Source organism: Desulfitispora alkaliphila (assembly GCF_050433185.1).
Lineage (GTDB): Bacteria > Bacillota > Desulfitisporia > Desulfitisporales > Desulfitisporaceae > Desulfitispora > Desulfitispora alkaliphila.
In genome coordinates this window covers 1-41,215 of sequence record NZ_JBNPXS010000027.1, presented here as the reverse complement: position 1 = coordinate 41,215, position 41,215 = coordinate 1, and the positions used below count along the sequence as shown (strand labels likewise).

Genomic DNA, 41,215 nt, shown 5'->3' with positions numbered 1-41,215 from the left:
ACACCCTTGTCATTGGCTAGTGGTTCCCACTACCAAGCCCACAGCGGACTTTCACCGCCAAGTTACCGCCCGTGCCGGGCACACATAAAAAAAAAAAAAAGCCAATAACTTTTAGTTATGGCTTTTTTCCGTATTGTTTTTTTCCTGCTCTCTCATAGCAGCTTTTCTAGATAGGTTGACGCGTCCTTGCTTGTCTATCTCAGTTACCTTAACTAAGATTTCATCTCCAACCTTTACTACATCTTCAACCTTTTCCACTCTGTCTTCTGCTAACTGAGATATGTGTACAAGGCCTTCTTTGCCTGGTAGAACTTCTACAAATGCTCCAAAGTTCATTATTCTCATAACCTTACCCATATACAGCTTGCCTACTTCCACGTCTACTACTAAGTCTTCAATCATTTTTAGTGCTTTGTTTCCAGCTTCAACATCAGCAGCTGCAATATAAACCTTACCGTCATCTTCTATATCTATTTTTACACCTGTTTCATCCACAAGCTTTTTGATTGTCTTTCCACCAGGTCCAATTACATCTCTAATCTTATCTGGATTGATGTACATAGACATAATTCTAGGTGCATATTGAGATAAGTCAGACTTAGGCTCAGCGATTACCTTTAGCATCTCACCTAAGATATGCATTCGACCCGCTTTCGCCTGCTCTAGTGCTCTTTGAAGTAATTCTCTACTCAAGCCATCAATTTTTATGTCCATTTGAATTGCTGTAATACCCTTTTTTGTTCCCGCTACTTTGAAGTCCATATCTCCAAGAGCATCTTCTACACCTTGAATATCTGTCAAAATAGCTATTTGATCACCTTCTTGGATCAACCCCATAGCTACTCCAGATACAGGTGCCTTAATAGGTACTCCAGCATCCATCAATGAAAGAGTACTACCACAAACACTGCCCATTGATGTAGACCCATTAGAGCCTAAGGCCTCAGAAACTAATCTCAGTGTGTATGGGAAGTCTTCTTCTGACGGAATCATTGGCTCTAGCGCTCGCTCAGCTAAGATACCATGCCCAATCTCTCTTCTTCCAGGACCCCGCATTGGTCTAGCTTCCCCTACACTAAAGGGTGGGAAGTTGTAGTAATGCATATACCTTTTTGATTCTTCTATCCCTAGTCCGTCTACTATTTGCTCTTCACCAATAGCGCCTAAAGTAGCTACAGTTAGTATTTGCGTTTCCCCTCTGGTAAATAGACCTGAACCATGAGTCCGAGGTGTAATTCCAACTTCACATCTAATTGGTCTCACTTCATCATGGGCTCTTCCGTCTACTCTCATTTTCTGCTCTAAGGTCATCTTGCGCATGTTTTCCTTTTCAAGCTTACCAATAATGCTCTTTATATCCTTTTCCTGCTCAGGAAACTCCTCAGCTAGCTCTTGAACTAATTCCTTTTTGACTCCAGTAATGTGTTCATCTCTAGCTTGTTTCTTAACCTTGTTTTCAGCACAATATACGATAGCATCTTTAATTTTATCGTTAGCAACTGCCTTAACTCGCTCTTCTAGCTCCTCGTTAACAGCATCCACTACTGCTTCAGCCTTTTCCTTAGCTAGATTAACTTCTAATGCTTGGGTACGATACTCATCCTGAAAACTAACAATCCTCTTGATTTCTTCGTGACCAAACATGATTGCCTCTAAAATTACTTCTTCTGATAACTCTTGAGCTCCTGCCTCAACCATTAGAACTGCATCTGCTGTCCCTGCTATAGTTAAGTTCAGTTCACTTTCTGCCGCCTGTTCAACTGTTGGGTTTATTACGTATTCGCCACCTACTAGACCAACTGTTACTGCTCCTATAGGCCCTTGGAAGGGGATGTCCGACAGAGTTAGAGCAAAAGATGCACCAACCATAGCTACAACATCTGGTGAGCTGTCTTGATCTACTGATAAAACAGTAGCGACAATATGTACATCATTTTTGTACCCTTTTGGGAAAAGTGGCCTAATAGGTCTATCAATCAATCTTGAGGACAAGACTGCTTTCTCACTAGGTCTTCCTTCCCTTTTCATGAACCCTCCTGGTATTTTACCTACTGCATATAACCTTTCCTCATAATCCACAGTCAATGGAAAAAAGTCAATTCCCTCTCTCGGCTCCTTAGATGCAGTAGCCGTTACAAGTACCATTGTGTCTCCATAACTTACAACCGCTGAACCATTAGCTTGATTTGCAAGCTTTCCTGTTTCAACCTTTAACTGCCTTCCACCTAGTTCTATGCTTTTAACCAATGGCTCGTTAAAATAACTCATATAATAACTTAACCTCCTATCTTGGTATAATTCACAATACTTTTCTACATATTGTTTAGTATTTCCTTCTTTACCTATAAATAAAACTAAAAGAAAGAGCGGATTTTAATCCGCTCTTTACTCTTATCGTCTCAAGCCAAGCTTTTCAATTATTTGACGATATCTTTCGATATCAGACTTTTTAAGGTAATTTAATAAACCACGTCTTTGACCAACCATTTTTAAAAGACCACGTCTTGAGTGGTGATCTTTCTTATGAGTTTTTAAGTGCTCAGTCAAATAAGTAATTTTTTCCGTTAATATAGCTACCTGTACTTCAGGAGATCCTGTGTCACTATCGTGTAGCTTGTACTTTTCAATTACTTCTTTTTTACTGTCTGAATTTAGAACCATGTTTTTCACCTCCTTAAAATGTTAACCCCAAAAGCCAAGTCTACCGCCGGAGATACGAATAACCTAGCAAATGGTTTTACTTGCCAATCACTGTTATAACCAGTCTCCCCGAAGGGATGTCTTTAGCTACTATATCAAATATCCTGCCAGACTTGCTTATAAATCCCCTAAACCTTGTTGCTGTAGGTATCTGGCCAGGCAATTCGCTAGCAGCTTTATAGATGTCTTCCATTGTTATTTTCTCTTGCCGCAAGTCCTTAAGCCTCTTTTTTGCGTGCTGAGTCACAATGATTCTCACTTTAGCTACCCCGCTAGCAAGATTTTTGGTCTATTTGACCAAAATCCTCTTCTGCAAGGATAGTATAAAGCGCATCTTGAAATGCCTGAACTGAAGGTTGCTCTAGTTTACTTGACTGGTAAAAGGCCTCGAGTTCCTCTTTTAAAGCAAGGAAGTTATCACTGATGCATATATTTGCAATGAGATGCACATATTTTTTCATTTCCTCGTGACTGGCATCAATAGCAGGCTCTGTCATAATACATCCTCCCTTGACATCAGTAGTTTACCACATAAAAATAATAATGTAAATCTAGTTAGTAAACTTTATTTGCAAATCCCTCAGAATATACCTCTGTTTCAAAAAAACTTATGGTAGCATTTATATCTTCATTAATTTTATCTACTAGTGCAGTTAAATTATCAAATTTTTGCTCATTGCGAATCTTTTTGAAAAGTTGTACAGTAATTTTTTTATTGTATAAGTCCAGCTTAACCTGGGGAATATGCACTTCTACTCTCAATGAAGATCTGTTTGTCACCGTAGGTCTAAGACCAATATTTAATACTCCAATATACTCTTTTTCCTGAATAAACACTTTTACTGCGTATACGCCTCTGCCTGGAATCAATATGTTGGAGTCAATGTCCATATTAGCAGTGGGAAAACCAATTTTTCTTCCCAATTTATCGCCGTGAACAACAGGCCCTTCCAAAATAGGAAAGTATCCTAGAAGTTTACTAGCATATTCTACATCCCCATCTATAAGCAGCTTGCGAATTTTGCTACTGCTAACTACCTCATCTTTGTATTTAATGGGCTCAATCACATCTACACCAAAATTATTTTGGCTACCAATTGTTTGTAACATTTTCCAATCGCCACTACCCTTGTAACCAAAATGGTAATTAAATCCCACAACAATCCTCTTTAAGTCAAGTTTTTGTAAAAGCATTTCCTCTACAAATTGATCGGCTTCCACTCTAGAAAAGGACTCATCAAATTCCTGAAGCACCACTGCTTTAATACCCATTCTTTCAAGCATCTTGAGCTTTTGTTCAGTTGAAACTATTAATCCAGGCAAATTACCCGCTCTCAGGATGCTCATAGGATGAGGGTCAAAAGTATATACCATTGGTGTTCCATTGCACTCCCGGGCCCTTGAAATCGCCATTTGAATTAACTCTTGGTGCCCCAAGTGCAGTCCATCAAAGTTTCCAAGTGCTACACATGCTCTTTTGAAATCTACTTTTTCCTTTAGACTGCGCAGAACTTCCATAGGCAATTACCCCTTAACCGATAAATTTTATCATTTTCAAACTTGAATAGTTGCTGTTTTCTTTTATCTCACCAACACCAAGAAAATTGTTGCCTTGGTCATAAACCCTTACCATCTTATCCAAAGGAAGATTTTGTTTTAGCTTCACTACAACCCCGTTGCTAATTTTTTTGAGTTCTTCATCATTACCAACTATGTAAGCCGGATATTCCTCCAAGCCTTTATCTATGGAATTTCCTAGTACATTAAAATTTAGACCTTCTTCATAAAAGCGCTCTAGAGTCACTGAGTCTTCAATTCTAAAGCTACCTGACCTAGTTCTTATAAGAAAGGACATGGTTCCACCGCAGCCTAACGCTTTTCCAATATCGTGACATATTGTTCTCACATAAGTCCCCTTGGAACAGTTCACATCAAATAAAATGCGAGTTAAACCACCGTCAGATTTTATTTTTAAGATTGTTAGCTTAGATATAAATATTTTTCTTCCAGGTTTAGTTATTTGCTTACCTTGACGCGCTAGCTTGTATAAGGGGGTTCCCTCATGCTTAACAGCTGAATATGCAGGGGGTATTTGGATAATCTCACCTTGATATTCATGAAAGGCTGTCTTTATTTCTTCCTCGGTAATACCATTTGTGTTTATTCTTTGCAAGATTTCCCCTGTAGTATCTTGGGTATCAGTTTCAATTCCCAGTACCATTTCACATCTATAAGCCTTGTCCTTCTCAGTTAAGTACTCTAGCATTCTTGTGCCTTTCCCGACCCCTAAAACTAATACTCCTGCCGCTGCCGGGTCCAGTGTTCCTGCATGTCCTACCTTTTTAGTCTTTAATTGTTTGCGAATAAAACCCACCACATCATGGGAGGTCATGCCCGGAGGCTTTAAGCAATTTAACAACATATCCATCATAGCTTGTCATCCTATCTGGCCACCATTTTTTGCGCTTCAGCAATTACTTCTGCAACAGCTTTTTCTAGAGCTCCATTAATTTTGCATCCAGCTGCCCTTTGGTGTCCCCCACCGCCAAACTTAGATGCTAATTGGTTAACATCCATATCTCCCTTTGAGCGAAAGCTAATTTTAACTACGCCCGGGGTCATCTCAGTAAATAAAATTCCAATCTTCACACCAGCTACTGATTTAGTATATCCCACAAGACCTTCTATGGCGCTGGTATCTTTATAATTAAACTCTTCTATCAATTCGTGCTTTAGTTTAATCCAGCATATTTGCCCATCATCAGTTCTATCTATTTGTGCTATTGCTTTAGCCAAAAAACAGATATTCTCAAACTCTACTGTCTCATATACACTTTCATTTATCACATCTAAGTTAGCTCCCAAATCCAATAGCTCACTAGCAATTCTAAGGGTTTTACCAGTAGTGTTTTGATATCTGAAGGAACCCGTATCCGTCATTATAGCCGTATATATAGCTGTAGCTATGTGTTGATCAATTTCCACATTGAGCTCCTGCAGAAGGTAATAAACTATTTCTCCAGTAGCACTGGCGTGGGGATCGATTAAATTGAGCTCCCCATAGCTTGTGTTACTTATGTGGTGATCTATATTAACTATAGGCTTTTCTTTTGCTATCTCACTAAACTCCGATGCTAGCGTTTCTCCCACACGACTTGAATCAGTGCAATCCAAGTAAACAGTTACTCTTTTAGAGTTATGCTGTTCTAGGGTGTTTGCAATAGGTATTCTGTCAGTCATGAAATCATATTTACTTGGTGTTAGATCGCTGTTGATAAGAATTACGTCTTTACCCATATTTTGCAATGCTAAACCTAAGCTAATCATTGAACCTATATTATCCCCATCAGGACTCACATGGGATACTAATGTAAAGTAATGATTTTCCTTAATGCATTCTACTATGGATGTCAGATCATTTTTCATTATCTTCACCTTTAACTTTATCTAGTAACTTGTTGATTTTTTCTCCGTATGTTTGAGAATCGTCTAGTTTAAAGTGTAGCTCTGGAGCATATCTTAGTCTAATCCGCTTTGCCAGCTCAGATCTAATATATCCACTGGCTTTCCCCAGAGCTTGCTTGCAGCCCTCTATATCTTTTTGTCCCAACGTGCTGATGTAGATATTTGCATGTCGCAAATCATTAGTAACTTCCACATCTGTTATTGTTAAGGTTCCGATTCTAGGATCCTTGGCCTCTTCTCTTACTATTTGTGCTATTTCTTTTTTTATTTCTCCTGCAACGCGATGAGCCCGATGTGTGGCCATTTTAACCCCTCCATTTACAGTTCCCTTTTTACCTCCTCAAAGGTATAAGCTTCAATTTCGTCGCCTTCTTTGATGTCATTAAAGTTCTCAACACCAATTCCGCACTCATATCCTTGGACGACCTCTTTAGCGTCATCTTTAAATCTCTTCAGGGAATCGATGTCTGATTCGTGGATTACCACGCCATCTCTAATTACTCTAACTTTTGAGCTATTAGTTATTTTACCATCGATCACATAGCATCCTGCTATAGTTCCAGCTTTTGGAACCTTGAATGTAGCCCTTACTTGTGCTCGACCTTGAACAACTTCTTTTATATCTGGATCAAGTAATCCTGACATTGCTTTTTTCACGTCTTCAATGGCATCATAAATAACTCTATATAGTCTTATATCTATACTCTCTTTTTCAGCAGCTTTTCTTGTATTAGCATCTGGCCTCACATTAAAACCGATAATAATCGCGCTTGATGCTGTAGCTAACATAACATCAGTTTCTGTTATATTTCCCACACCGGTGTGAATAATGCTAACTCTTACTTCATCAGTATCAAGTTTTTCAAGTGACTGTCTTAATGCTTCAACAGATCCCTGAACATCTCCCTTAATTATGATATTTAAGTCTTTAATGTTTCCTTCTCCCACTTGCTTAAATAAGTCATCTAGGGAAACGCTGCTTTTTCGTTTTTGAATTTCTTCTTTCTTTATGTGAATTTTCTTTTCAACTATACTTCTTGCAATCTTTTCTTCAGAAAATACCGTAAAAGTCTCTCCTGCTTCAGGTACATCTGATAGTCCTAATACTTCTACTGGATATGAAGGTCCAGCATTTTTTACCCGCTTTCCAGCATGGTCCATCATGGCTCTCACTTTACCGTAAGATAGTCCTGCTACTAAAATATGACCTACATTGAGAGTTCCTCTCTGTACGATAACTGTGGCTACAGGCCCCCTGCCTTTGTCAAGCTTTGCCTCAACTACAACCCCAGTTGCTAAGCGATTAGGGTTAGCCTTAAGTTCCTCAACTTCAGCAACCAATAAGATCATTTCCAGTAAATCATCTATACCTTCATGAGACTTTGCTGAAACTGGAACACATATGGTTTCGCCCCCCCACTCTTCTGCTACTAAACCGTGCTCAGTTAGTTCTTGCTTAACTCGATCAGGATTGGCTTCGGGCTTATCCATCTTGTTGATAGCGACAATTATAGGTACCTCAGCAGCCTTAGCATGGTTAATAGCTTCTATAGTTTGTGGCATAACTCCATCATCAGCTGCTACTACTAGAATGGCAATATCTGTAGACTGAGCTCCCCTGGCTCTCATAGCAGTAAAGGCCTCGTGTCCAGGCGTATCTATGAAAGTTATCTTTTTATCATTTGCCTGAACCTGATAAGCTCCAATGTGCTGTGTAATTCCACCTGCTTCCTTTGCAGTAACTCGAGCACTTCTAATAGCATCTAATAGTGATGTTTTTCCATGGTCTACATGGCCCATTACTGTAACAACAGGAGGTCTTTCTTCTAAATCCTCAGGATTATCTACTTCTTCAGGAATTAAATCTTCTTCCTTAATTTCTTTTACTTTTACATCATACCCAAATTCAGAGGCTACTAATGAAGCTGTATCCACATCTACTTCCTGATTAATCGTTGCCATAACACCTAAAAGCATTAATTTTTTTATCACTTCTGCACTGCTTTTATTAATAGCATCTGCTAGTTCTTGTACAGTTATGTTAGGGCTTATTTCTATGAATTTTTCTGTCTCTTCTGGGGATTTTGCTGTATTATTACTAATTTTCTTATCTCCTTTTTTGCCACTTTGATTTTTGTTTGCCCCACCTTTTGTTTGTTTAGGTGCAGCTTTTATGCTGGTATCTTCTTGTTTTTTCCCTAAACTCTGCTTCAGTTTTTCCGCTTCTTCTGTAGAAATACTACTCATATGGTTTTTTACGGTGATATTTAAATCATGAAGTTTTGTAACGATATCTTTACTGTTTTCACCTAACTCTTTAGCCAACTCGTAAACTCTTATTTTTACCATCAATTCACCCCCAAAAATACTAACCTACTCTAAATATTTTTTTATTTGCATCGCGAATTCCCTGTTGCTAATGCCTATTACCGTTCTTGGTGATTTACCTATTGCCAGTCCCAGTTCCATCTTTTGTCCAAACTGAATTGCTTCTACACCATGAAACTGGCATTTTAAAAGCAAATCCTCCGCTATCTGTTTAGACGCATCAGTGGCGACAATAACTAGCTCAATTTTTTTATTTTTAATATGACTTTCTACCTGATTTACTCCTGATACGATTTGTCCAGATCTTTGGGCAAATCCAAGAAGAGCGAATACTTTTTGTTGTTCCATTTATTTGTCTTCACCCACACTTTCCCTCAACTGGTCAACAACAGAAACAGGTATGCTTTGTTTAAAAGACTTTTCCAAGCCTTTAGTTTTCACACTTTTGTCGAAACATTCTGAGTTATTACAGATATAAGCCCCTCTTCCCGACTTTTTGCCGGTATTATCAACTGAAAAATCACCTTCAGCTGATTTGACAATTCGTATTAGCTCTTTTTTATTCTTTGTTTCCCTACAGCCAACACAAACTCTCACGGGGATTTTCTTTGTTTTACTCATCAGTATCCTCCTCAAAAATTGGGAGTTCAGCTTCACTTTCTAGACCGGCCTGACTTTCACTTTTTATGTCTATTTTCCACCCAGTTAATTTTGCAGCTAATCTGGCATTTTGTCCTTCTTTACCGATCGCTAAAGATAGTTGGTAATCAGGGACTACAACAGCAGCTACACTTTCTTTTTCATTAATGTCCACTGACAAAACTTTAGATGGGCTAAGAGCATTGGCCACGTAAACAGCTGGGTCCTCACTCCACTTTACTATATCAATTTTTTCGCCCCGCAATTCGTTTACTATTGCTTGTACCCTGGCTCCTTTTGGCCCTACACATGCCCCTACAGGATCTACATTTTCGTCACTGGAATGTACTGAAATTTTTGATCTGAATCCTGCTTCTCGAGAAACTGATTTGATTTCAATTATGCCGTCATGAATTTCGGGCACTTCTAACTCAAATAATCTTTTAAGAAGTCCTGGATGAGTTCGGGAAACCATTATCTGTGGCCCTTTAGTAGTTTTTTTCACTTCCACAATATAAGTTTTTACTCTATCATTGTGTTCGTAACTTTCACCGGAAATTTGCTCGGTTGGAGCTAAAACTGCTTCAACCTTTCCAAGATCTATAAATACATTTTTTTGCTCTTGTCTTTGTACAATCCCTGTAACAATATCTCCCTCTCTATTGGAGAACTCTTGATATATGATTCCTCGTTCTGCTTCCCTAAGCCTTTGAACCACAACCTGTTTAGCAGTTTGCGCTGCAATTCTTCCAAAATTCTTAGGAGTTACTTCCTGCTCAACTACATCTCCCTCTTCGTATCGGGGATCGATTTCTTTCGCTTCTGCTAAGCCAATTTCTGCGCGATCATCACTAACTTCTGCCACTACATCTCGTCTAGACATAACCTGGATTTCGCCTGTAGTTCTGTCTATATGAACTTTAACATTTTTTAAGCTGCCAAAGTTTTTTTTGTACGCAGATACCAAAGCTGCTTCTATTGCTTCAAGCAATACCTCAATGGCAATACCTTTTTCCTTCTCTAAATCATTAAGTGCTTCTAAAAACTCAGTGTTCATACTTTCCCTCCTTATTCATTTTTAGAAATCTACCCATAGGTGAGCACTGGCAATCTGGTCGTATTTAATTGTAACTTCAATATTATTTTCAATATGGATTGTCACATCAGTGTCTGTAGTATCAGCAATTACACCAATCACTTCTTTTTGCTTGTCATATATTGCCACATAACCTTTGATTTTTGCTTTTTTTCCTATGAACTTTTCAAAATCACTTGGTTTTTTTAAAGGCCTTTCTATTCCCGGTGATGAAACCTCTAAAAAGTATGAATTGGGCACTACATCATGCTCATCTAGAAGTACGTCCAATGCTGAACTGACTTTTTGACAATCATCCAAATTAATACCATCATCTTTATCTATGTAAACTCTGAGAAACCAGTTTTCTCCCTCTTTTTTGTACTCAACATCAACTAGTTCGTATTCTGAAAGTTTAGCGTCACTTTCAAAAAGAGGATTAATTAGTTGCTCAACTTGTTCAGCTACCTTTGACATATTAACACCTCCTTAAAATATATGAAAAGAGTGGGCATTGCCCCACTCTTTTTCCGCAAAGTAAATGTACGTCTCCGAATTCGCTATAAGTATATCACAAAGAGTATTCTTTGGCAAGAAAGCCCTCTCCTAGCTAAATAATTCAATCTGACTTGTTGCTGGAAGATCAAGTAGACAACCGTGATTATCTAGCGCTTCGATAACAGTTTTTGTAGCTCTACCACGAACACGTAAATCCTCAATTGAGTTAAAAAATCCGTTCTCACGTGCGGCCACAATATTTTGTGCTGCAGTTGCTCCAACTCCTTGTAAGCTAGATAATGGAGGTAGAATTTCATTATCTACTATTAAGAAATCAGTAGCATGGGATTCTTCCAATGATACTCTTCTAATATTGACACCCCTGCAATACATCTCTAAAGCTACTTCTAATATTGTCAGCAAACTCTTCTCTTTAGTACTTATATCATTACCTTTTTTTTCGTACTCTATAATTTGCTTCTCAATAAAATCTTTTCCTTTGCAAACAATATTTGCATCGAATTCATCAGCCCGCACTGTATAAAATGTAGTGTAAAAAGCTAGCGGATAGTTCACTTTAAAATAAGCAATTCTAAATGCCATCATCACATATGCAACCGCATGGGCTTTGGGGAACATATACTTTATTTTTTTACAGGAATCAATGTACCACCGAGGAACTTGTGCTGCCCTCATAGCCTCTTCTTGCTCTGGCTTTAAGCCTTTGCCCTTTCGCACCCCTTCCATAATCTGAAATGCAAGAGTGGGTTCCATTCCTTTATATATCAGATAGGTCATTATATCGTCTCTAGTTGAGATGGTTTCGTTCAATTGAGCTATACCCTTTTGAATCAATTCCTGAGCGTTGTTTAGCCACACATCAGTACCATGCGAAAGACCACTAATCCTAACTAGTTCTGAAAAAGTAGAAGGCCTAGTGTCTTCAAGCATTTTTCGAACAAATCTTGTCCCGAATTCTGGTATGCCAAAAGTACCAACTTTTGACTTTATCATTTCCTCTGTGACACCTAATTCTTCTACAGAAGAAAAGATGCTCATAGTTTTTTCGTCATCTAGCTTTATTTTAGTAGCATCTACTCCTGTGAGATCCTCAAGCATTTTTATAACTGTAGGGTCATCATGACCCAAAATATCTAGCTTTACCAACCGACTACTAATAGCATGGTAATCAAAATGGGTGGTTGTAGTCTCTGACTTTTGGTCATCTGCTGGCCTTTGAATAGGGGTGAAATCGTAAATATCATGATCCTTTGGCACTACCATAAGGCCTCCTGGGTGCTGTCCTGTGGTTCTCTTAACCCCAGAACAACCCTTTACTAGTCTATTCACTTCAGCGTTTCTCGCAGTTCTTCCAGATTCCTCTAAGTATTTTTTTATGAACCCAAAGGCCGTCCTCTCAGCAACAGTTGCAATAGTACCCGCCCTGTATACATACTCCTTGCCAAAGAGGTCCTCTGTATATTTCATAATCTCCCCTTGATACTCTCCAGAAAAGTTCAAGTCAATATCTGGAACCTTATCCCCTTTAAACCCGAGAAAAACCTCAAAGGGAATATCATGGCCATCTTTAACCAGATCTGTGTTGCATTTAGGACATTCTCTGTCTTTCAGGTCAGCCCCTGAGCCAGCAGAACCGTCTAAAATAAACTCATTGAACTTGCATTCAGGACAACGATAATGAGGTGGAAGTGGGTTTACCTCAGTAATGCCTGTTAGAGTAGCGACTAGAGACGAGCCTACAGAACCTCTAGAGCCTACTAAGTAACCATCTTCATTAGATTTTTTTACTAATTTATGAGAAATTAAATATAATACCGCAAAGCCGTTATTGATAATAGAGTCAAGCTCCTTATTAATACTCTTTTCTACTACTTCTGGAAGTTGTTCTCCATATAGTTCCCTTGCTCTTTCCATAGTCATTTCCTTAATTTGTTCCTCAGAACCTTCTATTGCAGGTGGGTAAAAACTATCGGGAATAGGTTTTAAATCTTCAATTTGATTAGTAATATTATTTGTGTTTTCCACAACAACTTCATATGCGGTTTCAGAACCAAGGTAGGCGAATTCTTCTAGCATCGCTTTAGTACTTCTATAGTACAAGGGCGGCTGATTTTCTGCGTCATTAAATCCCTTGCTTCGCATCAAAATCTCTCTGTAAATACAGTCGGTCTCATCTAGAAAATGTACATCGCCAGTAGCTACAACAGGCTTTTGCATGCTTTGCCCAAGTTCTACAATAAACTGATTCATCTTTTCTAAGCCTTCCTCAGTGGTAACACCCTCGCGAACCAAGAATTCATTATTGCCCTTTGGTTGAATCTCTAAGTAATCGTAAAAGCTTGCAATCTCTCGTAGCTTGTCCTCATCTGCCCCATCTAAATACTTTGATATTAATTCTCCCGCTTCACAACCTGATCCAATAATTAAACCCTCTCTGTATTGCTCTAGTACACTTTTAGGTATACGAGGCTGTCTAAAGAAATAATTAAGGTGAGACATTGAAACAAGTTTGTATAAGTTCTTAAGACCAACATAGTCCTTTGCAAGTATAACTATGTGGTTAGCTCTTTTCTTAAGAAAATCAGGATCCCCTGTGGTATCATCCACTAAGTACCCTTCCATCCCATAAATAATTTTAACCCCATACTTTTCGCCTAGATCGGCAGCATCGGGAAATGCCTGCACAACTCCATGATCTGTGATCGCAATTGCACTGTGGGACCATTCAGCTGCCCTTTTGACAAATGCTTCTAGTGAAGAAACCCCATCCATTGAGCTCATTTTTGTATGCAGGTGTAGCTCAACTCTCTTTCTATCTTCTAAGTCCTTTTGGCTTTCTATTGTAGCTTCCTGAATATTATATGCCATTAAAACTAGTTCATTGCTATAAGTGTCAAATTTGACTGGCCCCTGCACTTTTACAAAGGCACCTTTCTTAAACTTCTCAGGTTGAAAGTTGCCTTTATCAGGGGAAAACACTTTAATAGTAATTGAATCAGTTTTATCAGTAATATAGAGCGAAAATAGCTTTCGCCCTGTTTTAAATGTAATCTCTTCTAAATCAAAGATTTCACCTTTTATGCAAATTTGTTTCTCTTCTTCTGTAATAGTTTCAATTGGTACTACTGGTATCTCTGAACCTATTTTTTTGCCTAAAATTATTCTAGATTGAGATTGGTTTAGTTTATTATCTGCTTTAGGTGCTACTGACTTAGGCTCTGGTCTGTTCTCTGTTGCTGCTACCCTTGCCTTAGCTAGCATAATATCCTGTAGCTTGTCAGCTTCTTCACTGGTATCTACCTCTTTTACTACAAACTTTACTTGAACCTCTGTTTTGCACTTATCTTCAAACCACTTACATATTAACCTAGTAGCTCTTTGTTTTAGTATTTCCTTCCCTAACTTATTGGGAATAGAAATAATTATATTGTTATTTTCTATTTCACAGGACGAATTAGCCAAGTATCCAGCAGCAACAGGTAGTTCTTCTTTGAGGAATTTGACTAATTCATTCCAGTTCTTTTCAGAAAAGCTCTCTAGATCTATACTTTCTTCCTTATTTAGCTTTAATAAAACCTTTACTTTTTTCACATTAGGAAAAGCGTCTTCAAATAGTTTCTCTACTTTTTGGGCAAATTTTTCATCTAAATTATTTGTGGATTTTAAGTGAATGCACCAATTTTTTTTCTCCTCACAAACTACCACTTTCTCTAAGTTGACTTTTTGTAAATAAGTCATAGTCTCATTATCTATTTTCGTTGCATGTTTAAGTTTCTCAAGCCACATTTTCTCATACCCCATTATTGGCTTTTCTTTGTATTTTTAGCAATTTCCCAATACATTTTCATCCTAGCTGCAAACCCTTTTACAAGCCCTAGCTTTTCTTCCTTCATCACATGGGACATATCGGGTAAAATCACATCTCTTGTTTTTAACCCTTTAGCTGAAGCATATCTTGTCAGTGCCACTTCTATCCCAAAGCGAGTTACATCTAAATTGGAGATTTCCTTTAAGATATCTTTTTTTAAAGCTCTTTGTCCAGACAAATTGGGAGCAATTATTTGAGCCAAATCCGTAGCAATTCTACCCTGCTCGAATACACCTATGGTCATATCTATATCTTCATTGATTACCGGCTCCACTAAGCTAGCAATGTGCTTTTCAGTTAAGCCTATCAAGTCCGCATCTAAGAATAAGATGTATTCACATTCTGTTTTAGCAACCCCTCTCATCATTGCTCCACCTTTGCCCACATTCTGGGGCAAATCTACCACTGTTGCTCCAGCATCACATGCTACTACCGCAGTGGAATCTACAGAGCCATCGCTAACTACAATAACCTCTGATAATAAATCAGATGACTTGCACACCCTAACCACATTTCCTATAGTGCGCTCTTCATTGTACGCAGGTATTATTGCTGCTACTCCCACATCATTCGCCTCCTAAACCCAATTATATATATTGGGATTATACCTTATTTGTTGTCCTCTAAGTAAGCTTGGACCCAGCTAACTACTTGCTCAGACTTTTCTGTAATTCTCTCCCCTGTTCTTCTTATATTAATTTCTACTTCCCCATACTCTTTATATGTTTTTCCTACAGTAATTCGTAAAGGATATCCGACTAAATCAGCATCCTTGAACTTTACCCCAGCCCGCTCTTTTCTGTCATCTAATGCTACCTCTATTCCAGATTGAGTTAATTCGGTATAAAGGCCTTCTGCAAATTCTACTATTTCAGTATCTTTTTCGTTTACTGGAACTATTACCACTTTATATGGTGCTATCTCAACAGGCCATATTATGCCATTCTCATCATAATGTTGTTCAATTATAGCAGCCATTGTTCTACTAACACCAATTCCATAGCATCCCATAACCATTAGCTGCTCTTTGCCATTTTCATCTAGGTATTTGGCATTTAAAGATTCACTGTACTTAGTACCCAATTTAAATACTTGTCCAACCTCTATGCCCCGAGCAAAGGTTAGTTCTTTTCCACATTTTGGGCATGGATCTTCTTTTTCAATCATTCTTAAGTCGCCGTAGCTTTCTACATTGAAGTCTCTAGCGGGGTTTGCGTTTACATAGTGATATCCCGCTTTGTTTGCTCCCACAACCGTATTGCCTAAATACTTTACTTCGTAATCAGCTATCACTTTAATATCTTTATTTATGGGTCCCAAGTACCCTACTTCACACCCCATCTCAGAAGCAACTTTGCCCGCATCAGCCATTTCTAAAATAGAAGCTCCTAGTAGGTTTTGTAGCTTTACTTCATTTAGCTCTCTATCACCTCTGACTAATGCTAAAACTAGCTGCTCATCTGCCTCATATACTAGTGTCTTAACTGTATCTTTTTTATCCACCTTCAAAAACTCAGCAACATCTTCAATTGATTGTACTTCTGGTGTCTCTACTAGTTCTAAAACTTTCATCTGATCGCTTTGAATGACTTCACCCTGAGGGTCATTGCAGGGTGCCTTCTCAGTATTTGCTGCGTACTGGCAAGTCTTACAGTATACTATTTCAGCTTCGCCACTATCAGCAATAGCCATAAATTCATGGGTAGTACTTCCCCCCATGGCTCCGGAATCTGCTTCAACTGGACTAAATTCTAGTCCACAGCGCTTAAAGACGTTAGAGTATGCCTGATACATAGACTTATAGCTTATGTCTAATCCTGCTTCATCCACATCAAAGGAGTACAAGTCCTTCATAATAAATTCTCGGCCTCGCATTAACCCAAATCTAGGTCTTCGCTCGTCTCGATATTTATTTTGTATCTGATATAAGAGCATTGGTAACTGCTTATATGACTTTACTTCCCCTCTCACTAAATCAGTTATTATCTCCTCATGAGTTGGCCCCAAACAAAAGTCTCTATTATGTCTGTCCTTTAGCCTAAACATCTCATCGCCATATACATCCCATCTTCCAGTTTCCTGCCATAATTCAGCAGGCTGAATTATAGGCAAAAGCACTTCTTGCCCATTTGCACGATCCATTTCTTCTCTTACTATTTCAGATATTTTTTTTATTATCTTATAGCCTAGTGGCATATATGTATAAACTCCCGCTGAGCTCTTTCTAATAAATCCAGCTCTTAGCATTAACTTGTGACTAATTATTTCTGCTTCAGCTGGCTCTTGTCTCAATGTGGGTATAAACATTTGACTAACTCTCATTACTTTCCCCCCTATAATTTGTTACTATATCCTCTATTTGACTGAGAAGTTCATCAACCAGCTCCTTTTCAGGTAGCTTCTTCATTACTTCACCTTTTTTGAATAAAAGTCCTTCCCCTTTTCCTCCTGCTATTCCAATATCAGCTTCTCGAGCCTCACCTGGTCCATTTACTACACACCCCATAACTGCAACCTTTATTGGAACAGCGATATCACTAGTATAATCTTCTACTCGCTCTACTATATCTTGTAAATCGACTTGGCACCGACCACATGTGGGACAGGATATTAACTCCAACCCCTCTTTTCGCAAGCCAAGAGACTGGAGTATGTCCTTGGCAACTGGCACTTCATTTAAGGGACTTCCAGTCAGTGATACTCTAATTGTATCTCCAATCCCCTGAGCCAATAGACTTCCAATACCTACTGCTGACTTGACGGTTCCCTTAGTAACAGAGCCTGCTTCAGTTACACCAATATGAAAGGGGTAATCTACTTTAGCTGCCAATTTTTTATAGGCGTGTATCATCATAGGCACATCTGATGCCTTTAAGGATACTTTTATATGATTGTAATTGAGATCTTCTAATAATGCAATGTGTCCCATAGCGCTCTCAACCATTGCATCTGAACAAGGCATACCGTATTTGTGCAGTATCTCCTTTTCTAAAGAACCTGCATTTACGCCAATCCGAATGGGTATATTTTTATCTTTACTGGCCAGAACAACTTCCCTCACCCGCTCTTTAGAACCAATATTTCCAGGATTTATCCTAAGACAACTAACCCCGTTTTCAATAGACCTTAGGGCTAGGCGATAGTCAAAGTGAATATCTGCTACTACAGGCACCTCTGCATCCCTTACAATCTCCACAAGGGCATCAGCTGCCTCTTCATCAGGAACCGCTACTCGAACAATCTCACAGCCAGCACTTGCTAATAAGTTAATTTGTTCAATAGTTTCTGCAGCATTTCTCGTATCCGTATTCGTCATAGATTGGATTACAACAGGGTGCTCACTGCCAATTAATACATTTCCAACTGCTACTGTTGACGTAGGCCTTCTCTTTATCGTATCGTTTGTCAAAATTATTACCACCTTTTGTCAAAATTAACCGTTAACAAAAAATTCTTAGAACATCTTGATAGGTAACTAGTATCATTAACAATATTAACATTGCAAAACCTATAAGATGAACAAAATTTTCTTTAGCAGGATCTAGAGGCTTTCTCCTAATGCCCTCTATGGCTAAGAATATCAATCTGCTACCGTCTAAAGCTGGTATAGGGAGTAGGTTTAATAGTCCAAGGTTTATACTAATTATAGCTGCTAAATTCAATAAATATGGAATCCCAAAACTAGCTGATTGGCCAATAACCTCTACTATCCCTACCGGTCCTACCACGTCTGGAGCCATTTGCCCTGTAATCATTTGCCCTAGGCTTACCACAATTAATACTGTAAATTGTACTGTTTGAGACGTAGCAGCCCCTATGGCACTGAATAAACCTTGAGTTTCTCTACTCACCTCTTCTGTACGCTCAATTCCTATTAAAACCATACCTTGGCTTTCATCCATTTCTGGGGTTAGAAAAACTTCCAACGTCTGCCCACCTCTATCCGCCGTTACCTTGACTTCCTCTCCAGGGTATTGCTGAATAGTTCCTACCAGTTCAGACCAATTCTCCATTTTCTCATCATTAATTGCGATTATCTCGTCCCCTTTTAGCAGACCTGCTTCAGCAGCAGGCTTATCGGGAACTATATTTCCGATTTCAGTTGTATGCTGAGGTATTCCAATAAACCCGTAGATTAAGGTGAATAACACTATGGCCAGCAAGAAGTTCATTACTGAACCTGCTGCTATAACTACCATTCTCTGAGGAACACTTTTACTGTTAAATCCCTTACCAGAAGTATCCTCCTCACCGTCCATACCTGCCATTTTGCAGTATCCTCCAATAGGCAATAACCTCAATGTATACAAAGTCTCTCCAACTTTTTTATTTATCAGTTTTGGCCCCATAAAGATTGAAAACTCTTCAACCTTAATACCCACTCTTTTTGCTGCTAAAAAGTGTCCTAGTTCATGAACAAAAATAAGTAAGCCAAAGACAAATATCGCTGACCAAAATGTTGTCAATTTATTCACCGCCTTTTAAAATTTTACCTGCTTATATTAATATGTGTAATTTCGCGAGCCCAGTTATCTGCTTTTAATACATCATCTAAATTAGCATTTTTTATAGGATTGTGTTCTTTCATGCATTGTTGTATTAACAGAGGTATTTCAGTGAATTTAATTCTTCTATTTAGAAATGCATCAACTGCAATTTCATTTGCTGCGTTCATTACAGCAGGCATAGTTTCTCCAATTTTCATAGCATCGTATGCCAGTTTTAGACAGGGAAACTTTTCTTCATCCGCTGCTTCAAAGGTTAGGCTTGCCAACTTTGTAAAATTCAACCTCTCTACTTCTGTTTTCATTCTTGCTGGATATGTAAGTGCATATTGTATAGGTATTCGCATATCAGGACTTCCTAAATGGGCTAAAAAAGATCCGTCAAGGTACTGCACCATAGAGTGAACAATACTTTCTGGATGGACAACAACTTCAATTTTTTCATTGTCCAACCCAAATAACCATTTTGCCTCTATTACTTCGAGTCCTTTATTCATCATAGTAGCTGAATCGATTGAAATTTTCCCCCCCATATTCCAGTTAGGGTGCTTTAACGCCATTTCAGGTGTAACTGTTTCCAAGGTTTCTTTATCAGCTTTTCTAAAAGGCCCCCCGGAGGCTGTAAGGATTATCTTCTCTATAGTTTGTTCATCTTCACCAATCATGCATTGAAATAATGCGGAGTGTTCACTGTCTACAGGTAGTACACTAACGCCATGCTCATGTGCTAAACTCATAACCAGCTGTCCTGCTGCAACTAATGTTTCTTTATTTGCTAGAGCAATATTTTTGCCAGCTTTTATAGCTTCTACTGTTGGCTTTAACCCTACTACTCCAGAGAGAGCAGTTACAACTGTATCCGCTTTAGTCAATCTAATAGCCTCTAACATTCCTTCCATACCTACAAAAACCTTGCATTTTCCACTCCTACCACTTTTTACAAAGTGATTTCCTTTTTCTTCATTCATAATAACCGCATAGCTTGGGCTGTACTTATCAATTTGCTCTTCTAATAACTCAATATTTTTATTAACTGATATTAGGTCTACATCAAACTGACTGGGATGCCAGTCTACTATATCTAAAGCTTGGGTTCCTATAGAACCTGTGGAACCAAGTATTGCAATTGATTTCATCGATAGCTCTCCTCATTAATTTTTTTTATCCTTTCGCAGGATTGCTTTTATTATTATAATTATTAGCGGCCCTGCGATAACGCCTATAAGCCCTAAGGTCTTCAGACCTACATAAATACCTATTAATGTTGTTAAGGGGTGTAGACCAATATTATCTGCAACGATCTTAGGCTCTAGTAGTATTCTAACTACGATAACTACACCGTACAACAATAGTAAGGATAGAGCGAAACCTGGATTACCCAGTAACAATACAATAATTACCCACGGTATAAAAATTAAGCCCGGTCCAAGAATTGGCAAAATGTCTACTATCCCTACTAATATACCAACTGTTATTGCATAATCTACACCAATGATATATAAGCCTACTACTGTTTGTATACCAGTTATAGTAATTAAAATTAGTTGTGCTCTCAAAAAACCAATAGTAGCATTTGATAAATCTTTAAAGACATCTACTGTTTTATCTCTTATAGCTACAGGCAACACATTCACAACACCTCTAGCTATTTTTTTTCTATCTCTACTAATAAAAAAAGTAGCTATTGAAGCAATAATTATTAGGGTCATAAACCCAGGCAGTGATGACATAAACAAAATAATGTAGTCTATTATTTCACGAGAAAAATCTCGTACATCCATTAGAATATTCTCTAAATTCAAGAGCATTTGTTCTTGAATATTTTCAGGCACATCAATAAAATATAGGTATTGTAAGTATTTTGCTTGGGTAAAAACTTGTTCCAAAGTATCATAAACTAAATTATAGTACATTGGTAAGCTAGCAGTAAACTCCACTAGCTCTACAATTGCCAAAGTGATTACAAAAACTAGTCCATACCCAATGATTGCCATAACAGCAATAAGCGTTATAAAAGAAGCTATAGTTCGATTCAGTTTAAACTTTTTTTCTACAAGATCAACAACAGGATCTATAACCAATGCTATTACTAAAGCAATGATAAATGGCATAAATATAGGAATAACTGCAGTTATAAAAAATTTTAAACTTGTGAAGCTAATTATGACTATAGCTATAGATAGGGTTATAAGCAAAAGTATTTTTATTAAAACTAGTAGCCACTTATCAGGTATATCCATATGTTTCACCTCAGCATTTCTAAATCAGAACTAACATATAATAAATCACAGGAGCAACTAATAATAAGCTATCCAGTCGATCTAGTACTCCACCGTGACCAGGAATAACATTTCCAGAATCCTTAATTCCCGCAATGCGCTTAAGCATGGATTCGTACAAATCCCCAAGTTGTGCTGCAACACTACCCAATCCACCTATAGCTATAGCAATTGCCAAGTGGAAAGAAAAAGTGAACATATTCATTACTATTACAGCTAGTACGGCAGCTATTACTCCACCAATAGCACCTTCTATTGTTTTCTTTGGGCTTAATTTAGGCGCCAACTTACTCCGTCCAAGGCTCATACCTGTAAAGTAAGCTCCCGTATCACTAGCCCAGGTAACTACTAGCACTAATATAATATATTCAACCCCAACTTCAGGTATTTGTCTTAATAATACTAAAAAACTGATTAAAAGGCTTGGATATATTATACCCATAGCAATTGTTCCAGTCTTATTCATGTCCTGATCTGGATATGACAAAATCCCCTTAATCAATATTAACCCTATTAGACTTATAAATGCAGCAAAAAGCACCTCAATACTAAAAAAAGCTGCTAGTGGCATTAATACTGCACTGAAATAAAGTAACTTAAAATCACTTCCATCAAGCTTCACTTGGCTATTTACTAAAATATTTGAGTATTCGCGCATACCTATTACAGAAGCCAGCATTACAAATGCTAAGAATGGTAATTCTCCTTGGTAGATAACATATAATACTACTGGAATCCCTACAACTGCACTTAAAATTCTCTTCCACAACATGTTTTCAGCCCCTTAAATTTTTAATCCTCCAAACCTGCGCTCCCTTTTCTGATATGCCTCAATTGCTTTAATTAACTCGCTTTCATCAAAATCTGGCCACAATGTGTCCGTAAACCAAAATTCTGTATAAGCCAGTTGCCATAATAAATAATTACTAATACGCTGCTCGCCTGAAGGTCTAATGAGTAAATCAGGATCCGGGAGGCCTTTGGTATAAAGATAGTTCTCCAAAACTTCTTTCTCTATTTCCTCAACCTTTAACTTCTGGTCTATTGCATCTTGAGCAATTTCTTGAACGGCTTTCAAAATTTCATTTCGACCACCATAATTTAATGCTATATTAAAAATCATTCCTGTATTTTCTGTAGTCTTGGCCTTTGCTTTTATTATGGATTTTTGAGCTTCTAAAGGCAATCTTTCAATTTCACCAATAGTTCTCACACGGACGTTATTCTCACTTAGAGCTTCGAGTTCACTGCTTATATATTCAGTGAGCAAGTTCATCAATACTTCAACTTCCTCTTGGGGACGCTTCCAGTTTTCAGTTGAAAAGGCGTACACCGTCAGTACTTCAACCTTTAGTTTACTACATAATTTAACTATGCTTTTCAGTGATTTTACCCCTGCTCGGTGACCGGCAGTTCTTGGTAAACCTCTCTTTTTTGCCCACCTTCCATTTCCATCCATAATAATGGCTATATGTCTGGGGATATTTGGGTTCAGATCTTGAGCTGTTTTTAATGGTGTATTATTTCCATTGGATTTCCAAAATAGTATCTTTTCTAAACTCTTTTTTAACATGGAGTTACCCTCCCCTTATTAAACAAACCCCCTTAAGCAGGGGGTTTTATGTATTAATACTCAATAATTGCTCCTACGGGATAGGTTTCCTTCATACCTCTCTTCCTATGTCATTCGCAATAGTAAGTATTACAGTATTGCCATCAATAACCTGTCGAATAACTCGTTTTTTTGGATGCGAATTAACACAATCAGAGTTCCGTTTTATGGGTTTTATCTCTTCAAATTCAACTTTATAACCGTATTTCTTAGCTACTTTTAATCCGTCTTCTAATTCAAAACCCATCACATCTAGCAAAAGCTAAACCTCCATGATATCTTTTTCTTTAGTAGCAGCAATATCATCAATTTGCTTTATAAACTTATCGGTAATTTCTTGCACCTTATCTTGTGCTCTCCGCTGTTCGTCTTCGGATATTTCCCCTTCTTTTTCTAGCATTTTTGTCTCTTCATTTGCATCACGGCGGATGTTTCTAATTGCAACTTTTGCATCTTCAGCTTTTTTCTTTACAACTTTAACTAACTCTTTTCTTCTCTCTTCTGTCAACTGAGGAATAGCAATTCTAATTACAGTTCCATCGCTACTAGGGGTCAGGTTTAAATCCGATTTTGAAATTGCTTTTTCAATTTCTGGCACAGTTGATTTATCCCAAGGCTGGATTACTAACAATCTAGCCTCTGGCGCTGACACATTGGCCATTTGATTGATTGGAGTAGGAGTACCATAATAGTCCACTGTAACTTTATCCAATAGACTCGGATTTGCTCGACCAGTACGCAGTGTAGCGTATTCCTTTTTCAATGCTTCAATAGCTTTATTCATTTTAGTCTCTTGATCAGCAAAAACTTCATTAAGCATCTTATTCATCACTCCCAACAATAGTACCTATTTTTTCTCCTATACAAGCTCTAAAAATATTTCCATTTTGCTCTAAATTGAAAACAATTATTGGTATGTTATTATCCATACAAAGCGATGCAGCTGTGGAATCCATGACACCTAAACCTTTGTTCAGTACATCTAAATAACTCAATTCTTTGTACATAACGGCATCAGGATTTTTAACTGGATCTGAGTCAAAAACTCCATCTACTTTCTTTGCCATTAAAATAACATCTGCTTCTATTTCAGCTGCTCTCAACGCAGACGCTGTGTCTGTTGAGAAATAAGGATTACCTGTTCCTGAAGCAAAAATTACAACTCTATTTTTTTCTAAGTGTCTGATTGCTTTTCTTCTTATGTATGGCTCTGCAACCTGTCTCATTTCGATAGCTGTTTGAACCCTAGTGTCTACTTCCTGTTCTTCTAGTGCATCTTGTAGGGCTAAGGCATTCATTACAGTAGCTAACATCCCCATGTAATCGGCGGTTGCTCTATCCATTCCCTTGGCACTACCAGCTATCCCCCGCCAAATGTTTCCTCCACCCACTACTATTGCCACTTGCACTCCAATTTTATGTACATCTTTTACTTGCTTTGCAATATTGTTTATAATATCTTGGTTAATACCAAAACCCTGTTCTCCAGCTAGTGCTTCACCACTTAGTTTGAGGATAATTCGATTAAATTTAGCTTCACTCATTTACCCAGTTACCTCCAGTCTTACCAAGAGTATTTTTCTACATGGCAGCTTAAAATCCTTTTTTTAGAGTACTTTTTTTTAAAAAAAGAGAACATCTTAATAGATGCTCTCTTAAATTAAAGTATCTCCAAACAATTATTTATTAACCTCTGCCATTACCTCTTCAGCAAAGTTTTCTTGCTTCTTCTCAATTCCCTCACCCAACTCATATCTGGCAAATCTTCGAATAGAGATATTTTCACCAATTGTAGCTATTTTTTCTGTTACTATCTGCTGAACAGTCTTGTCAGAATCCTTAATGAATGGTTGCTCAAGTAGACATATTTCTTTGAAGTACTTGTCAATACGTCCTTCAACCATCTTGTCCACTATTTTTTCAGGTTTTCCTTCATTAAGTGCTTGCTTTCTTAAAATTTCTTTTTCCTTGTTGATTTCATCTTCTGATACTTCTTCTCTTGAAACATAAGAAGGCTTTGCAGCAGCAATTTGCATAGCAATATCTCTTGCTAGGTCTTTAAAATTATCTGTTTTTGCAACGAAGTCAGTTTCACAGTTGATTTCTAGCAAAACTCCTATTCGTCCATCACCATGTATGTATGCTTCTACTAGACCCTCTGCTGCCACTCTATCTGCCTTTTTAGCTGCAGCTGACAGTCCCTTTTCTCTTAAGTAATCAACAGCCTTATCCATATTTCCATCAGTTTCAACTAAGGCTTTTTTACAATCCATCATACCAGCACCTGTTTTTTCTCTTAACTCTTTAACCATACCTGCTGTAATGGCCACTATACTCTCCTCCTCTATATTTTGTAATTTGTATTAAAAAAGGGTAGCCTGATAGGGGTCCGTATCTCCCCTTTTCGGCTACCCCCTTAGCTTTTTATTTATTCAGCAACTTCTTCAACTTCTTCAGCTTGTCCCTGGTTTGCTTCAATTACAGCATCAGCCATCTTTGCAGTCAACAGTTTCACTGCTCTAATTGCATCATCATTACCAGGTATTACATAATCAATCTCATCTGGATCGCAGTTAGTATCTACAATCGAAATAATTGGTATGTTAAGCTTTTTAGCTTCTGCTACCGCAATTCGCTCTTTACGAGGATCTATTATGAATAAAGCATCAGGAAGCTTAGTCATTTCTTTAATTCCACCTAAGAACCTATCAAGCTTCTCTTTCTCACCTCGAAGCTTTGACACTTCCTTTTTAGGAAGAACATCAAAAACGCCCTCTTCTTCCATCTTTTCTAACTCGTGAAGTCTGTTGATACGCAAACGAATAGTTTTAAAGTTGGTCAACATTCCACCCAACCATCTTTCGTTTACAAAGTACATCCCGCATCTCTCAGCTTCACTCTTTACAGACTCCTGGGCTTGCTTCTTAGTTCCCACAAAAAGAACTGTACCCCCTTCAGCCACCAAGTCTCGGATTACATTGTAAGCCTCCTCGACCTTTTTCACTGTTTTTTGAAGGTCAATAATGTAAATACCATTTCTTTCAGTGAAAATGTATGGAGCCATTTTAGGGTTCCATCTTCTAGTTTGGTGTCCGAAATGTACACCTGCCTCCAACAATTGTTTCATAGAAATTACTCCCATTTCATTTCCTCCTTTCAGGTTTTTGCCTCCACACTGTTTCATAGAGCAATGCACCAACCCGTGGATTGGACCAAGCATTGTATCTAACAGCGTGTGTGTATTTAAACACCATTAAAAATTATACCAAAAGCTTTTACAAAGTGCAACTAAATATATCTAAATTTTATTATTTCCTTATTTATTATTCTTTATTCCCAGTTAATGCTAATATTATTTCAGCACTATCGGCTTCTTGAGGCAGTACATAGGTACCAGCAATTAATTTGTACTGTAGGTCTAACAAATATACCATTTCAACAAAATTTACTTCATTTTCAATAACATTATTAGCTTTTAGTATGGTTGCTATATTGCCAGTGCTCGTTCCATTAGGTATCTGTATTTCTACGAGTTCTTTATCTTTAGACTTGTCCTCTCGTTCAACTTCCTCTAATGCTTCTCTATACTTTTCTTGAGAAACCATTCCCATCGTTTCCGCTCTTAGAATTATTTCTTCTTCACTTAATTGCTCTTTTTGGGGAGATGAAAACAATAAAAAAACTAGGGCGCTAATAATAAGCCCTATTCCCAACCCTAACATCATTCTTCTATCTATCAAATGGGATATCATTGAATGTTTCTCTCCTTTTGCCAAAACTTAATATACAGCTCTACTTCTCCCTTTCCTAAATTGAGTTCCTTAGAGATTTGTTCAATACTATAACCGCTTCTGTACTTTTGAGCAACAACTTCTTTAATCGTCTCCACTGTTTCTACTGCTTCTATAGTTTCTACTGGTTTTTCTGCCTTTTCTTTCGCTGGGCTAAAATCATCCTTAAGATTTTGTTCTTCGTTCTCATAGCTTTCTACTGCCAACCTAGTATTTACAAGATTACTAGATGCTACATTTATTTGATTTAATAATCCTACCAACTCTTTCCTTACCATAGTAGATTCAAATAACAGCTTATCTAGACTTTCTCTTTCTTGTTTTATTTTTTCCTCTACTTTATAGTCGTAAAAGATAACTAAGGCAACTATGGTTATTCCCAGCATCAAAAGTAATACTTCCATAAACTTCACAACCTTTTCTCAGACTGTAAGATCTACATTTTCTCCCTTTTTACCGCTTCCCTGTTGGCCCTTTTTTTTATTCTTTCCTCTAGAATTAGGTTCTTCTCTACCTTTAACTTTTTTCTCACTAATTCTTTCATTTTTCTCAGCTCTATTTTTTTTCTCAAGCCGTTTCTTTTCAGTCTCAGCTGCCATATTATGTTGCTGATTAGGTACCGCTTGTCGCTCACTTTGTTGGCGGTTAGCTACTTCCTGAGATTTAGGAAGCAAGACCTGCATATCAAGAGATTTTAAAGACATTTTTATGCCTCCTCACTTAAATACTAGAGTCTCCCCTTATCGACCTACCTATAGCCTTTAAGGCACGATATCATCCTAGAACAACTTGTTTTTTATCCTTCCCAATCTCCCCCGCAATCTGAAAACAGCTTTAGTATGTAGTTGTGAGATTCTAGACTCTGATAAGTTCATTACTTTACTTATTTCTCGCAAGTTAAACCCTTCGTAGTAATATAGGGCCACAACCATTTTTTCTTTTTCTGGTAGTTTTTCTATTGCATCAGCCAGGATTTCTTGTAAGCCCATTTGCTCCAGTATTTCTTCAGGTTTTTTGTTATCAGTATCTTCTAGACTATTTATAAGATTCTCTTTTCCTTCTTGCTCTACCATGGGATCAATTGACATTAACGTCATGGGAGTAGCTTCTAGCACTATTTTGTTTAGTTCAGTTATGGATATATTTAAATGCTCAGATATTTCTTCTTCATCAGCACTTCTACCCAGTTCTTGTTCTAATTGACCTATAGCCTTTTGTAATTCCTTGCTCTTCTTGCGCACACTAGTGGGCACCCAGTCTAATGCCCTTAGCCCATCAATTATTGCGCCCTTTATTCTGGGGTATGCGTAGGTCTCAAATTTATACCCTAAGGTATGATTATACTTTTCAACAGCATCTATTAAACCCATTATCCCATAGCTATTGAGTTCATCACGATCAACATTAGCTGGTAAACTAGCCAGTACTCGGGACAAAATTTGCTGAACAATTGACATGTAGTTAACTATTAGTTTATCCCTTGCTTCTAACTTATTCTCTACTTTGTATTCATGCCATAATTTTTCACTTTCTGGGAAGCTACTTGAACCCAACCAACTTCACCACCTCTAGCTATTCTTGGCCTCTCATTTTTTTCTCCATAGCTTCAGCTCTTTCTTTGTTGCTATGAAAATTATCTTTTATATCTTTATCAATTTGCCTATTAATATTATCTGAGTGAGCAGAACTAATTTTTTTATCAGTGCGTACTAAGTTTCCAGTATTTTTTACTACTAACGTCAAAAAACCAATTACAGCTAGCATTATGGTTGAAGCTATTATAGCCCTTTGTAGTGCAGTTATAAAACTAGAACCACTAAATATCCCTAGGCCAGCAATCACAAAAAAAGTGAAGCAAAAGGCTGTGCTGAAAATCATAGGTAGATGCTTCACTGTATACCCTCCTCAAATTACCTTTTCTCCTTGTTTTATAGTCCTTATGTATAATTCTCCTGTTTCTGTTTTGAAAACAATCGTTCTGCCGTGGTTCCCACCACAATCCTCTGCAAGAAGAGGTATTCTAGCTTTTGCAATAGCTTCTTTGGCAGCTTCTGCATTCCTAAGTCCAATCTTCATCACATCTGAAGATCCCTTAAAGCTAAACATTTGAGATCCACCAGCAATTTTTGCCGTCAACCGATTACTTTTAGCGCCAATCCTTACCATTTCCGAGATTAAAACATCAACTGCCGTGTCTGCAAATTTTGCCTTGTTGTCAGCATTCTTAACCCCTTTACTGCTGGGGAGCATGATATGAGCCAACCCACTTACCCCTGTTACTTTATCGTATAAGCAAATACCAATACACGACCCAAGCCCAGAGGTCATCAGTTCATCTGGCTTCTTCGCAACCTTTAAATCTGCCATTCCTACTTTGTGTACTTGCACCATTTAAGAACTCACCCCAAGCGAATTCAGAATTAACTCTAATGAATCTGGCTCGGGTAATAAAAAAAAGTGTCCACTAATATCTCTTTCACCTTCAAAAAACTTGGTTTCGATAACAATACAGTGGTCAGCTATTTCCCCTAAGTCAAATACTACAGCACTTATTATAGCTCCAGCCATATCTTGAGCTAAAGCTGGTACAGAAGGTGAGAAACTCATAAAAGTAAAAGAAGCCAATGAGTTTAAGTAGGATCCTGCTAATATATTCCCAATTTCCATTAGCGCTGATTGACTCATTTCATCGAATTCTACCTCGTCGTCACTTCTTCCTAACAGGGTATTTGTTAGTGCCTGAGCACTTTCTACAGGCATTATAAAGAGGATGTTACAGGGAGCCTTCCCTTCAACTTTCAAGTAAACTCCTGTTACCAGTATTTCTGAACCTCCCATAACTTCCGGTATTTCTTCTAATGGAAGAACCTTAACTCGAGGAACTTCCATATCTATTTTCTTTTGCAATAGCTGTGATAATGCTGTGGCTGCATTGCCTGCTCCGATGTTACCCACTTCTTTTAGTGCATCTAATTGCAGATTGTTAAGCTCACTCAATTTAATCATTTTATTCCCACCTTTTAATTAATACATATCACTCCAGATCAATTATTTTTTCTAAGTTGACTAAAATTAATAATCTCTCCCCTATCTTGCCAACTCCTTCTATGTATTCCTCTTCTAATGAGTTGTCCAACTTAAAGGTGTTTTCCACTTGAGAGGCAGGTAAACGTACTACTTCGGATACAGCATCTACTATAATTCCAGCTAGGGTATCATTAGCTTTAATGATTACTATTTTATCTTCATCACGCAGTTCTCTCTGCTGCAAATTCATGCGTTTTCTCAGGTTAATAACAGGTATCACTTCACCTCGCAAATTAATTACACCTTCAATTGCATCATTTGTCCTGGGAACTCGAGTAATATTAGCTAACTTTTCAATTTCCTGCACAAGTAAAATATCAACTGCAAATTCTTCATGATCTATCTTGAAGGCCACTAATTGTAATTCGTCAGTTACATCCTTATCAGTCACTTTTAGTCCCCCTCCCTAAATTAGAGTTCCTATATCTAGGATTAAAGCCACATGTCCATTACCTAAAATTGTAGCTCCAGACAAGCCTTGAGTTCCCCTTAGAAGTTTTCCTAAGGATTTTATTACTATGTCTTGTTGTCCTAACAGGGAATCAACTATTAGTCCTGCTTGCTTTTCCCCTTTACGCACCACTACTACATAATACTCTTCTTTATCTTCAGACTTTACAGGTGTATCCAACTCTTGATCTAGTCTTATGAGGGGAAGAGTATTACCTCTTAGTAACATTACTTCGCGATTTTGAATTCTCTTGATATTATGATCTGCCACATATGTAGTTTCATCAATTGAACTTAACGGAATAGCATAGGTTTCAGTACCCACTTCTACCAATAATGCTTGAATTATGGCCAATGTCAATGGCAATTTGATTGTAAACTTACTTCCTTTATCCTTCTGAGTTTCTAAGGCAACTGAGCCATTTAATGCGTCAATTTTACTTCTAACCGCATCTAAACCCACTCCTCTGCCTGATATATCAGTTACAGCTTTAGCTGTACTAAACCCTGAGTTGAAAATTAGGTTGACAATGGCATTCTCATCCATTTGTTCTGCCTCTTGAGCAGTTATTATTTCTTTTTCGATAGCTTTTTTCTTAATCACATTGCTATCTATTCCTTTGCCGTCATCTCTAACCTCAATTACCACATTATTACCTTCATACCAGGCCTCCAAGCTCACACTGGCCTCTTCTGGTTTGCCATGTGCCATTCTATCCTCTGGCATTTCAATTCCATGATCAACTGCATTCCTTAAAAGGTGAACTAAGGGGTCGCCAATCTCATCTATCACTGTACGATCTAATTCAGTGTCCTCTCCCTTAATTGTTAAGTCAACTTTTTTCTTCAAATCTTTAGCAAGATCTCTAATCATTCTAGGAAAGCGATTAAATACATGCTCTAAGGGTACCATTCGAACTTTCATGACTACAGATTGTAAATCTGAAGTAATCAAGTCAATGTGTTCTATAGTCTCATTGAGCTCGGTTGTGCTATTTGTTTGAGAAATTTGTTCCAATCGAGTCTTGTTTATCACTAGTTCACCAACTAGATTCATTAAGTTATCTAGTCGTTCAATATCAACTCTGACAGTCTGAATTGCCTTAGTCTTCTTAGATGTTTCTGTATCTGCTTTGCCTTTTTCTGTAACCTGCTCCTGCTGTTCTGTTACTGCTTCTTCCTCATAGTTCTGTAATGATTGCTCATTTAGTAGGTTTAATTCTTCCATCCTGCTGACAGTTACTTCTGTAATAGTATTGAGGCTCTGAAGAACCTTTTCTTTTACGTACTTTGTGATTATTACTAAAGTAAAGGAGTTTTCAAATTTTTCGTCCTCTATTTCCTGAACAGTAGGGTTAGATTTTATTATTTCGCCTATTTCTTCTATATTTCTAAAAACCATAAATGCTCTAGCTACTTTCATTAAACAACTAGGGCTGATTTTAATCTCCAAAAAATATGAATTCATTCCTTTTTCTTTAGCGTCACCCAATAATTTCTTCTCATAGTGGTTAAACTCCACATCTACACTATCCAAGACATCGCTTGGTTCCTCAAGAGGTCCTGCATCTATTAACTCTTCTTGTACTGCTTCAGATGTTGCGCTTACTTGTTGGTTTTGCTCTAGCTCTCTTAAGGCCTTAAGTAGTTCTTCAATATTGATATTATCTGAATTACCATCACCTATCTCTTGAACCATTTGCTCCAATGCATCTAGACATTGAAAAAGCGTATCCATAACTGCTTCTGTTACTTTTGCTTCACCTGAACGCAATTTTGCCAATACATTTTCCATAAGGTGAGTCAGTTCAGCCATTTTTTCAAATCCCATTGTAGCTGACATTCCCTTTAAGGTGTGGGCTGATCTGAATATTTCACCTAGTATACTTATTTCGTCAGGCTTTTTTTCTAACTCTAACAAGCTATGGTTAAGTGATTGAACATGTTCTTTTGCCTCTTCCATAAATATCTCTACATATTGCGTAGTATCCATTTATAAAACCTCCCCTCAAATTCTTATACGATTTACAATTTCTCTGGCAATCTTATTTAAAGGAACAACCGTATCTACGCACCCAGCCTTAATTGCAGATTTAGGCATCCCAAATACTACACATGTGGTTTCATCTTCTGCTATAGTGTGAGAATTGGGTCTTTCTTTAATCTTTGTCATCCCATCAGTTCCATCACTACCCATGCCTGTTAGAATGACACCTATTAAATGTCCAGTGTAATTGGCACAAACTGAATTCATCATTTCAGTTACTGAAGGCCTGTGACCACTTACTTGCTTTGTTTTAGTTAATTTTATTTTAGGCGTTTCTGAATGCTCATTTAGTACTAAATGGTAATCTCCAGGTGCAATATAACAGACTCCGTTTTGAATTATCTCCCCATCTTCTGCCTCTTTGACTTCAATGGCAGAAAGTTTATTTAGCCTGTTTGCCAAAGATTTTGTAAATCCTGGGGGCATATGTTGCACTACTAGGATTGGTGCAGGAATGTTTTCTGGCAGTAAAGGTAACGTCTCTTGCAGCGCTTTAGGCCCACCGGTAGAGGTGCCTATTAAGACAATACTTTTTAAACCTGTTGACTCCTTCTGCAGATTCATCATTGGTTCTACATCAGGCTTAATTTTGCTTATTGGTCTTAACTTGCGTAATTTTGTACTAGCTGCAACTTTAAGTTTAGCAGTTAGTTCTTCTTTAACCTTAAATATCTGTACACCTGTTGGCTTAGTTACAAAGTCAACAGCACCTTTTTCCAGCGCCTCTACTGTTGCGTCTGCTCCGTATACAGTCAGACTGCTCAACATAATAACTGGTGTGGGCATCTCGCGCATAATAATTTCTAAAGTCATTAACCCATTAAGAACAGGCATTTCTACATCCAAAGTTATTACGTCAGGTTTCAAAGTTTTGAGTTTTTCAATTGCCTCCTGCCCATTTCTTGCGATCCCAATAACCTCTAACTCATCATCCTTGTTTATTATATCTGATATAATTTGTCGCATAAAGGCAGAATCATCTACAACTAGAACCTTAATCTTCACCACTTTAATCACCTCGTCACTTATAGGAGACCTTTTCTTCTCATTTGGCGCTGCCAATCGAAAGTATGTTTAACAATCTTGTCTCTTTCTATTTCAGCTATCTCTGTAAATTCAACACTTATGGACAGCTTGCCTTTTTGATCTTCTCCTGAAAGTTGACTTGCTCGCACTACTCTTCCTATAACTGAAAGTGCCTCAGCTATATTTTCAAGCCACAAGTTTACATGTAGTAAATCATTCTGCTTAATTCCCACTTTAGTTAAAAATCTAAGGCCTCCACCACTTAAGTCTATGGTCTCTCCTTTATAGTAGGCAATTTTATTGAGGTCTTCACCGCCCTTTGGAATTATTCCATACTCAATTGGCACTTTAGCATCAACCCGTACATAATTACGTCTTTGAATCCGGTTTATACTTTTTTCTGCCGGTAGTTCCACTGTAAAGATGGGAATAGGTTCAGCCTCTCTATTTTTTACTACAGCATCAAACTTATAGTAACAGTGCTCATCCCAATAACAAATATTAACTTGTTGTCCTACTCTCAGGCTTACCAACACCCCCTCATGGATCGGCATGGCCAGCGTTATTTTCTTACTACCTATCTCCTCAACTCTGCTCTTGTAAACCCTTGTGCCATTAGGGGTGACAACTTCGATTTCAGTCAGTTTATTTACTTCTAGTTTTTTCAACACAGCACAACTATCCCCCTTGCAGCTAGTTTGCATTTATGAAACTAGTGACTTTATTAAAAAAGCTCTTTATTCCTGAAGACTGTTTCTTGATGTTTTTCTCTGGATAAAAATATCTTTCTGCCATAGCAGTAATTTCTGAAGTTGCTTTTGCTTTGGGATACCTTTTCATAAAAGGCATTTGTTCTTTAACCGCCATAGAAACATATTTGTCATATCCAATAGTCCCTAGGAGTTCTATTTTGTATTCTAAAAAGCTATCAGCCGCCCGACAAATTTTTTTGCTAGTTAGCTCCCCTTCAGCCTTGTTATCTGCTTTATTAACAACTAACTTAATACATTTTTTATTTTTACCCATAATACTATTTATCGTTTTAACAACTCCATATGCGTCTGCAATAGCCGTTGGTTCAGGAGTGGTTAAAAGTATAATCTCGTCTGCTGCCAATAAAAAGTGTATAACACTGCTGGATATACCAGCTCCAGTATCAATCAGTAATACATCCGATTTCCCTTCTAGGTACTCTACCTGCTCCATAAACTCCATTATTTGCTCACTTCCCAAGTCAGCAAGCTCTCGTACACCTGACCCCCCAGGTATTATCATGATGCCATCTTCACATGTTACAATTATTTCTTCTAGCCTTTTGCTACCTGCCATAACATGGAGCAAATTAAATTTAGCGTTCACTCCTAAGAGTAAATCCACATTGGCTAATCCCATATCTGCATCCAGTATTACCACATTTAAGCCCAACTCTTTAATCGCTAAAGCAAAGTTTACTGTAAAATTAGTTTTTCCTACTCCACCCTTGCCACTAGTAATTGCTATTACTCTCGTTAATTTTTGTTCACCATTAATCTTTCCTCTAACTCTATCACTGATATTAGATGCCATTAATCTCAACTTCTGCGCTTGATCTGTCATAAGGCCTTCTCCTTTAACACCATTTGTGCAAGCTTTGAAGGAACAATTAATTCAATATCGTCAGGTACGTTTTGACCCGTAGTCACATATGATATAGGTATTTTTGTATCTGCTATCACATTTAATAAAGGTCCATATGTATTAGTCTCATCTAGTTTAGTAAAAATCAGTTTATCAATTTTCACTTCTGCACAATAAGTGGAAAGAATATTCCTGATGTCTTTAGTTCTAGCTGTTGCAGCTAAAACTAATATATTCTCAATTTCTATATCTTTGCCTTCAGGTAAAAAAATTTTCAACTCAGTCATATGTAATTGGTTATTGTGACTTCTTCCAGCTGTATCTATTAAAATAATATCCTTATTAAGGTTATTCTCTATTGCACTTTTCATCTCCTTAGGAGTAAAAACAACATCAACAGGTATCCCTATTATTTCACCGTAGGTTTTTAGTTGCTCTACTGCTGCAATCCTGTATGTATCTGCAGTTACTAAACCAACACTCTTTTTTTCCACAAAAGCGAAGTGAGCTGCTAGTTTAGCTATTGTAGTAGTTTTTCCTACCCCTGTGGGCCCAATGAAAGCAGCAATTTTTGATTGTGCCTCTATTTGCAAGGGCTCTACCTTGTGAAAATACTCTTGCACCAGTGATATAGTCTCCCGTTCCAGTAATTCTTGGTCCTTTATTCCACTAAATGAGGTATTCTCCAGAATACTACTAGTAATTCTAGATGCTATTTTCGGTTCAACATCATTGTTAATAAGGTCTGTGTATATTTTTTGAATACTTTTAGGGTAGCTATTAGGACTTTTGATTGTTTCTATCTCATCCATCATTTTTTGCATCATTTTTAATACTTCGCTATCAGTACCAGTCGCTCTTTCTATTACCTTGGGCTTAATATTCAATTTCTCTTTATTTATTTCAGAAAACTGTTTTTTTTGTACACTCTCTTCTACATTTTCTCTATTATCCATAGCTGCAGTAACCTCTACTTGCTCCTTTTTAAAAAAAGCAAACAACCCACTAGGTTTAACCTTTCTAGTGTGTAATATTACTGCACTATCTCCCATTTCATACTTGACTTTTTTCATCGCCTCATTAACAGTATCTGCTATGTACTTTTTGACTAACATTTTACGTCACCATCCCGATTGACTGAATATTTACATCTAGTTCTAATTCGTTGTAGGATAAAACAACTAAGTTAGGATACATCCTTTCAGTCATCTTTTTAAAGTAAAACCTAATTATTGGTGGACAGACAACGATAGGGGTTAGCCCTTGTTGGTTTGCTTGCTCAATTAGCTGCCCCAGATTCTCCATTATATCTTGTGATCTACCCGGATCTAGCGCAATATATGATCCCTGCTCAGTTTGCTGATAATTATTCTTTAAGTCCTGCTCAATATCAGGTGATAGAGTAATAACATTGAGTACACCGTCAGTTACATGGGGAAGAACTATATGTCTAGCTATTGCCTGTCTTGTATATTCAGTCAGTATATCTATATCTTTAGTTTTGATAGCATAATCAGCTAGAGTCTCTAAAATAGTACTCATATCCCTAATTGTAACTTTTTCTCGCAATAAATTAGCCAGTACTTTTTGTACTTCTCCTACTGTCATTGCATCAGGTATCAACTCATTAACAACAGTGGGATTGGTTTCTTTTACGTGTTCTATGAGTGATTGAACATCCTCTCGACTCAACAACTCATATGCATAATTGCGAATTACTTCTGTAAGATGAGTTGCCAACACTGATGGAGGATCCACTACAGTAAACCCTTGTATTTCTGCTTCTTCTCGGACATTTTCTGAAATCCATTTTGCTGGAAGCCCAAAAGCAGGCTCTGTAGTATCAATTCCGTCAACGTTATCGCCTTCTAAGCCTGAGCCCATGGCTAAGTAACTATCTAATAAAAGTTCGCCATTTGATATCTCTACTCCTCTAATTTTTATTACATATGTATTTGGCTTTAGTTGCATATTATCTCTCATTCTAATTGGGGGGACTAGTAATCCCATCTCCATGGCAAACTGCCTTCTAATCATCACAACTCTATCCAAAAGGTCTCCACCCTGCTCAGTGTCCACAAGGGGAATTAGACCATAACCTAACTCTAACTCGATTGGGTCTACATGCAATAGGTCCATAACATTTTCCGGCTTTCTACTCTCTTCTATTTCCTCTTCTTCCGAAGTATCTATTTCCTCTTCTTCAGTTTTTAAGTTGGCTTGTCTCACATTAAACCCAATAAACCCAATAATAAACGCCAAAGTGAAAAATGGGAATATTGGCAACCCAGGTACAAGTCCTAACAGTAATAATACCCCTGTAACCGTAAAAAGGGCTTGGGGATTGTTAAACAGCTGTCTTACCACATCATGTCCTAAGTTTGCATCAGAAGCAGCTCTAGTAACAACAATACCTGTTGCAGTTGAAATTAAAAGCGCAGGAATTTGAGTTACAAGCCCATCACCTACAGTTAATAAAGTGAACCTATACATGGACTCACCTGCTGTCATGTCGTGCTGAAGCATACCGATTGCTAAACCAGCACCAATATTGATCACTGTAATTACCAGCCCAGCTATTGCGTCCCCTTTTACAAACTTACTGGCACCGTCCATGGCTCCATAAAAATCTGCTTCTCGCTGAATATCTTTTCGCCTTTGCCTTGCGTCCTCATCAGTAATTAAACCAGCATTCAAATCTGCATCAATACTCATTTGTTTTCCCGGCATTGCATCAAGCGTAAATCTAGCTGCAACTTCTGAAACCCTCTCTGCACCTTTAGTAATAACTATGAATTGTATAATGACTAAAATTAAAAATATAACAAATCCCACCAGAGGGTTACCACCTACAACAAATTGACCAAACTGCTCAATTACTTGCCCCGCATCAGCCTCTAATAAAATCAATCTGGTAGATGATACATTTAGTGAAAGTCTAAGTAGTGTTGTTAACAATAGCAATGAAGGAAATATAGAAAACTGCAATGGCTCTTTTGTATTCATGGCTACCATCAATACTGTTAATGCAAACGAAATATTGAATACCAATAAAAGACTCAGAAGATCCGGGTGCAGTGGTACTATCATCATAACCACAATCCCGATTACGGAAATGATTACAAATAAGTCACTGTATTTTGTGATTTTGCTAAATCTGCCTTCTGAATTACTCACCTACTATTTTCCTCCTCTTGAGTGTCTTGTCCCGTTGTTGAGTTTGTAAACAAAGGCCAGTACCTCTGCCACCGCTTGATATAGATCTGCAGGAACTGGATCGCCAATTTCTACCGTTTGATTTAATGTTCTTGCTAGTGGCTTGTCCTCCACTATAGGTACATCTTCTGCTTTTGCTATTTCCTTTATTTTTTCAGCTATTTTATCCTGACCCTTAGCTACTACTACTGGGGCCAACATTCCTTCTTTATATTCAAGAGCCACAGCTATGTGCGTTGGGTTTGTAATAACCACATCAGCTTTAGGCACATCCTGCATCATTCTATTCATAGCCATTTGACGCTGCTTTTCTTTAAACTTGCTCTTTATCTGAGGGTGACCTTCTGTTTGTTTATGCTCTTCCTTTACATCATGCTTACTCATTTTTATTGATTTTTCGTGCTCATACCTCTGGTACACAATGTCAATTGCTGCAATGATTAATAGTACCAGTCCAACCTTCCAGGCAATTGTAAAAATCAAATACCCCAAAAATTGTAACACTGCCATCAGTTCCATCTCTGACAACCCAGGTAATATATCTATATGAGCATTAATTGTAGTAAAAGTAATTAGCGTTACTGAAGTAATCTTAAAAATCGATTTAGCCAACTCTACCAAGCTTCTTTTAGAGAAAATTCGCTTGAATCCCTTAATAGGGTTTAACCGTTCAGGTTTTATTTTCAAGGGGTCTGCTGCGAGCAAAAAACCTACTTGCACATAACTACAAGCCATCCCCAAAATAAGGGCTGTCGCCATCACTGGTGCTACCATTTTTATGCTTAATCCTGCCAACTCTAGAAACATCACATAAAAATTGTTAGCATTGACTTCAGTTCGGTACATTTCGCTGAAAATAAGATTGGTATAGTTTTGCATTTGAATAAACATATAAGGCATTATAAATTTCAAGGTTAAGAAAGTACCGAATAAAACAACCGCTGAATTTAATTCTTGGCTCCTGGCTACTTGACCTTTGCGCCGTGACTCCCGTCTTTTTTTAGGGGTGGCTTTCTCAGTTTTTTCCTGCGAAAACAACTGCAGGTCAATTTTTTTTAGCAATCTTCTCTCCCTTTCATTTAGAACATTTTTATAAATCCATCTAATCGACTAAAGGCGTTGCCAAATAAGTTTGACATGAAGTAAACATATAGGGGAAGAGATATTATCAACATCAGGAAACCAGCTCCAATTTTTGCGGGCATCCCCACTACAAATACATTCATTTGCGGAACTGTCCTGGCTACAATTCCCAATGCCAGGGATGATATAAAGAGGGCACCAACTATTGGTGCACCAATTTGAAGCGAAGTTATAAACATGCCTCGCATTAAGTCGATAATGACTAAAACAAAGCTCTCATCAATCCGCAATCCTGCAAGGGGTATGAATTTATAACTATTCACTACCGCTTGTAGAAGCAGGTGATGCCCATCTATAGTTAGAAAAATCACTAAAGCTAGTAGATTTTTGAAATGACCTATTAATGGCACTTGAATTCCGTGCTCTGGATCTATCACATTGACAATATAAAAACCCATTTGCATATCTATTAGTTGTCCTGCTAATTGTATTGCTGAAAAGAATACTTGAATAAAAAAACCAATTATAAATCCTATGAGCATCTCTCCCGCAATACCAAAAGCATATAATGCTATGTGGTCAGGAACTGGCAAGGCTGGAATTGCAAACATTGACACAAATGCTATCATGCCAGAGAGCCCCACCTTAACCAAAACCGGTATATTTCTACCGCTAAAAACCGGAGCAATTAGAAACATGCCCCCAATTCGAGCCCATATAAACATGAATTGCTCCAGTTCTCCCATCCAGTACTGTATAACCTCCATAATCAAAACGTCCTATCGAATAAAAGTGTATAAGTGCAAATTCATAAAAATACTTTTAGAAAAAGCTATTATTACATTAAGCATCCAGGGTCCGAAAACAACAACTCCCCCCAATACAGCTACAATCTTGGGGATAAACGCTAAGGTCTGTTCTTGAATTTGAGTTGTAGCTTGAAATACACTGACAGCTAGTCCTATCAACAAACTACCAGCAAGCAATGGGCCTGCTATAAGCAGTGTAGTAAACATTGCTTCCCTACCAAAAAAAATAATTAATTCGTGGCTCATATAAATTCACCTCAAAAACTTAGTACTATTGATCTCACAATCAAATGCCAACCGTCTACTAAGACAAAAAGTAAGATTTTAAAAGGCAATGAAATCATCATAGGTGGCAGCATCATCATACCCATAGACATAAGTGTACTTGCCACAACCATATCGATAACTAAAAATGGCAAGAAAATCAAAAATCCGATTTGGAATGCTGTTTTTAACTCACTAATAACAAAAGCTGGTATTAATACGTGATTAGGGATATCATCATATGAGCTAGGTGGTACTCCATCATTCATATTGATAAAAAGAGCCAAATCTTTATCTCTAGTTTGAGCAAACATAAATGTTCTCAATGGCTCCATCCCACTCTCTAGGGCTTCAGTCTGGTCGATTTCCCCAGCTATATAAGGTTGTATAGCCTGTGTATTTATTTCATTCCATGTGGGCATCATAACAAAAAACGTTAAGAAAAGAGCTAGTCCAATTAGTACTTGGTTAGGTGGCATCTGCTGAGTAGCCAAAGCATTTCGCACAAAGGACAAGATAACTACTATTCTGGTAAAAGAAGTCATCATTATTAAAATTGCAGGTGCCAACGAAAGTATGGTTAACAGCATTAAAATCTGCAGAGTTAAAACTGTTTCACTTGGTTCATCTGCTTCTTCAATGCCAATATTTAACGTAGGCAACTGCAAGGGTTGTGCATCTGCCACAGTTGGCCAAGATAACAACAATACACTCATTGCTAATATGAGACTTTTGCAAAATAATTAACCCTTGATATATAAGGTTTTCAATATCATAAAAAAGGACTTCACCCCAATGTGGAGAAATTTTCAAGTGACAAAACAAGAAAACCCAC

The 41,215-nt window shown here is 37.6% G+C and carries 45 protein-coding genes; all 45 read right to left on the bottom strand.

What is annotated here, in order from left to right:
* Window positions 1-111 precede the first annotated feature (111 nt).
* The 45 genes from pnp to fliP all read right to left on the bottom strand — a co-directional run bounded on the left by pnp (window position 112) and on the right by fliP (window position 41,096).
* The gene (pnp, locus tag GGQ84_RS10490; protein ID WP_429162400.1) at window positions 112-2,268 is read right to left on the bottom strand and encodes a polyribonucleotide nucleotidyltransferase; all 2,157 of its coding nucleotides are present in this window, start codon (window positions 2,266-2,268) and stop codon (window positions 112-114) included.
* A gap of 123 nt (window positions 2,269-2,391) precedes the next feature.
* Window positions 2,392-2,661 (bottom strand): 30S ribosomal protein S15, encoded by a 270-nt coding sequence (gene rpsO / locus GGQ84_RS10485; protein WP_429162399.1) that lies wholly within the window; start codon window positions 2,659-2,661, stop codon window positions 2,392-2,394.
* Between the two features lie 76 nt (window positions 2,662-2,737).
* Window positions 2,738-2,959, bottom strand: a complete 222-nt coding sequence (locus GGQ84_RS10480) for a hypothetical protein (RefSeq protein WP_429162397.1) — start codon at window positions 2,957-2,959, stop codon at window positions 2,738-2,740.
* Window positions 2,960-2,972: 13 nt separating this feature from the next.
* A complete protein-coding gene (locus GGQ84_RS10475; protein WP_429162396.1) occupies window positions 2,973-3,197 on the bottom strand; it encodes a hypothetical protein in 225 nt (74 codons plus the stop codon).
* Window positions 3,198-3,255: 58 nt separating this feature from the next.
* Window positions 3,256-4,218 (bottom strand): bifunctional riboflavin kinase/FAD synthetase, encoded by a 963-nt coding sequence (locus tag GGQ84_RS10470; protein WP_429162394.1) that lies wholly within the window; start codon window positions 4,216-4,218, stop codon window positions 3,256-3,258.
* A 13-nt stretch (window positions 4,219-4,231) separates the two neighbouring features.
* Window positions 4,232-5,131 (bottom strand): tRNA pseudouridine(55) synthase TruB, encoded by a 900-nt coding sequence (gene truB, locus GGQ84_RS10465; RefSeq protein ID WP_429162392.1) that lies wholly within the window; start codon window positions 5,129-5,131, stop codon window positions 4,232-4,234.
* A gap of 11 nt (window positions 5,132-5,142) precedes the next feature.
* Window positions 5,143-6,126, bottom strand: coding sequence for a DHH family phosphoesterase (locus GGQ84_RS10460; protein ID WP_429162390.1), 984 nt, complete (start codon window positions 6,124-6,126; stop codon window positions 5,143-5,145).
* Window positions 6,116-6,469, bottom strand: a complete 354-nt coding sequence (gene rbfA, locus GGQ84_RS10455; RefSeq protein ID WP_429162388.1) for a 30S ribosome-binding factor RbfA — start codon at window positions 6,467-6,469, stop codon at window positions 6,116-6,118. Before rbfA ends, GGQ84_RS10460 begins: the two co-directional genes overlap by 11 nt.
* A gap of 14 nt (window positions 6,470-6,483) precedes the next feature.
* On the bottom strand, window positions 6,484-8,514 hold the full coding sequence (gene infB, locus GGQ84_RS10450) for a translation initiation factor IF-2 (RefSeq protein ID WP_429162386.1): 2,031 nt from the start codon (window positions 8,512-8,514) through the stop codon (window positions 6,484-6,486).
* A 24-nt stretch (window positions 8,515-8,538) separates the two neighbouring features.
* Window positions 8,539-8,841, bottom strand: coding sequence for a L7Ae/L30e/S12e/Gadd45 family ribosomal protein (locus tag GGQ84_RS10445; protein WP_429162384.1), 303 nt, complete (start codon window positions 8,839-8,841; stop codon window positions 8,539-8,541).
* Window positions 8,842-9,114, bottom strand: coding sequence for an RNase P modulator RnpM (gene rnpM, locus GGQ84_RS10440; RefSeq protein WP_429162383.1), 273 nt, complete (start codon window positions 9,112-9,114; stop codon window positions 8,842-8,844).
* Entirely contained in the window at window positions 9,107-10,189 is a 1,083-nt protein-coding gene (gene nusA, locus GGQ84_RS10435; RefSeq protein WP_429162381.1) for a transcription termination factor NusA, read from the bottom strand. The genes rnpM and nusA overlap by 8 nt, the downstream gene beginning before the upstream one ends.
* A gap of 21 nt (window positions 10,190-10,210) precedes the next feature.
* Window positions 10,211-10,684: a ribosome maturation factor RimP gene (locus GGQ84_RS10430; RefSeq protein WP_429162379.1), complete on the bottom strand. Its 474-nt coding sequence runs from the start codon at window positions 10,682-10,684 to the stop codon at window positions 10,211-10,213.
* A 129-nt stretch (window positions 10,685-10,813) separates the two neighbouring features.
* A complete protein-coding gene (locus tag GGQ84_RS10425; protein WP_429162377.1) occupies window positions 10,814-14,512 on the bottom strand; it encodes a PolC-type DNA polymerase III in 3,699 nt (1,232 codons plus the stop codon).
* A 14-nt stretch (window positions 14,513-14,526) separates the two neighbouring features.
* The gene (locus GGQ84_RS10420; RefSeq protein WP_429162375.1) at window positions 14,527-15,159 is read right to left on the bottom strand and encodes a glycosyltransferase family 2 protein; all 633 of its coding nucleotides are present in this window, start codon (window positions 15,157-15,159) and stop codon (window positions 14,527-14,529) included.
* Between the two features lie 44 nt (window positions 15,160-15,203).
* The gene (locus tag GGQ84_RS10415) at window positions 15,204-16,916 is read right to left on the bottom strand and encodes a proline--tRNA ligase (RefSeq protein ID WP_429162373.1); all 1,713 of its coding nucleotides are present in this window, start codon (window positions 16,914-16,916) and stop codon (window positions 15,204-15,206) included.
* Window positions 16,906-17,988 (bottom strand): flavodoxin-dependent (E)-4-hydroxy-3-methylbut-2-enyl-diphosphate synthase, encoded by a 1,083-nt coding sequence (gene ispG, locus GGQ84_RS10410; RefSeq protein ID WP_429162406.1) that lies wholly within the window; start codon window positions 17,986-17,988, stop codon window positions 16,906-16,908. The genes GGQ84_RS10415 and ispG overlap by 11 nt, the downstream gene beginning before the upstream one ends.
* 46 nt (window positions 17,989-18,034) lie before the next feature.
* Window positions 18,035-19,069, bottom strand: coding sequence for an RIP metalloprotease RseP (rseP, locus tag GGQ84_RS10405; RefSeq protein WP_429162371.1), 1,035 nt, complete (start codon window positions 19,067-19,069; stop codon window positions 18,035-18,037).
* Between the two features lie 14 nt (window positions 19,070-19,083).
* Entirely contained in the window at window positions 19,084-20,235 is a 1,152-nt protein-coding gene (locus GGQ84_RS10400) for a 1-deoxy-D-xylulose-5-phosphate reductoisomerase (protein ID WP_429162369.1), read from the bottom strand.
* A gap of 15 nt (window positions 20,236-20,250) precedes the next feature.
* On the bottom strand, window positions 20,251-21,339 hold the full coding sequence (ytvI, locus tag GGQ84_RS10395) for a sporulation integral membrane protein YtvI (RefSeq protein WP_429162367.1): 1,089 nt from the start codon (window positions 21,337-21,339) through the stop codon (window positions 20,251-20,253).
* A gap of 19 nt (window positions 21,340-21,358) precedes the next feature.
* Entirely contained in the window at window positions 21,359-22,150 is a 792-nt protein-coding gene (locus GGQ84_RS10390; RefSeq protein ID WP_429162366.1) for a phosphatidate cytidylyltransferase, read from the bottom strand.
* Between the two features lie 12 nt (window positions 22,151-22,162).
* Window positions 22,163-22,927 carry an undecaprenyl pyrophosphate synthase gene (gene uppS / locus GGQ84_RS10385; protein WP_429162404.1) on the bottom strand — a complete coding sequence of 255 codons (765 nt, stop codon included), beginning with the start codon at window positions 22,925-22,927 and terminating at the stop codon, window positions 22,163-22,165.
* 115 nt (window positions 22,928-23,042) lie between these two features.
* The gene (locus GGQ84_RS10380; protein WP_429162364.1) at window positions 23,043-23,249 is read right to left on the bottom strand and encodes a hypothetical protein; all 207 of its coding nucleotides are present in this window, start codon (window positions 23,247-23,249) and stop codon (window positions 23,043-23,045) included.
* A gap of 3 nt (window positions 23,250-23,252) precedes the next feature.
* On the bottom strand, window positions 23,253-23,810 hold the full coding sequence (gene frr, locus GGQ84_RS10375; protein WP_429162362.1) for a ribosome recycling factor: 558 nt from the start codon (window positions 23,808-23,810) through the stop codon (window positions 23,253-23,255).
* Between the two features lies 1 nt (window position 23,811).
* Window positions 23,812-24,534, bottom strand: coding sequence for a UMP kinase (pyrH, locus tag GGQ84_RS10370; protein WP_429162360.1), 723 nt, complete (start codon window positions 24,532-24,534; stop codon window positions 23,812-23,814).
* Between the two features lie 135 nt (window positions 24,535-24,669).
* Window positions 24,670-25,320, bottom strand: a complete 651-nt coding sequence (gene tsf / locus GGQ84_RS10365; RefSeq protein WP_429162358.1) for a translation elongation factor Ts — start codon at window positions 25,318-25,320, stop codon at window positions 24,670-24,672.
* Window positions 25,321-25,418: 98 nt separating this feature from the next.
* Window positions 25,419-26,132 carry a 30S ribosomal protein S2 gene (rpsB, locus tag GGQ84_RS10360; RefSeq protein ID WP_429162356.1) on the bottom strand — a complete coding sequence of 238 codons (714 nt, stop codon included), beginning with the start codon at window positions 26,130-26,132 and terminating at the stop codon, window positions 25,419-25,421.
* A gap of 181 nt (window positions 26,133-26,313) precedes the next feature.
* On the bottom strand, window positions 26,314-26,742 hold the full coding sequence (locus GGQ84_RS10355; protein WP_429162354.1) for a hypothetical protein: 429 nt from the start codon (window positions 26,740-26,742) through the stop codon (window positions 26,314-26,316).
* Complete coding sequence (locus GGQ84_RS10350; protein WP_488168090.1) at window positions 26,739-27,194, bottom strand: hypothetical protein; 456 nt, start codon at window positions 27,192-27,194, stop codon at window positions 26,739-26,741. Before GGQ84_RS10350 ends, GGQ84_RS10355 begins: the two co-directional genes overlap by 4 nt.
* A 9-nt stretch (window positions 27,195-27,203) precedes the next feature.
* Window positions 27,204-27,485, bottom strand: coding sequence for a hypothetical protein (locus GGQ84_RS10345; RefSeq protein WP_429162352.1), 282 nt, complete (start codon window positions 27,483-27,485; stop codon window positions 27,204-27,206).
* A gap of 75 nt (window positions 27,486-27,560) precedes the next feature.
* A complete protein-coding gene (locus GGQ84_RS10340; protein WP_429162350.1) occupies window positions 27,561-28,334 on the bottom strand; it encodes a sigma-70 family RNA polymerase sigma factor in 774 nt (257 codons plus the stop codon).
* 19 nt (window positions 28,335-28,353) lie between these two features.
* Complete coding sequence (locus GGQ84_RS10335) at window positions 28,354-28,674, bottom strand: hypothetical protein (protein ID WP_429162348.1); 321 nt, start codon at window positions 28,672-28,674, stop codon at window positions 28,354-28,356.
* Between the two features lie 12 nt (window positions 28,675-28,686).
* Window positions 28,687-29,172 (bottom strand): chemotaxis protein CheD, encoded by a 486-nt coding sequence (locus GGQ84_RS10330; RefSeq protein WP_429162346.1) that lies wholly within the window; start codon window positions 29,170-29,172, stop codon window positions 28,687-28,689.
* Window positions 29,173-29,787 (bottom strand): chemotaxis protein CheC, encoded by a 615-nt coding sequence (locus GGQ84_RS10325; RefSeq protein ID WP_429162344.1) that lies wholly within the window; start codon window positions 29,785-29,787, stop codon window positions 29,173-29,175. It lies immediately after the preceding gene.
* Window positions 29,788-29,815: 28 nt separating this feature from the next.
* Window positions 29,816-30,259: a chemotaxis protein CheW gene (locus GGQ84_RS10320; RefSeq protein WP_429162342.1), complete on the bottom strand. Its 444-nt coding sequence runs from the start codon at window positions 30,257-30,259 to the stop codon at window positions 29,816-29,818.
* Between the two features lie 15 nt (window positions 30,260-30,274).
* Entirely contained in the window at window positions 30,275-32,311 is a 2,037-nt protein-coding gene (locus tag GGQ84_RS10315) for a chemotaxis protein CheW (RefSeq protein WP_429162340.1), read from the bottom strand.
* Window positions 32,312-32,326: 15 nt separating this feature from the next.
* A complete protein-coding gene (locus GGQ84_RS10310; RefSeq protein WP_429162339.1) occupies window positions 32,327-33,373 on the bottom strand; it encodes a protein-glutamate methylesterase/protein-glutamine glutaminase in 1,047 nt (348 codons plus the stop codon).
* Between the two features lie 17 nt (window positions 33,374-33,390).
* Entirely contained in the window at window positions 33,391-34,062 is a 672-nt protein-coding gene (locus GGQ84_RS10305) for a flagellar brake protein (protein WP_429162337.1), read from the bottom strand.
* Between the two features lie 22 nt (window positions 34,063-34,084).
* A complete protein-coding gene (locus tag GGQ84_RS10300; RefSeq protein ID WP_429162335.1) occupies window positions 34,085-34,987 on the bottom strand; it encodes a MinD/ParA family protein in 903 nt (300 codons plus the stop codon).
* Window positions 34,984-36,123 (bottom strand): flagellar biosynthesis GTPase FlhF, encoded by a 1,140-nt coding sequence (flhF, locus tag GGQ84_RS10295; RefSeq protein WP_429162333.1) that lies wholly within the window; start codon window positions 36,121-36,123, stop codon window positions 34,984-34,986. The genes GGQ84_RS10300 and flhF overlap by 4 nt, the downstream gene beginning before the upstream one ends.
* A 1-nt stretch (window position 36,124) precedes the next feature.
* A complete protein-coding gene (gene flhA, locus GGQ84_RS10290; RefSeq protein ID WP_429162331.1) occupies window positions 36,125-38,185 on the bottom strand; it encodes a flagellar biosynthesis protein FlhA in 2,061 nt (686 codons plus the stop codon).
* Window positions 38,186-38,188: 3 nt separating this feature from the next.
* Window positions 38,189-39,286, bottom strand: coding sequence for a flagellar biosynthesis protein FlhB (gene flhB, locus GGQ84_RS10285; protein WP_429162330.1), 1,098 nt, complete (start codon window positions 39,284-39,286; stop codon window positions 38,189-38,191).
* 17 nt (window positions 39,287-39,303) lie between these two features.
* The gene (gene fliR / locus GGQ84_RS10280) at window positions 39,304-40,074 is read right to left on the bottom strand and encodes a flagellar biosynthetic protein FliR (RefSeq protein WP_429162328.1); all 771 of its coding nucleotides are present in this window, start codon (window positions 40,072-40,074) and stop codon (window positions 39,304-39,306) included.
* A 12-nt stretch (window positions 40,075-40,086) separates the two neighbouring features.
* Entirely contained in the window at window positions 40,087-40,362 is a 276-nt protein-coding gene (gene fliQ, locus GGQ84_RS10275; RefSeq protein ID WP_429162326.1) for a flagellar biosynthesis protein FliQ, read from the bottom strand.
* An 11-nt stretch (window positions 40,363-40,373) separates the two neighbouring features.
* Window positions 40,374-41,096: a flagellar type III secretion system pore protein FliP gene (fliP, locus tag GGQ84_RS10270; protein WP_429162324.1), complete on the bottom strand. Its 723-nt coding sequence runs from the start codon at window positions 41,094-41,096 to the stop codon at window positions 40,374-40,376.
* Between the last annotated feature and the right edge of the window lie 119 nt (window positions 41,097-41,215).

Coding starts and splice junctions, on each gene's coding strand:
- pnp (WP_429162400.1), bottom strand. CDS start 2,268: ATGAGTTATTTTAACGAGCCATTGGTTAAAAGCATAGAACTAGGTGGA.
- rpsO (WP_429162399.1), bottom strand. CDS start 2,661: ATGGTTCTAAATTCAGACAGTAAAAAAGAAGTAATTGAAAAGTACAAG.
- GGQ84_RS10475 (WP_429162396.1), bottom strand. CDS start 3,197: ATGACAGAGCCTGCTATTGATGCCAGTCACGAGGAAATGAAAAAATAT.
- GGQ84_RS10470 (WP_429162394.1), bottom strand. CDS start 4,218: ATGGAAGTTCTGCGCAGTCTAAAGGAAAAAGTAGATTTCAAAAGAGCA.
- truB (WP_429162392.1), bottom strand. CDS start 5,131: ATGATGGATATGTTGTTAAATTGCTTAAAGCCTCCGGGCATGACCTCC.
- GGQ84_RS10460 (WP_429162390.1), bottom strand. CDS start 6,126: ATGAAAAATGATCTGACATCCATAGTAGAATGCATTAAGGAAAATCAT.
- rbfA (WP_429162388.1), bottom strand. CDS start 6,469: ATGGCCACACATCGGGCTCATCGCGTTGCAGGAGAAATAAAAAAAGAA.
- infB (WP_429162386.1), bottom strand. CDS start 8,514: ATGGTAAAAATAAGAGTTTACGAGTTGGCTAAAGAGTTAGGTGAAAAC.
- GGQ84_RS10445 (WP_429162384.1), bottom strand. CDS start 8,841: ATGGAACAACAAAAAGTATTCGCTCTTCTTGGATTTGCCCAAAGATCT.
- rnpM (WP_429162383.1), bottom strand. CDS start 9,114: ATGAGTAAAACAAAGAAAATCCCCGTGAGAGTTTGTGTTGGCTGTAGG.
- nusA (WP_429162381.1), bottom strand. CDS start 10,189: ATGAACACTGAGTTTTTAGAAGCACTTAATGATTTAGAGAAGGAAAAA.
- GGQ84_RS10430 (WP_429162379.1), bottom strand. CDS start 10,684: ATGTCAAAGGTAGCTGAACAAGTTGAGCAACTAATTAATCCTCTTTTT.
- GGQ84_RS10425 (WP_429162377.1), bottom strand. CDS start 14,512: ATGTGGCTTGAGAAACTTAAACATGCAACGAAAATAGATAATGAGACT.
- GGQ84_RS10415 (WP_429162373.1), bottom strand. CDS start 16,916: ATGAGAGTTAGTCAAATGTTTATACCCACATTGAGACAAGAGCCAGCT.
- GGQ84_RS10400 (WP_429162369.1), bottom strand. CDS start 20,235: ATGAAATCAATTGCAATACTTGGTTCCACAGGTTCTATAGGAACCCAA.
- ytvI (WP_429162367.1), bottom strand. CDS start 21,339: ATGGATATACCTGATAAGTGGCTACTAGTTTTAATAAAAATACTTTTG.
- GGQ84_RS10390 (WP_429162366.1), bottom strand. CDS start 22,150: ATGTTGTGGAAGAGAATTTTAAGTGCAGTTGTAGGGATTCCAGTAGTA.
- frr (WP_429162362.1), bottom strand. CDS start 23,810: ATGCTTAATGAAGTTTTTGCTGATCAAGAGACTAAAATGAATAAAGCT.
- pyrH (WP_429162360.1), bottom strand. CDS start 24,534: ATGAGTGAAGCTAAATTTAATCGAATTATCCTCAAACTAAGTGGTGAA.
- rpsB (WP_429162356.1), bottom strand. CDS start 26,132: ATGGGAGTAATTTCTATGAAACAATTGTTGGAGGCAGGTGTACATTTC.
- GGQ84_RS10355 (WP_429162354.1), bottom strand. CDS start 26,742: ATGATATCCCATTTGATAGATAGAAGAATGATGTTAGGGTTGGGAATA.
- GGQ84_RS10345 (WP_429162352.1), bottom strand. CDS start 27,485: ATGTCTTTAAAATCTCTTGATATGCAGGTCTTGCTTCCTAAATCTCAG.
- GGQ84_RS10330 (WP_429162346.1), bottom strand. CDS start 29,172: ATGGTGCAAGTACACAAAGTAGGAATGGCAGATTTAAAGGTTGCGAAG.
- GGQ84_RS10325 (WP_429162344.1), bottom strand. CDS start 29,787: ATGATTAAATTGAGTGAGCTTAACAATCTGCAATTAGATGCACTAAAA.
- GGQ84_RS10315 (WP_429162340.1), bottom strand. CDS start 32,311: ATGGATACTACGCAATATGTAGAGATATTTATGGAAGAGGCAAAAGAA.
- GGQ84_RS10300 (WP_429162335.1), bottom strand. CDS start 34,987: ATGACAGATCAAGCGCAGAAGTTGAGATTAATGGCATCTAATATCAGT.
- flhF (WP_429162333.1), bottom strand. CDS start 36,123: ATGTTAGTCAAAAAGTACATAGCAGATACTGTTAATGAGGCGATGAAA.
- fliR (WP_429162328.1), bottom strand. CDS start 40,074: ATGGAGGTTATACAGTACTGGATGGGAGAACTGGAGCAATTCATGTTT.
- fliQ (WP_429162326.1), bottom strand. CDS start 40,362: ATGAGCCACGAATTAATTATTTTTTTTGGTAGGGAAGCAATGTTTACT.
- fliP (WP_429162324.1), bottom strand. CDS start 41,096: ATGAGTGTATTGTTGTTATCTTGGCCAACTGTGGCAGATGCACAACCC.